Origin of the sequence: Microbacterium sp. MYb66, assembly GCF_002979435.1 — a bacterium.
In the GTDB taxonomy this organism is placed as follows: Bacteria; Actinomycetota; Actinomycetes; order Actinomycetales; family Microbacteriaceae; genus Microbacterium.
Genome location: NZ_PCOV01000008.1, coordinates 111127 through 167545 on the forward strand (window position 1 = coordinate 111127; position 56419 = coordinate 167545).

Here is a 56419-nt window from a genome sequence, read left to right on the forward strand (position 1 = left end):
CTTGACGGTGTCGAAGGTGTGCCACTCCCAGGAGTCCTCTTCGACGTTCGCGAGGGCTGCCGCCATGCCTCCCTGCGCCGCACCGGTGTGGGAACGAGTGGGATACAGCTTGGAGATCACCGCGGTCTTCGCCCCGGGGCCCGCCTCGATGGCGGCGCGCATGCCGGCACCACCGGCTCCCACGATGACGATGTCGAACTGGTGGTAGTGCACGCCGTCACGGATGACGGAATCCTGCGTCTCGGTAGTCACTTCTCGTATGCCTTCTTCTAGTTCCCGACGATCGCGGCGCATTCGGACCAGAGGACGCTGTCCTCGGTCACACCCAGGCACGGGTCGAACGTGAAGACGACGAGCGTGCCGAGGATGATGAGCAGGCCGGCGGCCAGCCCGAGCGCCCAGACCAGCGCCTTGCGCGCCGTGCTGTTCGTCACGTAGTCGTTCACGATCGTGCGCATGCCGTTGGCGCCGTGGATGAGTGCGAGCCACAGCATCAAGACGTCCCACCACTGCCAGAACGGCGTGGCGAACTTGCCGGCGATGAACGCGAAGTCCAGGGCGTGGATGCCTTCGCCGACCATGAGGTTCACGAAGAGGTGACCGAAGATCAGCACGACGAGCACGACGCCCGAGACGCGCATGAAGATCCAGCCCCACTTCTCGAGGTTCACACCCCGACGGCGGCGGACGGGGGCAGCGGAGGTGACGGCCTGTGCAGACATCAGTGTCCCCCTCCGAACCCGGCGAACGCGAGCATCAGGTGGCGGGGCACGAAGCCGGCCATGATGATTCCCCACACCAGCAGGACGCCCCAGAACAGCTGGCGCTGGTACTTGGCGCCCTTCGACCAGAAGTCGACGGCGATGATGCGCAGACCGTTCATCGCGTGGAAGACGATCCCGGCGACGAGGACGACCTCGCCGAGCGCCATGATCGGGTTCTTGTACGTGCCGATGACGGCGTTGTACGCCTCCGGCGACACCCTGATCAGTGCCGTGTCGAGCACGTGCACCAACAGGAAGAAGAAGATGGCGACTCCGGTGATGCGGTGAAGCACCCACGACCACATGCCTTCGCGACCCCGATAGAGGGTGCCGCGGGGGGTCTTGGACGTGGTTTCCGAAATCGACGGTGTCAAGCGGGCGCTTGTGGACACGGTCGTCCTCCCTGGATCGATGTGACTCGGTCGCGTGCTGCGCTTGTCCAAGTGTGAGCCTGTCGAAGTGTCAGGCACGCCCGATCGCTGTCCATCCTATTCCTGTCAGATCACTGGGAGCGACGAAGGGGAGCCTAAGTGTCTCGATGTCGAGACTTTCGCTCCGACTACCCTGGCAGGGTGACCCAACCGATTCAGGACTTCTACGCAGTGATCCCCGCCGGCGGCATCGGCAGCAGGCTGTGGCCGCTCTCCCGCGCGGACGCTCCGAAGTTCCTGCACGACCTCACCGGCTCCGGTCACTCGCTCCTGCGCGACACCTGGGACCGGCTCGAGCCGCTCGCCGGCCCGGATCGCATCGCGGTCGTGACCGGACGCGCCCACCGGGCCGCCGTCGAGGCCGAGCTTCCCGGGATCCCCGATCTGAACGTCTTCCTCGAGTCGGAGCCGCGCGAGTCGGCCGCCGCGATCGGCCTGGCGGCCGCCATCCTGCACCGCCGCGATCCCGATGTGATCATCGGCTCGTTCAGCGCTGATCATGTCATCCGCGGCACGCAGGTCTTCGAGTGGGCGGTGCAGCAGGCCGTGCAGGTCGCACGCGAGGGATACATCTGCACGATCGGCATCCCTCCCACCGAGCCCTCCGTGGGGTTCGGCTACATCCGCAAGGCGGGGGAGCTCGTCGTGGACGGCGCCCCGGAGGCGGCCCTCGTCGAGCGCTTCGTGGAGAAGCCCGACCTCGAGACGGCGAAGTCCTATCTGGCGGATCGCACCTATCTCTGGAACGCAGGCATGTTCATCGCGAAGGCGAGCGTGCTCCTCGAGGAGCTGGCGGCCAACGAGCCGGACCTGCATGCGGGGCTGATCGAGCTCGCGGAGGCGTGGGACGACCGCGAACGTCGCGGTCCCGCGGTCGACCGGATCTGGCCGAGGTTGAAGAAGATCGCGATCGACTACGCGGTGGCGGAGCCTGCGGCGGAGCGCGGGCGCCTCGCCGTCATCCCCGGTCACTTCGACTGGGACGACGTCGGCGACTTCGCCTCGCTCACCAAGCTCATCACCCACGGACGCAAGAACGACCTCGCCGTGCTCGGGCCGAACGCGCGGGTGCTCACGGACGGCGCGAGCGGGATCCTCGTCAGTCAGACCTCCCGGGTGATCAGCCTGGTGGGGGTGCAGGACATCGTCGTGGTCGACACTCCGGATGCTCTTCTGGTGACCACCGTCGAGCACGCGCAGCGGGTGAAGGGCGTCGTGGAGTCCCTGAAGCTGACCGGCCGGGGCGACGTGCTCTGATGAGCACGTCCCGACGCTCATCGGGTGGCTTGATTTCAGCTTGGTAACCATTCGCCAGCGTGTACGGCCCGGGAGTGCGTAAACGCCGAAACAGTAGGTAACTTTGATCGATCCGCGATGGCCGCGGTTTCGTTGAGGGAGGCATGAGTTGACCATCTCCACCACCAAGAAGCTGCTCGGCGCAACCGTCGCCGCGGGCGTCATCTTCGCACTCGCCGGCTGCGGCCAGGCGCCGACCGACAGCGGGTCAGGCTCCGAGAAGCCGGCTGACTCCGACTTCCTCCCCTGCCTCGTCTCCGACGCGGGCGGCTGGAACGACAAGTCGTTCAACCAGTCCGCCAAGGAGGGCATGGACAAGGCCGCCGACGAACTCGGCATCAAGCCGCTCGAGTTCGAGTCGGCGAACGACAACGACTACGCGCCGAACCTCGAGACCGCGGTCTCCGAGGGCTGCTCGCTCATCGTCTCGGTCGGCTTCAAGCTGTCCGCAGCGACGGTCGAGTCCGCACTCGCCAACCCGAAGATCGACTACGCGATCATCGACGACTGGGCGGACAACGACTTCGACGGCACCGTCGACGCACCGAACATCAAGCCGCTCGTCTTCGACACCGCTCAGGCGGCCTACCTCGGCGGCTACGCCTCGGCAGCCTGGTCCGCGCAGGCCGGCGTCAACAAGGTCGGAACCTTCGGCGGGATGAAGATCCCCTCCGTCGCCGTGTTCATGGACGGCTTCCAGCTCGGTGTCGAGAAGTACAACGAGGACAAGTCGGCGGCCGTCGAGGTCTTCGGTTGGGACACCACCACGCAGGAGGGCTCCTTCACCGGCGGCTTCGATGCGAACGACACCGCGAAGCAGACCGCACAGGGTGTGCTCGACCAGGGCGTCGACGTCATCCTCCCGGTCGGCGGCCCCGTCTACCAGAGCGCGGCTGCGGCCATCACCGACAGCGGCAAGGACACTCTGATGCTCGGCGTCGACAGCGACCTGGCTGTGGCCGACCCGAACGTGGCCGGCATCACGCTCGTCTCGATCATGAAGGCGATCGACGTCGCCGTGCAGGACGCCACCCTCGCGGCCGCCAAGGGCGAGTTCGACCCGGCCCCGTACGTGGGCACGCTCGAGAACGAGGGCGTCAAGCTCTCCGGCTTCGGCGACTTCGAGTCGAAGCTGCCGGAAGGTCTGACGGACGAGCTCACTGCTCTCCAGGAGCAGATCATCTCGGGCGACATCACGGTGGAGTCCCCGAACTCCCCGTAAGTCGTCGCAGGTCCAGCACGGGGCGAGTGGTGAGCAGGCTGCCACTCGCCCCGTGCCGTGGACGGACGATGATTCTCCTGGATGACACTTCTGGATAAGGTGCAGATATGAAGCTCGAACTTCGCGGCATCACCAAACGGTTCGGCAGCCTCGTTGCCAACGATCACATCGATCTTGTGGTCCAACCCGGTGAGATCCACGCGCTGCTCGGTGAGAACGGCGCAGGCAAATCCACCCTCATGAACGTCCTCTACGGCCTGTATCAGGCCGATGAGGGAGAGATCCTCCTCGATGACGAGGTGCAGCACTTCCGCGGTCCCGGTGACGCGATGGCTGCGGGGATCGGCATGGTCCACCAGCACTTCATGCTCGTCCCGGTGTTCACCGTGGCCGAGAACGTCATGCTCGGACACGAGCAGACCAAGGCTCTGGGCACGCTCGACATCGCGAAGGCGCGAGAGCACGTGCGTTCGGTCGCGGCCCGCTTCGGCTTCGACATCGACCCGGATGCGCTCGTCGGCGACCTCCCCGTCGGCGTGCAGCAGCGCGTCGAGATCATCAAGGCGCTCTCACGCGACGCGAAGGTGCTCGTCTTCGATGAGCCCACCGCCGTCCTCACTCCTCAGGAGACGGACGAGCTGATGGGCATCATGCGCCAGCTGCGCGACGAGGGCACCGCGATCGTCTTCATCACCCACAAGCTGCGCGAGGTCCGCGAGGTCGCCGACAAGATCACGATCGTCCGCCTGGGCCGCGTCGTCGGCGAAGCCTCCCCGACCGCGACGAACGCCGAGCTGGCCTCTCTCATGGTCGGCCGGGCCGTCGAACTCACCGTGCACAAGGATCCGCCCCGCGTCGGCGAAGGCGGCCTCGAGGTGAGGAACCTGCGCGTGCTGACCGCCACGGGGGCGATCGTCGTCGACGGCATCGACTTCGAGGTGCGGCCCGGCGAGGTGCTCGCGGTCGCCGGAGTCCAGGGCAACGGCCAGACCGAGCTGGTGGAGGCCATCGTCGGACTCGCGGCTCGCGTGGAAGGAACCATCACTCTCGACGGCAACGAGCTCGTCGGCAGGAGCGTGCGTGCCATCCTCGACGCCGGAGTCGGATTCGTGCCGGAGGACCGCACGGAGGACGGCCTGGTCGCCGGCTTCTCGGTGGCGGAGAACCTCATCCTCGATCGTTCCGACGATCCCGCCTTCAGCCGCGCGGGGACGCTGCGCCGTTCGGCACTCGACGACTTCGCGCGCGAGCGCATCCGCGAGTACGACATCCGCACCCAAGGTCCGGAGACGCCGGCGGGAACCCTCTCCGGCGGAAACCAGCAGAAGGTCGTCATCGCACGCGAGATGAGCCGCGACCTGCGGCTGCTCGTGGCCGCGCAGCCGACACGCGGTGTGGATGTCGGCTCGATCGAGTTCATCCACAAGCGGATCATCGAGACGCGCGACGCGGGCATCCCCGTGATCGTCGTCTCCACGGAGCTCGACGAGGTCGCAGCTCTCGCCGATCGGATCGCGGTCATGTATCGCGGAACGATCGTCGGCATCGTCCCCGGTGACACGCCTCGGGAGACGCTCGGACTCATGATGGCCGGAGCGGCCGAAGGGGAGGTGGCCGCGTGAGCGGAGCGACGCCCGGCGCAGGAGATGTGACCAAGGGAATCCCGCCCCAGGAGCTCGCGACGAGCACCGGCACGGTCCCGCGCGACCCGTCCGACGTGCCCCCGCCCCCGCGCGGCAACGTCATCCTCAAGGAGATCCTCCGCGGCAACGCGGTCACGACGATCCTCGCGATCGTGCTGGCCCTGATCGTCGGCGGGATCCTCATCGCCCTGACCAACGAAGACGTGCAGGCGGCATCCGGCTACTTCTTCGCCCAGCCCGGCGACACGTTCGTCGCCGTCTGGAACTCCGTGTACAACGGGTACGAGGCGCTGTTCCGCGGGGCGATCTTCAACGCGCGAGGTGCGGACTTCGCCGCGCAGATCCGTCCGCTGACGAACACCCTCGGCTTCGCCGCTCCGCTGATCGCAGCCGGCCTCGGCGTCGCGCTGGCGTTCCGCGTCGGACTGTTCAACATCGGCGCGCGCGGCCAGATGCTCATCGGCGTCGCGGTCGCGGCCCTGCTGACGTTCTCGCTCGACCTGCCGATCTGGCTGCACATCCCGGTCACGCTGGTGGCCGGCATCGCGGGCGGTGCGCTCTGGGGCGCCATCGCGGGACTCATCAAGGCCCGCACCGGCGCGCACGAGGTGATCCTCACGATCATGCTCAACTACATCGCCTATTACCTGCTGCTGTGGATGATCCGCACGCCGGGCCTGCTGCAGAAGCCGGGCACCAACCAGGCACTCGGCTCGGCGACACCGGAGAGCGCGCAGTTCCCGACGCTGCTCGGACCGCAGTTCCCGCTGCTCGACCTCGGATTCGTGATCGTGATCGTGGCGACGCTGTTCGTCTGGTGGCTGATCGAGCGCTCGTCCCTCGGCATGCGGATGCGCGCGGTGGGCGAGAACCCGCACGCGGCACGCGCCGCCGGCATCAGCGTGCAGCGCATCTACGTGTACGCGATGCTCTTCGCGGGAGGCCTGGCCGGACTCGCCGGCATGAACCAGATCCAGGGCGCGGTCACGACGGGCGTCACCGAGACCATCGACGCCGGCATCGGCTTCGACGCGATCACCGTCGCCCTCCTCGGGCGCAGCCGCGCCTGGGGCACGTTCGCCGCCGGCATCCTGTTCGGCGCGCTGAAGGCGGGATCGTTCTCGATGCAGGCCCAGGACATCCCCGTCGACATCGTGCTCGTCGTGCAGTCGCTGGTCGTGCTGTTCATCGCCGCACCGCCTCTGCTGCGTGCGGTGTTCTTCCTCCCGAAGACCGATGCGGAGAAGGCCGCCAAGGCCAGAGCCAAGGCCGCGAAGAAGGCGGTGATGGCATGACGTCTCTCGTGCAGACCGAGGCCGCCGACGGCACGGTGCAGCTCGCGACCGTGAAGGAGCGGCATCTCAAGGCGCCGATCGTGCTCGCCGGAGCCACCGTGCTCCTGGCGCTGCTGTTCCTGCTCGTGCCGCGCGCGGGCGTCAGCACCTTCCGCCTCTCCGACCAGTCCTCGGCGCTCGCGCTGCCGGACGTCTCCCTGCCGACGGCCTCGACGTTCTGGGTCGTGCTCGGCATCCTGGTGGTCCTGACCGTCGGAGCCTTCCTCCGGGCCTGGACCTATCGCACGCCCTCGCTCTGGCTGATCGTCGCTTACAGCGTGCTCGCGGTGTTCGCGTTCCTCGTCTGGGCGTCCGCCGGCGGTCTCGTCCCGGTCACGAGCCTGCTGTTCGGCGCGGTCTCGCTGTCGGTGCCGCTGGTGTTCGGCGCACTGGGCGGTGTCATCGGCGAACGGGCCGGCGTGGTGAACGTCGCGATCGAGGGTCAGCTGCTGCTCGGCGCCTTCTCCGCGGCGCTGCTCTCCAGCATCACGGGCAACGCCTTCGTCGGACTGTTCGGTGCGATGGTCGGCGGCGTCCTGGTGGCCAGCGTGCTCGCCGCCTTCGCGATCAAGTACCTCGTCGAGCAGGTCATCGTCGGTGTCGTGCTCAACGTCCTCGTCACCGGTCTCACCGGATTCCTCTACGGTGCGCTGCTCGCGCCCAATGAGGCGACGCTGAACACCCCGGTGCGCTTCCCGCGTGTCGAGATCCCGCTGCTGAGCGACATCCCGATCATCGGGCCGGTGCTCTTCAACCAGACGTTCATCGGGTATCTGATGTTCATCACCGTCGCCGTCGTGGCGTGGGGTCTGTACCGCACCCGGTGGGGTCTGCGGCTGCGCGCCGTGGGTGAGCACCCGCAGGCGGCGGACACGGTGGGCATCAAGGTGAACCCGACGCGGTTCTGGAACGTGCTGCTGGCCGGCGCGATCGCCGGTATGGGAGGCGCGTACTTCACGCTCGTCTCGGTGCCGCAGTTCGGCAAGGACATGACCGCCGGCCTCGGCTTCATCGCCCTCGCGGCCGTGATCTTCGGTCGCTGGGACCCGATCCGCGCGACGCTCGCGGCGTTGCTGTTCGGGTTCGCCACCAACCTGCAGAACCTGCTGTCGATCCTGAAGACGCCCATCCCGGGCGAGTTCATGCTGATGCTGCCGTACGTCGTCACGCTGCTCGCGGTGGCCGGGTTCGCCGGGCAGATCAAGGCACCTGCCGCGGACGGCAAGCCGTACATCAAGTCATAGTCCTGACCGGAAGAGGGATACAACGCAATGACGGACATCGACTGGGATGAGCTGCGCCAGGTCGCCACGGACGCCATGACGAAGGCGTATGCGCCGTACTCGCGCTACCGCGTGGGAGCGGCCGCCCTCGTCGGAGACGGCCGCATCGTGGCCGGCTGCAACGTCGAGAACGCGTCGTACGGCGTGACCCTCTGTGCGGAGTGCGCTCTGGTCGGAGACCTGCACATGTCGGGCGGCGGCCAGCTCGTCGCCTTCGTGTGCGTGAACAACGACGGGCAGACGATCATGCCGTGCGGCCGCTGCCGTCAGCTGCTGTTCGAGCATGCGATGCCCGGGATGCTGCTGGAGACCGTTTCCGGCATCCGCACGATCGACGAGGTGCTGCCCGACGCGTTCGGGCCGCGCGACCTGGAGGAAGCACGATGACCGCTGGACAGGCTCTGGGAGCCATCGAACCGTTCGACGCGGTGGATGTGATCCGCGCCAAGCGCGACGGCGGCGTCGTCCCCGAGGCGGCGCTGCGCTGGATGGTCGACGCCTACACCCGGGGCTATGTCTCCGACGCGCAGATGGCGTCGTTCGCGATGGCGATCTTCCAGCGCGGCATGGAGCGCGATGAGATCCGCGTGCTGACCGACGCGATGATCGCGTCGGGGGAGCGGATGAGCTTCGCCTCCCTCGGAAAGCGCACGGTCGACAAGCACTCGACCGGCGGCGTCGGCGACAAGATCACCCTGCCGCTGGCCCCGCTCGTCGCCTCGTTCGGGGTGGCGGTGCCGCAGCTGAGCGGGCGCGGACTCGGCCACACCGGCGGCACCCTCGACAAGCTCGAGTCGATCCCTGGCTGGCGCGCGGCCCTCAGCAACGAGGAGATGTTCGCGCAGATGCAGGGCGATGTGGGCGCGGTCATCTGCGCTGCGGGCTCCGGCCTCGCTCCCGCCGACAAGAAGCTCTACGCGCTCCGCGATGTGACCGGCACCGTGGAGGCGATCCCGCTGATCGCCTCGAGCATCATGTCGAAGAAGATCGCCGAGGGCACGGACGCGCTCGTGCTCGACGTGAAGTTCGGCTCCGGCGCCTTCATGCAGGACATCGATCGCGCTCGCGAGCTGGCCCGCACCATGGTCGCTCTCGGCACGGACTCGGGGGTCGCGACGACCGCGCTCCTGACCGACATGAACGTTCCGCTCGGACTCGCGATCGGCAACGCCAACGAGGTCCGCGAGTCGGTCGAGATCCTCGCCGGCGGTGGACCTTCCGACGTACGTGAGCTGACGATCGCCCTGGCCCGGGAGATGCTCGCCCTCGCCGGTCAGTCCGACGCCGACGTGGAGGCCGCCCTCGACGATGGCCGCGCGATGGACACCTGGAAGGCGATGATCCGCGCCCAGGACGGCGATCCGGATGCCGCCCTGCCGACGGCCCGCGAGACCCACCAGGTCTTGGCGCCTGCCGACGGCGTCGTCACCCGGATGGATGCGCTCCCGTTCGGGGTCGCCGCCTGGCGTCTCGGTGCCGGACGCGCCCGGGCTCAGGACCCGGTGATCTTCGAGGCCGGCATCGATCTGCACGCCAAGCCGGGCGATCGTGTCGTCGCCGGTCAGCCGCTCTTCACGCTGTCCGCCGCGGATGACGCACGGTTCGCCCGGGCGCTCGACGCGCTCGAGGGCTCATGGGAGATCGGCGACGAGGCTCCGGCCACCGGTCCGATCGTGCGCGAGCGCATCACGGCCTGACGCGCGACCACTAGCCTGAACTGAGCACCCCGCGACCGAGAGGACCACCATGTCGATCGATGCGAACGGCGACGTCACCCTTCAGGGCGTCTCCCTCCGGAGCCTGCCGAAGGTGTCGCTGCACGACCACCTCGACGGCGCACTGCGCCCGGCCACGATCATCGAGCTCGCAGACGCCATCGGCCTCGAGGTCCCGGAGACGGACGCCGCAGCCCTCGGCACGTGGTTCGCGAAGCAGAGCGACTCCGGCTCGCTGGTCGAGTACCTCAAGACGTTCGATCTCACGACCGCCGTGATGCAGACCCAGGAAGGGCTGACACGCGTCGCGCGCGAGTTCGTCCAGGACCTCGCGGCAGACGGCGTCATCTACGGCGAGGTGCGCTGGGCTCCCGAGCAGCATCTGGCCCGTGGCCTCACCCTCGAGCAGACCGTCGAGGCGGTGCAGCAGGGGATCGAGGAGGGCGAGGATGCCGCGGACCGCAGCGGACGCAGCATCCGTGTCGGTCAGCTGATCACGGCGATGCGGCACACCGACCGCGCGCTCGAGATCGCGGAGCTCGCCGTCGACTTCCGCGGACGCGGCGCCGTCGGTTTCGACATCGCCGGTCCCGAGGACGGCTTCCCGCCCTCGAACCACCGCGCGGCCTTCGACTACCTCGCCGAGAACTTCTTCCCGGTCACCGTGCACGCGGGCGAGGCGGCAGGTCCCGCCTCGATCCGGTCCGCACTCCTGGACGGACGTGCGCTGCGCCTCGGCCACGGCGTGCGCATCGCCGAAGACCTCCAGGTCGTCACGCAGGAGGGCGACGAGGTGCAGGTGCAGTTCGGCGACCTCGCGCGCTGGGTGCGGGACCGTGAGATCCCGCTCGAGCTGTCGCCGTCGTCGAACCTGCAGACCGGCGCGATCGCCGCGTGGGGCAACACGTTGGCCGACCATCCGTTCGACCTGCTGTACCAGCTCGGGTTCGCGGTGACCGTGAACGTCGACAACCGTACGATGAGCGCGACCTCGCTCACGCGCGAGCTCGCATTGCTCGTCGAGGCCTTCGAGTACGACCTCGACGATCTCGAGACCTTCCAGTTCAACGCCGCTGCCGCCGCCTTCCTCCCCGTCGAGGAGCGCGAGGAGCTCGTGGAGATCATCGCCGAGGGATTCGACGCCTGACCATGGCTTCCGGGGGGAAGCGGCGTCGGCGCACCGCAATCATCATCATCGTGTCCGCGGCCGTCCTGCTCGTCGGCGGCGGAGCCGCGGCATTCGTCCTGCTCAATCGGGATGCGGCCGCCTCGGCGCCCGCCGAGACGGAGACGCCTCGTGCGGAGGAGACGCCCCCGCCGAAACCGCTGACGCCTGCGGAGCAGCTGCTCGCCGACGCGGACAACCCGCTGGCGTGCGCGGTCTCGTTCTCGGGAGAGGGCGTTCCCGCCGATCCGCAGCTCCAGTGGCAGAACGGCCTCTATGTCGCACTGCCGATCCCGGCGGCGGAGGGGAAGGTGTTCGCCGGCTGGTACCCCACGGCCGCCGACGCTGCCGCTCTCACGGTGGAGACGCGCGTGAACGGGGCTGATCCGGTCGTCTGCGCCGATCAGCAGATCGAGCTCTTCGCCGCCTGGAAGACCCCGGAGCAGAACGCCGCCGAGGGTGTTCGGGTTCCGATCCTGATGTACCACCAGTTCACCGCGAACCCGGACGGTGAGAAGGGCTGGCTGCGCGGCAACTACGCGTACATCGGCGACTTCGACGCCCAGATGAACCACATCGCGACGACGGGGTTCTACCTCCCGACCTGGGACGAGCTGAGCGCGTTCATCGACGGCCGGCTCTCGCTTCCTGCGCGGAGCGTGATCATCACCGACGACGATGCCGATCAGACCTGGTTCGACCTCGCGGTGCCGGTCGTGGACAATTACAAGCTGCTCACGACGTCGTTCATGATCACCGCATACCGCACGGACCCCCCGCCCTCGATCTATGTGCTGCGCCGCTCGCACACCCACGACATGCACCAGTCGGGGGAGAACGGCGAAGGGCGGATGGTGAACTGGACCGCGGACGAGATCGCGGCCGACCTCAACACCTCCGGGGACACCCTGGGCGCGCGCGAGGTCATGGCCTATCCGTTCGGGCACTACAACGACACCGCGAAGCAGGGCGTCGCGCAGGCGGGATTCGAGATGGCCCGAACCATCGAGCCCGGGTACGTGGAGATCGGCACGGACAAGCTCGCGCTCCCCGTGGTCCGCATCGATTACGGCATGGGCCTGGACGCCCTGGTGTCGCGCATCGGCTGAGCGCCGCTGAGACGGCAGGATGGTCGCATGTCCGCCTCCGTCTTCATCGCCGGTCCCGCGTCGTGGAACACGATCGTCGTCCTCGACCGCCTGCCGGAGCCCGTGCCGCACATGCAGTTCGCCGAGGAGAGCTGGGAGACGATCGGCGGCACCAGCGCCGGCAAGGCGCTCAATCTGACGGCCCTCGGCCGCTCCGCGCAGCTGTACGCGATCGCCGGGCAGGACGAGCACGGAAGGCGGGTGCGCGAGGCGCTGCACGCCGCCGGGATCCCGGTTCGCTGGGCGGACGGCGTCACCGAGCGGCATCTGAACCTGATGACCCGCGCGGGAGGACGCGTATCGCTGTACCTGTCCACTCCGCAGGCCACTGCCGGTGCGGACGACGAATGGGTGCGCGCGGAGATGGCGGATGCCGATGCGATCGTGCTCGATCTCGCGGCGGAACCCCTGCGGCTGCTGCCGCTCGCGCGGGGGAGCGGCCGACCGATCTGGGTGGACGTGCACGACTACGACGGCGAGGCGGACTATCACCGCCCGTTCCTGGACGCAGCGGACGCGGTGTTCTGCAATGCCGACCGGCTCGATGACCCGCTGGCCTTCCTCCGCTCGCGGGTCGCCGCCGGGGCGGATCTCGCCGTGTGCACGCTGGGCGCCGACGGAGCCGTGGCCCTGGATGCCGCGGGCGATGAGCATCGCGTGGCAGCGGTTCCGGTCGAGGTGCTCGACACGAACGGCGCGGGCGACGCCTTCCTCGCAGGCGTGCTCGACGCGCGACTCGACGGTGCCGACGTGCCGGCTGCTCTCGACGCGGGGGCTCGGGCGGCCGCGTCGGTCCTGCGCACGCGGCATCTGCATCCGCTCCTCGACGCGGTCCTGCCGGCGTATCCTGCGGCTCCCTGAGCCTCAGGGAGCGAGGGGCTCCAGGAAGCCTCCGGCGAGGTCCGTCACCTCGTCGTGCATGTCTTCCGGGGAGATGGTCGGCGTACCGTCGCCCGCCTGGGGGCCGTAGTCGCCGAACGAGGCGTGCGATGCGCCTTCGATCTCGACCATCTCGGCGTCCGCGGGCAGGAGATCCCGCGTGTCGGCGATCTTCTCGGGCGTCGAGAGACCGTCCTCGCTGCCGGACAGGCTGAGGACCGGGAGGCCGCTCGCGGAGAGGTCGTTCGCGCAGTACGAGGCGAACAGCACGAGTGCGTCCGCGTCCTCCGCGAGCTGGCACGCGCGCACCCCGCCCAGTGAGTGCCCGCCCACGCCCCAGACGTCGACGTCCGGGGCCGCCGAGGTGAAGGCGTCGAGCCCGCGCGGGTCGAAGAACGCGAGATTCAGCCAGGGACGGGTGATCACGACCGTGACCCCGTCTTCGGCGAGCCCCTGCAGGATGGCGGCGTATGCCCACGGGTCGACCTTCGCTCCGGGGATGAAGACCAGTCCGAGATCGGATTCACCGTCGGCCGGGGCGAGGACGATGCCCTGTTCGGCATCGGTGACCGTGATCGCCGGGTTCTCCCGCACGGCCGCGAGCGGTTCGGGTTCCGCGGCCATCACGCCGATCTGGCTCCACGCGAGGACGCCGCCGACGGCGAGGACCACGACCACGACGAGACCCCAGAGGATCCCTCTCCACACCCGGCGGCCACGCTTCTTCTGCACGGGTCAACGCTACTCCGCGGCGCGCTCCTCGCGGACGACCTCGGGGTGCGTGCGGAGGTACTCCTCGAAAGCCTCGCGCGTCGTGCGGGCCGGCTCGTAGCCGAAGTCGTCTTTCAGCCGCCCGTTCGCCAGCACCGGCCGGTACCGCAGGAACGGGACCTTCTCCGGTCCGTGCTCGGTCAGACGCAGCATCCGCCCGATCCGCAGCGCCGCCGACAGCGCCCAGGCCGGGACGACCAGCGCAGGCTTGCCGAGACGGGCCGCGGTCTCGGCCACGGTCATGCGGCCGTCTCCCGCGACGTTGAAGATCCCGGGAGGACCATCGGTCGCCGCCCGCACCATCGCGGCCGCGACATCGTCCACCCAGATGAAGACGAAGGGGGACTCGGATCCGGCGATGCGGAGGATCCGCTTCCCATCCCAGAGCGCGGTGATCTGGTTCCGCACGGTCGGACCGAGGATCGTGCCGATACGGAAGACGACCTGCTCCAGCGCCGGATGAGTCACGCGGTACTCGGCGAGCATCTCCTCGACGAGGCGCTTGTGACGTGCGTAGGGGAAGGCATCGTTGCCCCGCAGCGATTGCGCCTCGTCGATCCAGTCCGGGTTGTCGGCGTGGTAGCCGTAGGCCGCTCCGGAACTCGAGACCACGATGCGGTGGACGCCGGTCTCCGCACACGCGGCGAGGACGTTCGCGGAGCCGACCACGTCGACCCGGTACTCCTGCTCGACGTCACGGCCGGGGTTGACGATCGCGGCGAGATGCACGACCGTGTCGATGCGGTGCTGACGGAGGAGGGGCGCGATCGCCGCGGCATCCGTCACGTCCACGGGGGCGACGATCACGCCGGCGGAGGGGTCCCCGGCGCGCAGATCGGCGGCGACGACCGTGTCGACGTCCTCTCTCGCGACGAGGGCGGCGGCCACGTGCGAGCCGAGGAAGCCGCTTCCGCCCGTGATGAGCACGCGCCGCATCAGGCGGCCTCGACGCTCGTGCGTCCGCTGGCGTCCCCGCTGGCCGAGCCGGTGCGCCTTCGGGTGTGGCGCGCCCAGAGCCCGGCCAGGACGAGCCCGGCGATGATGTCCCAGATGCCCCACCAGCCCGCGACGACGGCCATGCCGCCCAGCCCGTCGAAGAACAGGAAGACCAGGCCCAGCCCGAGGCCGGCGTTGCGGATGCCGACCTCGAAGGTCATCGCCTTCCGCTCGCGGGTGCCGAGACCCCCCACGACGGCCGTGCCGTAGCCCAGTGCGAGTGCCACCGCGTCGTGCACCGCGACGACGAGGAGGATGATGCCGAGCACCTGGACGAACACGGCCCAGTTGCCGACGAGCGCGGCGATGATGAATCCGAGGAGCGCGATCAGGCTGAACCACTTCACGAACGGCTGCACGCGTGCGCTGAACGTGGGCGCCTTGGCGCGGAGCAGCAGGCCGAGGACGAAGGGCAGCCCGACGATGAGCAGGATCTCCAGCAGCATCCGCCACGGATCGACGGCGATGTCACGCAGCAGCGTGCGCGCCGTCGGGTGCAGCGACCCCCAGAACGTGATGCTCAGGGGCAGGGCGAAGATGTAGATCAGGTTGCCGACGGCGGTGAGCGAGACCGACAGGGCGACGTTGCCGCCCGCGCGATGCGTGAGCACCTGCGAGATGTTCCCGGGCGGGCAGCAGGCGACGAGCAGCATCCCCAGCGCCATCGACGGCGGCACGGGGAGCACCAGCGTCAGCAGGAACGTCGCGATCGGCAGCAGGAGAAGCTGCGCGAGGATCGCGATCACGAACGGCTTCGGGTGCTTCGCCACGACCCGGAAGTCGCTCGGCGAGGTGTCGAGCGCGATGCCGAACATTATGAGGCCGAGCACGACGTTGAGGATCGTGAGCGTGCCGGGGGTGAACGAGAGGACGACGTCGTCGACGTTCATGCCGACGCCTCCAGCGCGTGCTTCTCCTGCCGGACCGCACCCCGGTAGGCATCCTTGTTGACGTAGTAGGCCATCCGGTCGAGACCGAGGTAGTGGTAGCCGCCGGTCAGATCCGGCCAGGCGGTGCCGGTGACCCGCTCGCGGAAGCGCGCGGCGCGCGCCGGGTCGTTCTCGACCGCGTCGAGGTAGGTCGCGAGGAGGTCGGCCTGCTCGTAGCGGCCCTGCCAGCCGATGCCCGAAGCCTCGATCATCCCCATCACGTACAGCCCGTTGAACGACGCCGGGAACAGATTGAGGAACAGGCGGGGCGAGGCTCCCTGCCAGTGCAGGTGCTCCCGGTCGACGAACGGATAGTCCAGCGTGTAGCCGGTCGCGAGCAGCACCAGGTCGTAGTCGTCCGCGCTGCCGTCGCGGAAGCGCACCGTGGTCCCGTCGAAACGGTCGATGTCCGCCCGAATGCGCAGATCGCCCTGTCCGAGGTGGTTCAGGATCAGCGTGTTCACGATCGGGTGCGATTCGTAGATGCGGTAGTCCGGCTTCGGAAAACCGAACCGCACGGGGTCGCCGGTGAACGCCCGCAGGACGCGGCTGTCGACCGCCTGCTTGATCCGCGGCGGCAGCGGGCGACCCTGATTGAGCGTGTCGCTGGGCTTGCCGAACAGGTAGCGGGGCACGAAGTAGTAGCCGCGGCGGACGCTCATGTCGACGGAGACGGCGTGATGCACGGCATCCACGGCGATGTCGCAGCCGGAGTTGCCCGCGCCGATCAGCAGCACTCGTTTGCCGCGGAGCTGCTCGGGCGACGTGTAGGCGCTGGTGTGCATCAGCTCGCCCGTGAACTCCCCGCGGAACGTCGGCACGTTCGGCTCGGCGAGGGTCCCGTTCGCGAGCACGACCCCCGCGTACCAGCGGGTCTGCTCGCCGTCCGGGCCGAGGCTCGTCAGATCCCAGCCGCCGTCTCTCGGCTCGAGACGCGTGACCTTCGTGTCGAACCGGAACAGCGCCGTCAGCCCGAAGTGGTCGGCGTAGTCCTCGAAGTACTCCCGCAGCACCCGGTGGCCGGGGTAGTCGACGCGCGACCGCATCGGGAACTCGGCGAACTCCGTCGTGGTGCGCGAGGAGATCAGGTGCGCGGACTCGTACATCGTGCTGCGGGGATTGGTGATGTCCCAGAGGCCGCCGACGCCGTGCGAGGCCTCATAGCCGTCCACCGCGATTCCGCGCTTCTGCAGCGCGCGTGCCGCGGCCAACCCCGATGGACCCGCGCCGATCACGGCGTATCTGTTCATGCTGCTCCCCGCACGTCAGTGTGCTCGAAAAAACGCCCCCGCCCACCGATCGTAACGGGTGGGCGGGGGCGTCGAGATCCGCGGGGTCAGGCGGCCCCGAGGTGCTGCTGACGCGCCGCGACGGCCTCTCGGATCTGCGGGAACAGCGGATGCTCGGGGTCGAGGCCCGTGGTCCGGGAGGTGAACGCGGCCGGTTCCTCCGTGCGCAGCAGCTCCTGCAGTTCGACCGACTGCTCGTCTGCGGGATCGTCGAACTCGAGTGCTGCGGACACGGCCGCCACCAGCGCCGCGGTCGGCAGGCCGCGCTCCGCGGCCATCGCGGCGGGACCCACGAAACGCTCGTGCCGCGAGATCTTGCGCAGCGGCTGGCGTCCGACCCGCTGCACCGTGTCGACGAGCGCGGGATTGCGGAACCGCTCGAGGATCGTCGCGCGGTACGCCGCGAGGTCGGCCGGATCGAGCCCGTGCTCCGCGACCAGAACGGCCGAGGTCTCCTCCAGTGCCGCAGACACGTTCGCCGCGATGGCGGGGTCGGCCAGGGCGTCCGAGATCCGTTCGATCCCCGCGCGGGCGCCGAAGTACGCGGTGGCGGCGTGCCCGGTGTTCACCGTGAAGAGCTTGCGCTCGATGTACGGAGCCAGATCGGCGACGAAATGCGCGCCGGGGATCGTCGGCAGCTCCTCGCCGAACGGACCCGACTCGATCGCCCACTCGAAGTACGGCTCGACCGTGACGTCGACGCCGCCGTCTGCGGGCTGCGCCGGCACGATGCGATCCACGGCCGTGTTCGCGAAGACCGCGCGGGCGAGCAGCGTCTCGGCATCCGCCCCTGCCGCGGTCGTGATCTCCTGGCGGAGCAGATCCGTGGCGCCGATCGCGTTCTCGCAGGCCATCACCTGAAGCGGCGCGACATCGGGAGAGCGGAGGGCGAGTCCGGCCACGATCGACGGCGCCACGAACCGCAGCACGGTCGGGCCGACCGCGGTCGTGACCACATCGGCCGTTGCGACCTCGTCGGCCACGGCTGCGGGATCGGTGCGGCTATTGACGGCCCGGAAGCCGGTGACGACGTGATCGGTCCCTCCGGGGCCGGCTTCGTGCACGGTGTACGAGTCGACCGCATTGATCGCATCGACCAGGGCATCGGCGACGTCGGAGAACACGACCTCGTAGCCGCCCTCGCGCAGCAGCAGACCGACGAACCCGCGCCCGATGTTGCCGGCTCCGAAGTGGACCGCCTTCATCCCTCGTTCACCTCCGACAGGAGGGAGTAGAGCTCTTCCGGGGTCTTCGCCGCCGAGAGCCGCGCGACATCGTCCTCCTCCGAGAACAGGATCGCGATGCGGGAGAGGATCTCCAGGTGCTCGTCACCGACGCCCGCGATGCCGATCACGAAGGTCGCAGGGTCCCCGGACCAGTCGACGCCGCCGTCGTAGCGGACGACCGACAGGGCCGAGGCGAGGATGGCGTCCTTCGCATCGTTCGTGCCGTGCGGGATCGCCAGTCCGTTGCCCATGAAGGTCGAGACCGTCTCCTCGCGCTGTCGCATCGCGTCGACGTAGGCCGGGGTCACGGCTCCGGCGGCGACCAGGATGTCGGTCGCCTCCTGGAGGGCTTCGTCCCGCGAAGCCCCTCCGGAGTGGATGCGGACCTGTTCGGGGGTGAGAACGCTCATTCGTTTTCCTTTCGCTGTGCACGCACCATCTCGACGACCTCTTCGTACTTGGGCGAGTTCATGAAGTTGTCGACAGACACGTGGACCGAGTTCGGCGACTTGGCGGTGGCGCGCTCGGTGAGCTGCTGCTGCGTGATCACCACGTCGGCGGTCCCGTCGAGGTTCGCGATGGCCTGGTTGGTGACCGTGATGTCCTCGATGCCGGCCTTCTTGAGCTTGTTGCGCAGCACGCTGGCGCCCATGGCGGACGAGCCCATGCCGGCGTCGCACGCGAACACGATCCGCTCGATAGGCCCTGTGGCCACGGCGGTCGTGTTCGCGACGGCTGCGGACTCCGGAGCGGCGGAGCCCGTCGAGGTGCGCAGCGCGTCCATCGCGGCGGACGACTTGCCCTTGTTCGCCTCGGTCTGGGCGATCGCGGCGCCGAATGTGTCACCCTCGGCCTCGAGATCGCGCTTGCGCGAAGCCCGCAGGATCACTCCGGTGATGAGGAAGGTGACCGTGGCGGCGATGATGACCGAGAGGTACACGACCAGCAGGTTGCCGACGCCGGCGCCGAGGGCGGCGAAGGTCACTGCGATGATGCTGCCGGGAGCCGCCGGGAAGGCCAGACCGCCGTTCAGGAGCATGTTCGTCGTGACGCCGGCCGCACCACCCGCGATGAGGGCGAGGATCGTGGTGGGCTTGCTCAGCGCGTACGGGAAGTAGATCTCGTGGATGCCGCCGAAGAACTGGATGATGGCCGCACCCGGCGCGGAGCCCTTCGCCGCTCCGACGCCGAAGAAGCTGAAGGCGAGGAGCAGACCGAGGCCGGGGCCGGGGTTGGCTTCGATGAGGAACAGGATCGACTTGCCGGTCTCCGCCGCCTGCTCGATGCCGAGCGGGGTGAAGACGCCGTGGTTGATGGCGTTGTTCAGGAACAGCACCTTCGCCGGCTCGACGATGATCGATACGAGCGGCAGCAGCTGCAGGGCGACGAGCCAGTCGACGGCGGCACCGAGTGCGGCGCTGATACCGAGCATGACCGGACCGAAGGCGAAGAATCCGACGATCGCGAGGAGCATGCCCAGGATTCCGGCAGAGAAGTTGTTGACCAGCATCTCGAAGCCGGGGCGGATCTTCCCGTCCCAGATGCCGTCGACCTTCTTCATGATCCACGCGGCGATCGGACCCATGATCATGGCGCCCAGGAACATCGGGATGTTGGTGCCGACGATCACGCCGACGGTGGCGATCGTGGCCACCACGCCGCCGCGCTCGCCGTAGACCATGCGGCCGGCGGTGTTGGCGATCAGCAGTGGCAGCAGATAGGTCACCATCGGACCGACCAGGCCGACGTAGGCGAGGATGTTGCCGCTGTCGCCCTCGGCCACCGCGGTCATGGCGCCCTGCCAGCCGATGACGGCCGAGTCTCCGCCGCCGCCGATGATCTCGGCCACACCGGCCCAGTGCCACTTGAACGGGCTCTCGGCGCCGAAGAACCCCTTGGGGATGAACAGCATCGTGATGAAGCCCCAGGCGATGAAGGCTGCGATGTTCGGCATGATCATGCCGGAGAGGAATGTGCCGAAGCGCTGCACTCCTACGCGGAGGCCGCCGGGTCGGGTGGCGGCAGGTGACGTCGTCGTCATGATGTCGTCTCTTTCTTGTGGAGGGGGAGTTCCGCGGCGAGCGTCGCCACGGCGGTTCGGGCGGAGGAGGCATCGTCAGCGGCCAGGGCGGCTTCGGCGAGGCTCCGCGCCTCGGACAGGGTGCGTTCGGAGAGGGTGCGTCGCACATCGGCCAACGCCGACGGCGCCATCGAGAGGCTGGTGGCGCCGAGCCCCACGAGCACGACGGCGAGCAGCGGATCGGCGGCTGCTTCGCCGCAGATGCCGACCGGTTTGCCCAGGCGTGCGCCCGCGTCGCCGACCTCGCGCACGAGCCGCAGCACCGCCGGATGCCAGGGGTCCTGGAAGCCGGCGACGGAGCCGAGCATGCGGTCAGCGGCCATCGTGTACTGCGTGAGATCGTTGGTGCCGATCGAAGCGAAGTCGGCGTGAGCGAGCACACGGTCGGCGAGCAGTGCGCTGGCAGGGATCTCGACCATGACGCCGGCGGTCTTCAGTCCGTACTCGCGGGCGAGGCCGGTGAAGTACACGGTCTCCTCGACCGTGGCCACCATCGGTGCCATCACCCAGAGGTCGGCCCCGGTCGCGGCATCCGCCTCGGCGAGTGCGGTGAGCTGCTCACGGAGGATGTCCTCGCTGGCGCGCAGTGCGCGAAGGCCCCTGAGCCCGAGCGCGGGGTTCTCCTCGTGCGCATCGTTGAGGAATGCGAGCGGCTTGTCGGCGCCGGCATCCAGCATCCGCACCACCACCTTCTTGCCGGGGAACGCCGCCAGCAGTTCGCGATAGGACTCGCGCTGCTGGGCGATCGTCGGCGCCTGTGCCGAGGAGAGGAACAGGAACTCCGTGCGGAACAGCCCGACGCCCTCGGCCCCCCGAGCGACCGCATCGGCGGCGTCTGCGGGCTTTCCCAGATTCGCGAGCAGCGACACGGGCGTGCCGTCGGCGAGGGCGCCGGGAGTCAGCGGAGCGCTGTCGGCTGACTGGCGGGCGGCCGCGCGCTCGGCGGCTCGGGACTTCTGGTCTTCCGTCGGCTCGCGGGTGACGACACCGCTCGCCGCATCGACGATCACGGTCTCGCCGGTGGTGAGTAAAGCGCCGTCGGCGACGCCGACGATCGCGACGATGCCCTTCTCCCTCGCGAGGATCGCGGTGTGGGAGGTGGGACCGCCATCGGTCGTGATCAGGGCGAGCACCTGGTCGAGGTCGAGGAGTGCGGTGTCCGCGGGGGCGAGGTCCCGGGCGACCAGCACGAAGGGGTGTCCGGGGCTGGGGACCCCGGGGGCGTCGACGCCGCGGAGGCGCGCCAGGACCCGCTGGGCGATGTCGTCGAGGTCCGCCGCCCGTTCTCCGAGGTAGCCTCCGACGGCTTCGAGAGTGGCCCGGAAACCGGCGAACGCGTCGTGCACGGCCCACTCGGCCGTCGCGCCGGCGTCGATCCGGGTGTCGACCTCGTCCTGCAGCGTGGGATCCTCGGCGATCATCGCCTGAGCCTCGAGAACCTCCCGTGCTGATCCGCCCGCCGCCTCGCCCCGCTCGTTCAGCTCTCGGGCCACGGTCGCGATCGCGTCGCGGACCCGCGCGCGCTCGGCGTCCACCCCCGCGGTACTCGGCGAGTTCTCCGGCGCGGGCAGCGCCTCGGCCATGCGGATGATAGGCCCCTGGGCGACCCCGAGACCGATCCCCACCCCGCGCAGCTCGCTCATCCGGCGGCGTCCTGGTCATGGTCGGTGGTGAGCAGCTCGGTGAGCGTGTCGAGCACGCCCTCCGCGCCGTCGCCGTCGGCCGTGAGGGTCACGTAGTCGCCGTACTCGATCGCCAGGGAGATGACACCGAGTATGCTCGCGGCGTTGACGGGCTTGCCGGAATCCTTCGCGATCGTGACGGCGATGCCGGAGTCCTTCGCCGCCTGTGCGAAGAGCTTCGCGGGGCGGGCGTGCAGCCCGTGGGAGGAGCCGATCCGGACGGTGCGGGTGGCGGTCATGGTGTTCCTTTCGGGGTGTCGCCGGCGTCGGCGAGGATCGATCGGGCGAGGACGAGTGTGCGCGAGCCGTCCCGATCGGCGAAGACGTCGTCCGGGAGCACGGCGACCGGCGCGCTCACGCTGCCGCGGATGGCTTCCAGCCGGTCGCTCAGGTGGGGGCCGACGAGGATGAGGTCGTGGGCGCCGCCCGCGACCGAGCTCTCCATGCCGGCCGTCGCGTCCCAGTCGAGACCGGCGGCCGCGGCGGCGGAGCGGAGTCGCTGTGCGACGAACGTGCTCGACGCACCGGCGCCGCACACCACGAGGATCCTCATCGATGCCACCCTTCCTGAGAACAGTCTGGGAACGCGGGCCACCCTCGCGCCAACACGTTCCTTTCCGCCCCCGCGGAACGCCGGTCTTCGCCCGAGGTCATCGGCTACCTGACATCATGGAGACCACGTCGAGACAGTGCGGTCAGCACGCGGGAAGTCGGAGGGATCATGTCGCGCCAGCGCCAGGACCAGCTCCTCGCCGTCCTGCTGCGTCAGGAAGGATGGGCGACGGCCGGGAGCCTCGCCGACCTGCTGGGGGTGACGCCCCGCAGCATCCGCTCGTATGTCGCCGCATTGAACGCCCGCACCCCGGGGGCCGCGGTGATCGAGTCGGGTCCCGCCGGCTATCGAGCAGGCCACGGAGCTCGAGGCGCTCTCCGTATGCGTCAGACGGGCGAGTCGGCACCCCGCGACCGCCTGCACACGCTGGTGCGGCTGCTGCTCGATGAACCGACAGGCATAGACGTGTTCGATACCGCCGACGAACTGCACGTCAGTGAGGCGACGCTCGAAGCGGACCTGGTGCGCGTGCGGAGTCTGCTGGACGGCACTGATCTGGTGCTGGAGCGGGACAGGGAGAACGTGCGTCTGCGCGGCAACGAGGCGGCGCAGCGCCGCCTCCTCAGCAGGCTCGCCCACGACGAGATGGATGACGCGTCATTCCACCCCGAGACCTTCCGGCGCGCGCTGTCGGGCTCCGCCGTCGCCGCCAGTGCGGTGGGGCCGTTCAAGTCCTCTCTGGTACGCGAACTGGGCGAACTCGGCTACTACGTGAACGAACTCGCGATCGCCGATGTGCTGCTGCACATCGCGATCGCCGCCGAGCGGGTCGCCGCCGGCCACGCGCTGGAGTCCTCTCCCGTCGGGACGCGCGAGGAGATCCCGCGGGTCGGGGCCGTCATCGCCCGCCTGGCCGCGGAGCACTTCTCCGTGGTTCTCGGCGAGGGCGACAGCGGGCACCTCGCATCCCTGGTCCTCACCCGCATCGTCGCCCCGGGGGAGGACGCCACGCGCGAGGTCGCCCGCAGCGGTGTCGATCCCGAGGTGGAGGCGGCCGTGCGCGCGGAGATCGCGCGAGCCGCCGACGACTACCAGGTCGACCTGATCGACGAGACCTTCGTGCTCCGGCTGGCGCTGCACGTGCAGAATCTGCTGCGGCGGGCCGAGGAGAGCGCGCTGACGCGCAATCCGCTCACGCGCTCGCTCAAGACGACCTACCCGATGATCTTCGAAGTCGCGGTGTCCATCGCCAGCGGCCTGCACGATCGGGTGGGCACGCCGATCCACGACGACGAGATCGCCTACATCGCGATGCACGTCGGCGGCCGCCTCGAGCGCAGCAGGAAGGCCGAGTCGATCCTCACGGCGACGATCGTCTGCCCCGGCTACTACGAGCTGCACGAACTGCTCCGCTCCAGCGTCGACCGCTCACTCGGCGCGGCGATCGAGGTCACGAGCGTCGTCACGAACGTCGACCCCGACTGGGCGTCCTTCGACACCGATCTGGTCCTCAGCACGATCGAGCCCGGGTCGTCGGGCGACCGCTTCGTGCGCATCCAGCCGTTCCTGACCGACGCCGACGTCGACCGCATCCAGCAGGCGGCCGCGCGTCTGCGGAGGGGACGTCGACTCACCCGGCTCCGCGGCGAGCTCGCGCGCTACTTCCACCCCGACGCGTACGTGTTCCCGCTCCCCGACGAAGGGGAGGAGGCGATCATCCGCCGTCTGGGCGGGCTCCTGGTGGAGGCAGGCCTGATCGGAGAGGACTACATCGACAACACCATCGTGCGCGAGCGGATGTCGTCGACCGCGTTCACGGATGCGCTGGCCGTCCCGCACGCACTGCAGATGACCGCCACCCGCACCGCGATCGCGATCGGGGTCACCGACGGCTCGGCCGCCTGGGGCGGCGGCCGAGTGCAGGTCGTCGCGCTCGCCGCCTTCAGCGAAGGCGACCGAGCCGCATTCCAGACCGTCTTCGAGCAGCTCGTCGAGGTCTTCAGCGAGCGGGAGAGCGTGCAGCGGATCGTTCGCCGGGGGACGAGCTTCGAGGCGTTCCTGGATGAGCTCGTGGCCGTGATCGACGGTTGAACGCCGTCACTCCCGTGGCGCGAGCACCTCGGCGAGTTGGTCGAGCACGGCTTCGGAGGTCTCGGATTCCGCGGTCTCGAGCACGACGGCATCGCCGGGCGCGATGGCCAGATCCATCACGGCGAGCACGCTGCTGAGGTCGACGGTGGTGTCATCCGACGTGCGCAGCGTCACAGGGGAGCCGTGGGACTGCGCGAGTCGGACGAGCTCGGCCACCGGACGGGCGTGCACGCCGTTGTGCGCGCTGACGACCACGCGTCTGACCGACATGCTCAGGAGCGCTCGTCGAGTAGGGATCGGACGCCGGCCTCGAGCTCTGCCACGGCCTCTCGTGCGCTCTCTGCCGAATCCGCGCGGGCGTCGATGTAGACCTTGAGCTTCGGCTCGGTGCCGCTCGGTCGCACGATCACGCGCGAGCCGTCGCCGAGCCGATACCGCAGCACGTCGCCGGCGGGCTGCCCTGGAGCCGCCTGCAGCAGGTCTTCGGCGGAGGTGACCGAGCGTCCGGCGAGGTGCGTCGGAGGAAGGGAGCGCAGTGCGAGCATGACGTTGCCGATGACCGCGAGGTCTTCAACGCGGACCGATACCTGGCCGCTGGCGAAGTGTCCGTAGGTGTCGCCGAGCTCTTGAAGCAGGTCGGTGAGCGTGGCTCCGCGGTCTCGGGCCTCGGCCGCGAGGCCGAGGACGGCGACGGCAGCGGACACCCCGTCCTTGTCGCGGACGGTCTCGGGATTCACCAGGTAGCCGAGGGCCTCCTCGAAGCCGAACACGATTCCGGGGGCGCGGGAGATCCACTTGAATCCGGTGAGGGTCTCGTGGAAGTCCAGCCCGTGATGGGCGGCGACCGCGCCCAGACCGGGGGACGAGACGAGTGAGCACGCGAGCGAGGCGCCGGGGGTGCCGGCCGCGGCACGCGCGGCACGCGCACCGAGCAGGAGGCCGACCTCGTTGCCGGTCAGGCGACGCCAGCCGTCCGGTGCCGTCTCGTCCGGCACGGCGACGGCCAGGCGGTCTGCGTCCGGGTCGTTGGCGAGGATGAAGTCCGCCTTCACGCGGCGTGCCTTGGCGAAGGAGAGGTCCATCGCCCCCGGCTCCTCCGGGTTCGGGAACGAGACCGTCCGGAACGTGGCATCGGGGGCGAGCTGCTCGTCGACGACGAACGGCTGCGGATAGCCTGCCTCGCGCACGATACGCGACAGGGTCTCCCAGCCGACCCCGTGCATCGCGGTGTACACCCACCGCATTCCGGAGGTGCCGGCGGGAGCGGGGGCCACCGCGACGGTCGCCGCGATGTAGGCGTCGACGACCTCCTCGCCGGCGGTCTCGTACGCCGTGGAGCGGGGGAGGGCGGTGACCGCCTCTGCCTCCGCGATGCGCTGGATGTGGGCGGCGATCTCCGCGTCCGCGGGAGCGACGATCTGGGACCCCTGGTCCGCGCCGCCGAGATAGACCTTGTAGCCGTTGTCGTTCGGCGGGTTGTGGCTCGCGGTCACCATCACCCCGGCGTCGGCGCCGAAGTGGCGAACCGCGAACGCGAGGACGGGCGTCGGCAGCAGCCGGGGGAGCAGGATCGCGCGGAGACCCGCCCCGGCGAACAGCTCGGCGGAGTCCGTCGCGAACACGCGGGAGTTGCGCCGACCGTCGTAGCCGATGATGACCGTGGGGGTGCCGCCGTCGGCCTTCTCACGCAGATACGCGGCGAAACCTGCCGCGGCCTGAGCGACCAGCACGCGGTTCATCCGGTTGCTCCCGGCGCCGAGCTCGCCGCGAAGACCGGCGGTGCCGAACGCCAAGCGCGTGCGGAACCGGTCATCCAGCTCGGCGACCGCCGCGTCCTCACCGGCGGCGGCGCGCGTGATCAGCCCGGACAGCTCATCGCGGGTCTCGTGGTCGGGGTCCTGTCGCAACCAGGCGCGTGCCTGCGCGAGCCGCTCCTCGCTCACAGCGCCTCGACAACCCTGGCCAGGAGCGCGGAGATCACCGGCTCGGCCTCGCGACCGGCTTCGATCACCTCGGCGTGGCTCAGCGGAGTCTGCTGGATGCCGGCAGCCAGGTTGGTGATGAGCGAGAAGCCGAGGACCTCCATGCCGGCCTCGCGGGCGGCGATGGCCTCGAGAGCGGTCGACATGCCGACGATGTGGCCGCCGATGTGCTTCGCCATCTGCACTTCGGCTGGAGTCTCGTAGTGCGGCCCTCGGAACTGCGTGTACACGCCCTCGTCGAGCGTCGGGTCGATGCCGCGCGCGATGTCGCGGAGGCGCTTCGCGTACAGGTCCGTCAGGTCGATGAAGGTCGCGCCTTCGAGAGGCGAGTCGGCAGTCAGGTTGATGTGGTCGCTGATCAGCACCGGCTGGCCGGGCGTCCAGGTCTCGCGGATGCCCCCGGCGCCGTTCGTGAGCACCATGATCTTGGCTCCCGTGGCCGCGGCGGTGCGGACGCTGTGCACGACACGACGTACGCCGTGGTCCTCGTAGTAATGGGTGCGCGCCCCGATGACGAGGACGTTCTTGCCGCCCGGGGTGCGGATGCTGCGCAGCGTGCCGACGTGGCCCTCGAGCGCGGGCTTGGAGAAGCCGGTGACCTCGGTCGCGGGGATGGTCGCGACGGTCTCGCCGATGATGTCTGCGGCCTTGCCCCAGCCGCTGCCGAGGGTGAGGGCGATGTCATGGTTCTCGACCCCGGTCAGACGTGCGATGTCGGCGGCGGCCTGCGAAGCGACCTCGAACGGGTTCGCAGTCGGGTCGTCGAGAGGGTTGCTGTGCGTTTCGGGCATGGATCCACTCTAGGAAGGTGCAGGCTCGGGTGCCAGGATTGCGCGAGAATGGATTCCATGTCTTCCACCACTTTCGAGCGCACTCAGCGCGTCGCCGTCCTCGGCGGCGGTCCCGGCGGTTACGAGGCGGCTCTCGCGGCCGCCCAGCTCGGGGCCGAGGTCACTCTCGTCGAGCGCGTGGGGGTGGGCGGATCCGCTGTCCTCACGGATGTCGTGCCCTCGAAGAGCCTGATCGCCACCGCCGACGCGGCCGTCGCGATCTCCGAGGCGAGCGACCTCGGCGTGAACTTCTACGCCAAGGGGGAGAACGGCAAGCCGCTGAAACCCGAGATCGCGATCAACCTCGCTGCCGTCAACAAGCGTCTCATCGCGCTCGCGGGTCAGCAGTCGGAGGACATGCGAGCGACACTGCTCGAAGCCGGCGTCCGGATCCTCTCCGGTCACGGACGGCTCGAGGGACCGACCGCGATCGTGGTGTCGACAGGTCAGGGCGGCACCGACTTCGACCGTGTCGAGGCCGACACGATCGTCGTGGCCGTGGGGGCCTCACCGCGGGAACTCGATTCCGCGAAACCCGACGGCAAGCGCATCCTCACCTGGACCCAGCTGTACGACATGAAGGCGCTCCCGGAGCACCTCATCGTGGTGGGCTCGGGCGTGACCGGCGCGGAGTTCGCCTCCGCGTACATGAATCTCGGTGCCAAGGTCACGCTCATCTCCAGCCGCGAGCAGGTCCTCCCCGGTGAGGACAAGGATGCGGCGGGCGTCCTGGAGAAGGTGTTCAAGCGCGGCGGGATGCAGGTGCTCTCGAAGTCCCGTGCCGACAAGGTCGAAGCCACGAAGGAGGGCGTGACCGTCACACTGTCGGACGGCCGCACGGTCGAGGGGAGCCACTGCCTGATGGCGGTGGGCTCGATCCCGAACACCGCCGGGATCGGCTTGGAGGAAGCGGGCGTCGAGCTCGACGACTCGGGACATGTCCGGGTGAACAAGGTCGCCCGCACATCGGTGCCCAACGTGTACGCGGTCGGGGACTGCACCAACTTCTTCCCGCTCGCCTCGGTCGCCTCCATGCAGGGGCGCACAGCCGTCTTCCATGCGCTCGGCGACATCGTGATCCCGCTCGAGCTCATCAAGATCACCTCGAACATCTTCACCGCGCCGGAGATCGCGACGGTCGGATACGGGGTCAAGGACGTCGAGGACGGCGTCGCGGACGGCATGGTCTACAAGCTCCCGCTCGCGGCCAACCCCCGAGCGAAGATGATGGGCATCAAGGACGGCTTCGTCAAGCTCATCGCGCGCAAGGGATCGGGCACCGTGATCGGCGGCGTGATCGTGGCTCCGAAGGCCTCCGAGCTGATCTATCCGATCGCGGTCGCCGTCGAGCGCCGGCTCACGGTCGATCAGGTCTCCCGGGTCTTCGCGGCATACCCTTCGCTGTCGAGCAGCATCACGGATGCCAGCCGGGCGATGCACCTCGTGAACATCTCCTGACAGCCGCTAGAACGCGAATAGGCGCCCCACCTCGGTGGGGCGCCTATTCGCGTTCTCGGGATCCGGTCCCGGAGCTGGTCGACGGGTCAGCTGATCGTGAGCAGTTGATGACCGGCGGAGACCGTGGCTCCCGCATCCGCGTTGATGTTTCCGATGACGCCGTCCTTGTGCGCCTGCAGCGGCTGCTCCATCTTCATCGCTTCGAGCACGACGACGAGGTCGCCCTTGACGACCTGCTGTCCGTCCGCGACGGCGATCTTGACGACGGTCGACTGCATGGGCGACTTGACCGCGTCGCCGGATGCTCCGGCATTCGCGGTGGTGGCGTGACTGCGTCGAGACGGCGGCACGACGGCGGGGCGACCAGCGGTGCCGGGGGCCGCCGCGACGCGATCGGGAAGGCTCACCTCGAGACGTTTGCCGGAGACCTCGACGACGACCGTGTGGCGCGACTCGGCGGATGTCGGCGACTCGAGCTCGCCGTCCCAGGCCGGGATGTCGTTGACGAACTCCGTCTCGATCCAGCGCGTGAAGATGCCGAACTCGCCGTTCTCGGCCGTGAATGCGGGGTCGCGGACGACCTTGCGGTGGAAGGGGATGACCGTGGGCAGGCCGGCGACCTCGAACTCGTCGAGGGCGCGGCGCGAGCGCTCGAGCGCCTCCGCGCGGTCCTTGCCGGTCACGATGATCTTCGCGAGCAGCGAGTCGAAGGCTCCGGACACCGAGTCCCCGGCGGTGACGCCGGAGTCGAGGCGGATGCCGGGGCCCCCGAAGGTCTTGAAGACGTGGATCGGGCCGGGCTGGGGGAGGAATCCGCGACCCGGGTCTTCGCCGTTGATGCGGAACTCGATCGAGTGCCCCTGGGGCGTCGGGTCGTCGTAGTCGATGGTGCCGCCGGCCGCGATGCGGAACTGCTCGCGTACCAGGTCGATGCCGGTGACCTCTTCCGAGACCGGGTGCTCGACCTGCAGGCGGGTGTTCACCTCGAGGAAGGAGACCGTGCCGTCGGCGCCGATCAGGAACTCGCAGGTTCCTGCACCGACGTAGCCGACCTCCCTGAGGATGGCCTTCGATGCCGAGTAGAGGAGATCGTTCTGCTCGTCCGTGAGGAACGGGGCGGGCGCCTCCTCGACGAGCTTCTGGTGGCGGCGCTGCAGCGAGCAGTCGCGCGTCGAGATGACGACGACGTTGCCCTCGGCGTCCGCCAGGCACTGGGTCTCGACGTGGCGCGGCTTGTCGAGGTACTTCTCGACGAAGCACTCACCGCGACCGAAGGCCGTGACGGCCTCGCGCGTGGCGGACTCGAAGAGCTCGGCGACCTCGTCGAGCTCGCGGGCCACCTTGAGCCCGCGCCCGCCGCCGCCGTATGCGGCCTTGATCGCGATCGGGAGACCGAACTCCTTCGCGAAGGCGATGACCTCGTCGGCGCCTTCCACCGGACCGGGGGTGCCGGGAGCGAGGGGAGCGCCGACCTTCTCGGCGACGTGACGCGCGGTGACCTTGTCGCCGAGTGCCTCGATGGCCTCGGGAGACGGTCCGATCCAGATCATCCCGGCATCGATGACCGCGCGGGCGAACTCGGCGTTCTCGGCGAGGAAGCCGTAGCCGGGGTGCACGGCGTCAGCACCGGCGCGGCGGGCGACCGAGAGGATCTTCTCGATCTGCAGGTACGTTTCGGCGCTGGTCGAGCCGCCGAGGGCGTAGGCCTCGTCGGCGAGACGGCTGTGCAGGGCGTCGCGATCCTGGTCCGCGTAGACGGCGACCGATGCGATCCCGGAGTCCCGGGCGGCGCGGATGATGCGGACGGCGATCTCGCCGCGGTTGGCGATGAGCACCTTGGCGATAGCAGGCATGGTTGCCAGCCTAGCGAGAACGATCCCGATCCTTTTGACGACTCTCCACAAGAAAGACGCGAAAACGTGGAGGGGAGTCTACGACCACAGGTCCGTCCACCGGACGCCGAGTTCGGCAGCCAGGCGTCGCACCGTCGAGAGGGACATGCCCACGACCGTGGACGGGTCTCCGTCCACGCGGGTGATGAAGGCGCCGCCCAGGCTGTCGACCGTGAACGCTCCCGCCACGTGCAGTGGTTCGCCGGAAGCGACGTAGGCGGCGATCTCCGTGTCGCTCACATCGTCGGCGAACGTCACCGCCGCCTCGGCGACGGCGGTCGCTTCGGCAGGCTCTGCGCCGGGGGATACCCGGAACACGGAGTGTCCGGAGTGCAGGATCCCGGTCGCGCCGCGCATCTCCTGCCAACGCCTGGTCGCTTCCTCCGGCGTGTACGGCTTGCCGTACACCTGCCCGCCGAGCGCGAACATCGAGTCCCCGCCGATGACGAGACCGTCGAACTCGCCCTCTTCGGAGAGTCGGCGGGCGACGGCAGCGGCCTTCGCCCTGGCGAGCAGCAGCACCAGCTCCTCCGGCGCGAGCGGCGCGCCACGGTCGGCCTGGGCAGCGGCGGCCATGGCGTCTTCATCGACGTCGGGCGACAGGGTGAGGGGCTCGATGCCCGCCTGCCGCAGCAGCATGAGTCGGGCCGGGGAGGTGGAGGCGAGGCAGACGCGCATGTCCACCACCGTATCCTCGAAGGATGACTTCCTCCCCAGCCGACGTGCTCGAGCTCGACATCACCGGCATCGCACACGGGGGCACCTTCATCGCCCGCCACGAGGGGCGCGTGGTGTTCGTCTCCGATGCCATCCCCGGCGAACGCGTGCGTGCCAGGGTGATCCCCCCGCAGGAGGGGGCGGATGCGTCGACCCGCAGCTTCTGGCGGGCGGAGACGATCGAGGTGCTCGAGGCTTCGGAGCATCGGCGTCCCCACGTGTGGGCCGAGGCCGATGTGTCCCGCGATCCCGCCGATCGTCCGGGAGGCGCCGACCTCGGTCACATCGATCTCGATCATCAGCGGGAGCTGAAGCGCCGCGTGCTGTCGGAAGCCCTCGACCGCTTCGCCGGCGAGGGGCTCACCGCTCCGGAGATCGAGTCCGTGGAGTCGGGAGACGGCCTCGGATGGCGCACCCGCGTGACCCTGCACGTCGATGAGACCGGAGAGGCCGGGCCGTTCGCCGCTCGCAGCCACCGGGTCATCCCCGTCACCTCGCACCCGCTGGCTCGCCCCGCCATCGCCGAAGCCGCGCTCGCGCTGCACGGAGAGGCTCCCGGTCGCATCGAGCTCGTCGAGCCCGCCGACGGTGACGTGCGCATCATCCGGCGCGAGGAGACCGAGCGCGCACCCCGGGTCCAGAGGGGCTTCCGAAAGCGTCCCACGCCCGAGGTGATCGAGGAGATCGTCAACGACCGTCGCTTCCAGGTCGACGCGACGGGCTTCTGGCAGGTGCACCCGCGTGCGGCATCCGTGCTCGACGCCGCCGTGTACGGCATCCTCGACGGATACGTCGACGAGGAGAAGACCCACTACGACCTTTACGGAGGCGTCGGCCTCTTCGCCGCGACCCTCGCCGACCTCGGCGGCACCGACATCGTGACCGTGGAGTCGAGCGCCCGCGCCACCCAGCACGCGGTCGCGAACCTCGCCCCGCTCGATGTGACCGCGGTGACGGCGCGCGTCGACAGGTTCCTGGCGACGCGGACGGGCGGCACCCGCACCGGCGCCGTCATCCTCGACCCGCCGCGTGCGGGAGCGGGCCGTCAGGTCGTCGAGGCGGTGCATGCCCTCGGTCCCGAGGCCATCGCGTACGTGGCGTGCGACCCCGTCGCCCTCGCTCGCGATCTCGGCACCTTCCGAGGGCTCGGATGGAACGTCGATCGCCTGCGCGGCTTCGAGCTGTTCCCGCACTCGCACCACTTCGAGGTCGTCGCACTCCTCACGCGGTGAGCGATCTCCCCTTCCGGGGGACTCAGTAGGCTGTGTGGATGAGCACGGTTGCACTCATCGACGATCACGAGTCCGTCCGCCTCGGCCTCGAGGCCGCATGCGCGCGTGACGCGCAGACGGTGGTCTTCTCCGGCAGCACGGTGAGCTCGTATCTGGAATGGCGTGCGTCGTCCGCGGTCTCGCCGGCGGATGTCGTCGTCCTCGACCTCACGCTCGGCGACGGGACGACCGTCACCGAGAACGTGGCGTCGCTCGTCAACGACGGTGCGAGCGTCGTGATCCACAGCGTCGCCGATCGGCCGGCGGCCGTCCGGGAGGCGCTCGCCGCCGGAGCCGCCGGAGTCGTCAGCAAGTCCTCCGCGCTCGACGATGTCCTCGACGCGATCCGCACCGTCGCCCAGGGCGAAGCCCTCAACAACGTCGAGTGGGCGAGCGCCGTCGACGGCGATCGCGCCTTCGCGGACGCGCAGCTCTCCACCCGCGAGCGCGAGGTCCTCCGCCTGTACGCCACGGGCCTGCCCCTGAAGGCGGTCGCCGAACGTCTCGGCGTCGCGTACTCCACGGCCAAGGAGAACATCACCCGCGTCCGTGTGAAGTACGTCGAGGTCGGGCGTCCTGCGCCCACCAAGGTCGACCTGCTGCGCAGGGCGATGGAGGACGGGATCGTCGCGGCAGACGGGGCGCCGAGTGCCGGCTGAGCCGCTCAGCATCCGTGACGCCTGGAGCAAGATCCCCTCTCCCGGCAGCACGGAGACCGCGTTCGAGCGCTTCACCGGCAAGCGCATGGAGCGGATCCTCGCGATCGTCGTCGCGATCGGCTCCGCCGTGCTCGGCGCGCAGGCCCTGTTCGCGGCGGTGAACACCCTGTCTCAGGGGGATGTGGCGCATATCGTGATGCTCGTCGTGGTGTTCGTGCCGCTCACGGCGATGCTGGTGGCGTGTCTGATCGGCCGAGGCGTGCGTATGCTCTCGGGCATCTTCGCCGTGGTCTACGTCCTCGCGCTCGCCGCGTGGCCGACCGTCGTCGACCCGTCCGACAAAGGCGCAGACGATCAGCCATGGATCTTCTTTCTCGTCAACGTCGGCGTCGTCGCGGCGATGCTCGCGTTCCCGATGCGGATCCAGTTCGCGTGGGCGGTGGTGATGCCTTTCGTCTACGGGTACGTGCGCCTCGTGCAGGGGGAGTTCTCGCGCGAGTTCTGGGTGACGACCGCGTTCGACGTGTCCTTCACCCTCATCCTCGGCGTCGTCATCATCTCCCTCGGCTGGATGTTCCGCTCCGTCGCCGCCGGTGTGGACGAGGCGCGAGGGCAGGCGGTGGCGTCGTACTCCACGGCCGCGGCGGCCGCGGCGGCGGAGGAGGAGCGTGCCGCGATGTCGGCCCTGATGCACGACAGCGTGCTGGCCGCTCTGATCGCCGCCGAGCGTGCAGAGAGCGAGCGCGCCAAGGAGCTCGCCGTCGCGATGGCCAGGGAGGCTCTCACCCGTCTCGCGAACACCGAGGCCGCCGTCGCGCAGGAGGGGAGCGACGAGCCGGTCGGCACCGCGCAGATCGTCGTGGAGCTGCGCCGGGCGCTGTCGGAACTGGGCGCCGACGCCATCGTGGAGGAGCGCGGAGGCATCGGACTCATCCCCGGGCGCGCCGCACGGGCGTTGGTACTCGCCGCACGGCAGGCGATCGGCAACTCCGTCTCGCACGCGAACGGACGCGGGCTGCACATCGTCGCGGAGGGCCACGGTGACGAGGGGATCGCCGTGACCGTGTCGGATGCCGGACCGGGATTCGATGTGCGGGCCATCGGGGCGGACCGCCTCGGGATCCGCGCATCGATCTTCGCGCGGATGGCGGGTGTCGCCGGCACCGCCGACATCCGGTCGGATGAGCATGGGACGACGGTCACGCTGGGCTGGGAGCGCTCGTGAACCGCACCGTCCGCAGTGTCGCCACGTCCCTCGCCGTAGGATTCGCGCTGTACTTCGTCGCGCGGGCCGTCTGGTGGATCGAGCAGCCGACGGCGCCGCTGCTCATGGTCGTCGCGATCGGCCTCTACCTGGTCGTGGTGAACATCGCCATCCTGGGCGACGGCGCATCGGTGCGGATGCCTCTGTGGTCGGCCCTCCTCGCGCTGCTCACGAGTGCTGTCATCCCCGTTCTCGTCACGCTGTCCCTCGAACCGGTCGACCGCACGGCCCCGTTCGCCACCTGGTATATCGGTGCGCTGGGCCTGCTCGGCGTCGTCTGCGTCGTCCGTCGGCGCGCTCTGATCGGCTGGCTGACGCTCGCGGTGCTCGTGGTGGCCGCATCCGTGTATCTGGGTTTCGGTGTCGCGCTCAGCCTGGGTGTGGTCGGATCCATCATGTGGGTGGCGGTGGCGAGACTTCTCGTGATGTTCTGGGACCGGGCGGTCCGCGACACCGAGCGTCTCGCCGAGATCCAGCAGGCGGTCTCCGCCTGGCATGCCACGCAGCGCGTGCGCCAACGCGAGCGGCGTCTGCGCACGCAGTTCGCCCTCGCCGTCGCCGGACCGGTGCTGAGCCGCGTCGTCGCTGCTCGCGGATCTCTGACCGAGCAGGAGCGGCTGGATGCGCGGCTCGCGGAGGGGCGTCTGCGTGATGAGCTGCGCGGTGCCGATCTGCTCAACGATGCCGTGCGCAACGCGATCGAAGCCGCACGGCGACGAGGCGCGAGCGTCACCGTGTTCGACGAGGGCGGTTTCGACGGAATCGACGAGGCCCGTCGCCGGGAGATCCGGGATGAACTCGCGGCCGTCCTCACCCGCGCGCAGACTGCTCGCCTCATCATCCGCTCCGCGCGGGATCCGCGTGTCGCGGTGACGGTGGTCGGCCGCGCCGGTTCGCGTTCGTCCGGCGATGATGATTCCGTCGACCTCTGGCACGAGATCCTGCGGGACGGGGCGGCGCTCTGACGACGGCCTCGGCACGACAGCGTCCTCGGCCCCGGCCTGGGGAGGTGACCGGAGTCGAGGATGGAGAGAGTGGGCGAGGGGCGGCGAATCCGCCAGCCCCTCGCCGTGCGGACAGTTACCCGAAAACCATCCGCTGGTGGCCGATCAGCGTCTGTCTACCCTGGGACAGAGAGACCAGCCGAACGCGAAGCGTCTCCCTCAGTCTGATGGCTCACGCAAAGGTTGTCTGTAGGTATTTTGGGGGACACGGATTCCCCGGTCATGGGGGATCATTGGACGATGGGAACGCGTCGGGGAACCAACCTTCCGCGGATGGGTGATTTCAATCAGTCGGTGATCCTCGAGGCCATCCGGCAGTCCGGCGAGGGGCTGAGCAGGATCGAGCTCGCGGCGGCGACCGGGCTCTCGGCGCAGACCGTCACCAACATCACCCGCAGACTTCTCGAAGACGGATTCATCCGTGAGGCGGGACGAACCATCAACGGTCCGGGCAAGCCGCGAGTCACGTTGCGGCTCAACGCCGACAGTCGCTTCGCCGTGGGGGTCCACCTCGACCCCGCGCTGATGACGTTCGTGCTGCTCGATCTCTCGGGCGAGGTCGTGCGGCGACTCAGCGTACGGACCCCGGCGAAGGATCCGCGGCGGATCGTCGAGGCCATGGCCGCCACGATCGACGCGCTGATCGAGGAATCCGGGGTCGACCGGACGCGGATCGCCGGGGTGGGGGTGGCGGCCCCCGGTCCGCTCGATGCGGAGAAGGGCACGGTGATCGATCCGCCGAAGCTGCTCGGCTGGCACCGAGTGCCGCTGCGTGCGGTGCTCGCGGAGGCCACGGGACTCCCCGTCGTGCTGGAGAAGGACACGACCTCGGCTGCGGTCGGTGAGCTCTGGACGCGACGGGGATCGGCCGGCGACTCGTTCGTGTTCGTCTATCTCGGTACCGGGATCGGGGCGGCTGTGGCGAGGGACGGGGAGGCGATTCCCGGCAGCACCCGCAACATGGGCGAGGTCGGGCACATCATGGTGGACCCGGACGGCCCGCCGTGCTCATGCGGTTCGCGGGGGTGCGTGGAGGTCGTCTGCACGCCGCAGGCGATCGTCGAGCACGCCGAACGTGTCGGGGTGTTCCAGGACGACCGGGAGGTGAGCGACGTCGCGGCCGTCGATGAGCGTTTCTCGCAGCTGTGCGAACGCGCGTCTCACGGTGAAGCCCCCGCCCTCGCGGTGCTTCGACAGGCGGCTGTGCACACCTCGGTGCTCACCGCCGTGTTGACGAACATGCTCGATGTGGATCGCGTGGTGTTCGGAGGACCGTTCTGGTCGCGGCTCTCCGATGTGTACCTCCGCGAGATCCCCGCTCTGCTCGAGCGGGCGAGTGCGACGCGCGCCGTGCGTCCGCTGCCCGTGGACGGCACCGTGGTCGGCGACGACGTCGGCGCGGTGGGAGCAGCGTGCGTCGTGCTCGATTCGGTCCTCAGCCCTCGCGCCTCGGATCTGCTGCTCGATCGCTGACCGGCTGCTCGCCGACCGCATCACCCCCGTCGCCCCGAAGGCTTGACAAGAATAAGTCTAATCGATGTATTATCTGTCATCCCCTCAGCGATCGGAACCCCGATGCATGACGACTCCGCCTTGGTCGAAGCGCGTCTCGAGCGCTTCGTGGTGGAACGTCTCCGCCCGTCGCTGCACGTGAGCACGACTGGACTCGAGCTCTCGTCGTGGACCGCCCAGGGGGAGCCGGTCTCCTTCGACGAGGCGGTGTCCCGGAGATTCGACCCGTTCCTCATCGGCACACCGTGGGGCCGCGCCTGGAGCACGATGTGGCTGCGGATCACCGGGGTGATCCCTGCGGTCGGCGACGGTCGGCGCGCGGAGCTGCTGTTCGACCTCGGGTTCGACAGCGCTGAGCCGGGTTTTCAGGCCGAAGGCACCGTGTACCGTCCCGACGGGTCGATCGTGAAGGCCGTCGAACCCCGCAACGCTCACGTTCCGCTCGACGGCGCCGCGGGCGACGCGTTCGAGTTCTACCTGGAGGCGGCGGCGAACCCCGACATCGCCGAGGGGTTCCGGTACTTCCGGCCGACTTCTCTCGGCGAGTGGGAGACGGCGGGAGACACGCCGCTCTACACCTTCCGTCGGGCCGACGTGGTCGTGCTCGACGAGACGGTATGGGAGCTGCTGCAGGATGTCGCGGTGCTGCGCTCGCTGCTGCACGAACTCCCGGCGCATTCGGTCCGTCGCGCGGAGATCGTCCGCGCGCTGGAGCGGATGATCGACGCCACGGATCCCGAGGACGTCTCCGGCACGGCATCCGCCGCCCGTGCCGAGCTCGCCCTCGTGCTGTCTCGGCCCGCGTCGGCTTCCGCGCACCGGGTGCACGCCGTCGGACACGCCCACATCGACTCGGCGTGGCTGTGGCCGGTGCGAGAGACGCAGCGCAAGGTCGCGCGGACGTTCTCGAACGTGCTCGCGCTGCAGCAGGAGGACCCGGATTTCGCCTTCGCCGCGTCTTCGGCACAGCAATACGCCTGGATGAAGCAGTTCCAGCCCGAGCTGTTCGAGCGGATGCGCCTCGCTGTCGCGGAGGGCCGCTTCGTGCCCGCGGGGGGCATGTGGGTGGAATCGGACACCAACATGCCCGGTGGCGAGGCGCTCGCCCGGCAGTTCATCCACGGTAAGCGCTTCTTCCTCGAGGAGTTCGGCGTGGAACCGCTCGACGTGTGGCTGCCGGATTCGTTCGGGTACTCCGCCGCGCTGCCGCAGATAGCCAGGGCGGCGGGATCGAGGTGGATGCTGACGCAGAAGATGTCGTGGAACGAGACGAACGCGATGCCCCATCACACGTTCCAGTGGGAGGGCATCGACGGGAGCCGGATTTTCACGCACTTCCCTCCGGTCGACACGTACAACGCACAGCTCACCGGGGAGGAGCTGGCGCGGGCGGAGCGGCAGTACGCGGAGAAGGGGCGGGCGAACACCTCGCTCGTCCCGTTCGGCTACGGTGACGGCGGCGGCGGGCCGAACCGCGAGATGCTGGCCGCAGCCGCGCGACTGCGCTCCCTGGAGGGCTCGCCCTCGGTGACGCTGTCGACTCCGCGCCGTTTCTTCGAGGCAGCGGAGGCCGAGTATCCGAACCCTCCCGTGTGGTCGGGCGAGATGTACCTCGAGTTCCACCGCGGCACCTACACGTCTCAGGCCAGGACCAAACGCGGTAACCGCCGCAGCGAGCACGCCCTGCGTGAGGCGGAGTTCTGGGCGACGGCCGCCGCTCTTCGCGGTGCGGACTATCCGTACGAGGAGTTGAGCGGCCTCTGGGAGACCGTTCTCCTGCAGCAGTTCCATGACATCCTGCCCGGCAGCTCCATCGGCTGGGTGCATCGGGAAGCAGAACGACGCTACGCCGAGGTGCTCGCCTCGACGGAGCGCATCATCGCGGGGGCGCTGGCGGTCGTCGCCGGTTCGGGTGAAGCCGAGCTGGTGGCGAACGCCGGACCCTACGCAGGGGAGGGAACGGCGGCGATGGGGATCGCAGCCGTGCACGGCACTGGGGTTCCTGCGGCGGTCACGCGGACGACGAGCGGCTTCGTGTTGGAGAACGCGCACCTGACGGTGGCGATCGACGGCACGGGCCTGGTGACGTCACTCGTCGCCCGCGCGACCGGGAGAGATGCGATCGCGGCGGGGGAGCGGGGGAACCTCCTCCAGCTGCATCGCGATACGCCGACCCGATGGGATGCCTGGGACATCGACGAGCACTATCGCCGTCACGTCGTCGACGTGACCGACGCGGTGTCCGTCGACATCGTCCCGCATCCGACGGCGGCGATCGTCTGCGTGATCCGTGAGTCGGGGGGCTCGCGGATCACGCAGACCCTCACGCTCGGTGCAGACGCGGAGGCGCTCGACATCGCGACCGCCGTGGACTGGCACGAGCGTCAGAAGCTGCTCAAGCTCGCGTTCCCGCTCGACGTGCACACGGACCGGGCGACCTCGGAGATCCAGTTCGGGCACGTGCACCGCCCCACGCACGCCAACACGTCGTGGGACGCCGCGCGATTCGAGACGGTGGCGCACCGGTGGGTGCACGTCGGGGAGCCCGGCTTCGGTGTCGCGATCGCGAACGATGCCACCTACGGTCACGACATCACACGCTCCCCTCGCAGCGGGGGAGGCACGTCGACGACTGTGCGGCTCTCGCTCCTGAGGGCGCCTCTCTACCCGGATCCGGAAGCGGACCAGGGTGAGCACACCTTCCTGGTCAGCGTGCGCCCGGCTTCCTCCATCGCGGATGCCGTGCGCGAGGGGTACCGGCTGAATCTGCCGCTGCGCCCGCTCCGCGGGGCGGGCCCGGTCGAGCCCCTGCTCTCCGTGTCATCCGACGCGGTGGTCGTCGAGGCGGTGAAACTCGCCGAGGATCGCAGCGGCGACGTGATCGTCCGGCTCTACGAGGCTCACGGCGGCAAGGTCGTGGCGGACCTCCGCACGGCCTTCGGCTTCGACGCGGTCGTCGAGACCGATCTCCTCGAGCGCGAGATCACCGAGAAGGCGATCCGCGCCGTCGCCGCGCAGACCGTGCAGCTCGAGCTGCGAGCTTTCCAGCTGGTGACGCTCCGATTGCGACAGCCGTCTTTCGGCAGCGTCTGAACGCCTGGTCAGCCGGAGAAGCGCCCCCACGGGATGTCGCGGCGCAGCGGTGTGCGAATCGGACGCTGCGTCCGGCTCCAGGCCGATGCGGAGGGCTCGTCCGCGACAGCATCGGCGGCCTCCGTCGCGTAGGCCTCGCTGATCACCGCGATCAGAGCAGCGAGCTCCTCCTCGGTGGCCGTCCCGCGCGTGATCTCGAGCATCGGAGCCTCCGGGACCGACGCCTCGACCTGTGCGTTCTGCTCGGTCACAGCGGGATGTTCCCGTGCTTCTTCGGCGGCAGGTCCGCGCGCTTGCCGCGCAGCGAGCGCAGCGCCTTCGCGATCGAGACGCGGGTGTTCGCCGGCTCGATGATTCCGTCGAGCTCACCGCGCTCCGCGGCGAGGAAAGGAGATGCCACATCGTACGTGTACTCGTTGGCGAGCCGGGTGCGCACGGCGGCGACGTCTTCTCCCGCTTCCTCGGCCTTCTTGATCTCACCGCGGTACAGGATGTTGACGGCACCTTGGCCGCCCATGACCGCGATCTCGGCGGTCGGCCACGCAAGGTTCACGTCGGCACCGAGCTGCTTGGATCCCATCACGATGTACGCGCCGCCGTAGGCCTTGCGCAGGATCACGGTGACGAGGGGAACGGTGGCCTCGGCGTAGGCGTACAGCAGCTTGGCGCCGCGACGGATCACGCCCTCCCACTCCTGATCGGTCCCGGGCAGGTAGCCGGGGACGTCGACGAGCGTGACGATCGGGATGGAGAAGGCATCACAGAAGCGCACGAACCGGCTCGCCTTCTCGCCGGCCTCGATGTTCAGGGTGCCGGCCATCTGCGAGGGCTGGTTGGCGATGATGCCGACCGAACGTCCCTCGATGCGTCCGAAGCCGATCACGATGTTCGGAGCGAACAGCGGCTGGACCTCCAGGAAATCGCCCTGGTCGACGACATGCTCGATCACGGTGTGGATGTCGTAGGGCTGGTTCGTGGAGTCCGGGACGATGGTGTTCAGGACGCGATCGGCGTCGGTCGTCTCGAACTCGAAAGCGCTCTCGTACGTGGGCAGCTCGGCCATGTTGTTGTCCGGAAGGAAGCTGAGGAGCGTGCGCGCGTAATCGAGCGCGTCGTCCTCGTCCTCGGCCAGATAGTGCGAGACGCCCGAACGCGTGTTGTGCGTGTACGCGCCTCCGAGCTCCTCCATGCCCACGTCTTCGCCCGTGACGGTCTTGATCACGTCGGGGCCGGTGACGAACATCTGGCTGGTCTTGTCGACCATGATCACGAAGTCGGTGAGGGCGGGGGAGTACACCGCTCCACCGGCGGCCGGGCCCATGATGATCGAGATCTGCGGGATGACACCCGATGCGCGTGTGTTCAGACGGAAGATCTCGCCGTACTTGCCGAGGGCGACGACGCCCTCCTGGATCCGCGCGCCACCCGAGTCGAGAATGCCGATGCACGGCATCCCACCGGCGAGGGCGAACTCCATGATCTTCACGATCTTCTCGCCGGCGACCTCGCCCAGCGAGCCGCCGAAGGTCGAGAAGTCCTGCGAGTACACGGCGACGGTTCGTCCGTTGATGGTGCCGACGCCGGTGACGACCGAGTCGCCGTAGGGGCGGGAGCGGTCCATGCCGAACGCTGTGGTGCGGTGGCGCACGTACTCGTCGAACTCGACGAAGCTCCCCGGGTCGACGAGCAACTGGATGCGCTCGCGGGCAGTCATCTTGCCCTTCGCGTGCTGCTTCTCCTTCGCCTTCGCCTCGGCGTCGACGACGGCCTCGGTGTAGCGAGCGCGCAGGTCCGCGATCTTGCCGGCGGTGGTAAAGAGGTCGGGCTTGTCCGTCACGGATTCCACCCTATCGTCGGGTCGGCTCCGTCTGTTGGATGCTCGGCACAACGGGTCGCGTGATCCTTTGGCGATCCGGGCGCAGTGCGCTCACTCTTCGGTGTCGCCCGCTTCCAATTCCTGGTCCGTCTTCGGCGCCCGCCCGAGGGAGCGCACCTTGCGCCCGGCCCACTCCACGCCGCGGACGGTCGTGCCCGCGGCACCGGCCACCGCATTGCCGGCGTAGCGTGCGCCCCGCAGCATCCGCAGCTCCAGCTTCTCTGCACCGGGCACGGGTTCGAGCTCGAGCGGCAGATCGATGGGTGCGGCGCCGAAGGCCCGGTGAGACGTGGTGAGCACCCGCCGTCCGAGGATGTGGTTGCCCGCGCCTCCGATCGCTGCCCCGATCCCGAACGGCAGGGCCTTGCCGACGACGGAGGCACCGCCCTTCGCGGCGAACTGCTTCACGAACATGCTCTTGAGCTGGTCGACCAGCGGGCCGACGGCGGCACGGGGGAGCGACTTCGTGACGAGCTCGCCCCAGTACGACGATCTGCTCCCGCCCCGACCCGTCACCTGGCCGGCGAGCTGTCCGACCAGGTCGACGCCCTCCTTGCCGAGCATCAGCGTCATCACGAGCGCCCGTGCACGATCCGGATTGGCCACGGCGATGCCGTGGACCTCGGCGACGGACTGGGCGAAGAGCGCCGTCGACTCCACGAAGCCGACGGTCTCCACACCGGACAGCGCGAGAGTGATACCGGTGCCGATGCCCGGAACGACCGCCGTCGCACCGACTGCCGCGCCACCGGTGGTCACCGCGGCGAGGTAGCGCCGCTCCAGGATGCGGATGATCTCGGATGGCGATGCCTGCGGGTTGCGCAGACGGATGCTGCGGATGTGCGCGAGGACGAGCGGGCGCTGGATCGAGAGCACGCGGTCGAGACCGCGCACCATCATCGGATGCTCCGGCGATCCCGACGGAGGCACTCCCTTGTCCCACGGAGCGTCGTCCGGAAGGGAGTGGATCTTGTGCACCTTGGGGGACATGGACTGATCCTAAGGACTCAGCCCGCGAAAACGCCGAAAGCCCGGCTCCGTCAGGGGAGCCGGGCTTTCGGGACGGGTGATCAGACGAACAGGTTCGCCCGCTCGAGGTCTTCTGCGAAGTCGATCTCGACCGCGTACAGGTCGGAGACGTCCATCGGCTCGAGCAGCAGGCCGTCTTCGGCGATCGCGAGCTCGAGGCCGCGCTCGAAGTAGTCCTGGTCCTCGACCCGCTGCAGCTGACGCATGAACGCCTTCTTGTGCGCAGACGAGATGTAGTTGATGCCGACCGCCTCGCCGAGACCGCCCTTGACGGTCTTGGACAGCTCGTTGATGAAGCCCTCGGCGGTGACCGTGTACTTGACCTCTTCGTCACTGACCTTCGAGGTGTTCACAGTCACGAAGGACTGGTCGCGCTCGATGTACTCGAGTGCGCGGCCGAGGATCATCGGGTCGAAGACCACGTCGCCGTTCATCCAGAGCACGCCGCCCTTGCCGGTTGCGCCCAGGGCGCGCAGCAGGCTCTTCGAGGTGTTCGTCTCGTCGTAGCGCTCGTTGTGGACGTAGTTGACATTCGGGAAGGCGTCGATGATGGTCTCGGCGCGGTAGCCCACCACGGTGGTGATGCGCGCGGTCGATCCGAAGGCGGCGCGGATGTTGTCGTGCTGCTGGCCCATGATCGTGCGGCCGTCGCTGAGTTCGGTGAGCGGCTTCGGCAGGGCGCGGCCGAGGCGCGAGCCCATGCCGGCTGCGAGGATGACGGTCTGAAGAGTCACGAGTGCTCCTAAAGGAAGTTGTGTTCACGGTCGATTAACCGACCAGACACTTCGTCGTGCCGCGTTCATGGTAGCGATTCAGGCTGGGAAGCTCGGGGTCAGGGGGCCCCTGTTGTCATTTCGTGATCGAGTACACACCGGACACACAGGGTTCCCGGCGCTGCCGGATCGTATCGGATCTGCGGGATCCGAGGACAGTTTATTGCGCGGCGGCCTTGGCTTGCAGCCACCCATTGATACCGTAGGACGGTGACTGCCTCCCCTGACGACCGCACCGCCCAGGTGGACCAAACCGAAACCTCCCCGGAGAGCTCGTCCGCGAAGAGCGACTCTCCTTCGAAACAGCCTCCGGCATCCGCATCGGCCGCGAAGAAGACGACTGCCGTGCGCACTCCGGCGAAGTCCGCGCAGGCCAAGCGCACGCCCGCCAAGACCTCGGCGGCGAAGACTGCTGCGTCGAAGTCCGCAGCGTCCAAGGCCGGGGCGTCGAAGAGCACAGCGTCGAAGACGGCGGCCCCGAAGACGGCGGCCGCGAAGACGACAGCCGCGAAGACGGCTGCATCGAAGGCCGCGGCGGAGAAGGCGGCCCCGACCGGTGAGGTCGTGGTGGAGCCCGCTCCGAAGGCGTCGATCGACGTGACTGTCGAGAAGAGCGGGTCGGCCGGCGCGCCCGCGCGCACAGCCGCCGCCGCCCGGGCAGCTGCCGCGAAGAACACGGCGGCGCGCACCACAGCCTCGAAGGCGTCTGCTTCGTCGTCTCGGACGACGGCTGTGCGGGTCGCAGCTCCACGGGCTGCCGTCGCCGGTCAGACGAAGGCTTCGGAGTCGAGCGTGACACCGAAGCCGGCGGCGAAGTCGGCGGGGGCGAAGACCACGGCCGCGAAGACCACCGCCGCGAAGACTGCTGCCGCGAAGACCGCTGCCGCGAAGGCTGCGGCGTCCAAGACCACCGCTCGGTCGGCGGCTGCGAAGTCGACGTCCGCGAAGGCTGCCGCTGCGAAGGCGGCTGCCACGAAGGCGGCGACGGCGAAGGCGGCTGCGGCGAAGGCTGCAGAGGAACAGGCCGCGCTGGCGAAGGCCGCTGACGAAGAGGCCGCACGCGACGCGGCACCGCGTCCGACCGTCGAGCCGGAGGCCGGTGTCGTCGAGGTGGAGCCCTTCGCTCTGACGGCGGACGAGCCGAGTGCCCCGGGCATCGTCGAGGTGCCACTGGTCGAGACTCCCGAGATCGCGGACCGTCCGGAGCCGGCGGAGACCGTCGCCGCAGCGGCGATCGAATCCCCCCCCGCCGAGGCGGACACCCCCGCCCAGGCAGACACGGTCGCCGAGGCCGTCGGAGACGTCGACGACGCCTCGGGAGCCGTGGCGATCAGCATCCGCGGTCTGGTCAAGCAGTTCGGCGACAACCGGGCGGTCGACGGCATCGATCTGACCGTCCCCGCCGGGTCGTTCTACGGGATAGTCGGCCCCAACGGAGCGGGAAAGACGACCACTCTCTCCATCGTCGCGGGCCTCCTTCGCGCGGACGAGGGCAGCGTCGTGATCTGCGGCATCGATCAGGCGGCACATCCGCTGGGCGCCAAGCGGGTGATGGGCGTGCTGCCTGATCGGCTGCGGACCTTCGACCGCCTCACCGGGCGCCAACTCCTCTACTACTACGGGCTGCTGCGCGGTCTCGCCGCGGATGTCATCGAGAAGCGCGCCGCCGATCTCGCTCGCGCCTTCGATCTCGGCGACGCCCTCAGCCGCGTCGTGTCGGACTACTCGGCCGGTATGACGAAGAAGATCATGCTTGCGGGAGCGATGATCCACTCACCCCGCGTACTCGTCCTCGACGAGCCCTTCGAATCGGTCGACCCCGTCTCCTCGGCGGTCATCCTCGACATCCTGCGCGCCTATGTCTCGCACGGTGGCACTGTCATCCTCTCGAGCCACGGCATGGACCTCGTGGAGCGCGTCTGCTCTCGTGTCGCGATCATCGTCGGCGGCGAGGTGCTCGCCGAGGGCACGATCGACGAGGTACGCGCGGGGCAGACGCTCGAGGCGCGTTTCGTCGAGCTCGCCGGTTCCAGCGGAGAGGTGGAGGGGCTCGAGTGGCTGCACACGTTCTCCGACTGAGGTTCGCGCTCCTCCTCGGCTCGTTGCGCGGCGACCGTCGGGTTCGAACCTTCGTCACGTTCGGGGCGATCATCGCCGTCACCATCGTGGTGTGCCTCGCGGTCTTCAGCCTCGCGGCGGCCCCGGTCCCCGTCGCCCGGGCCGTCACCGTGCTCGGCGGCGCGGCGCTGCTCCTCGGGTTCCTCATCGGCCCGATCCTCGTCGGCGCGGTCGACCAGCTCGATCCCCGACGATTCGCCGTGTTCGGCGTGGACGAGCGACAGATGCCGTGGGTTCTCACACTGGCCGCCTTCGTCAGCGTGCCGAGCCTCGCGCTCGTCGCCGTCTATGCGAGCGTGTGCATCGTCGCGATCGGAGCGGGCGCACCCTGGCCTCTCGCGGTTCTGATGACGCTGATCGGTGTGATCACGACAGTGCTCACGTCCCGGATCGGAATGGCGATCAATGCGCTGATCCTGCCCGAGCGCCGCTCGCGGGAACTCACCGCGCTGTTCGCCCTCGCGCTGATCGTGATCGCCTTCCCCGTCGCGGTGTTCTTCGGATCGCTGCGTTGGGACGGTCACGTGCCTGAATCGCTCGCCGCCCTGACGGCCGCGATCGGATTCAGCCCGCTCGCAGCATCTCCGGCATTCCTCTTCGCAGCCGCAGCGGGGTCGACCGCAGTGGCGTGGACGAGTGGAATCGTCGCCGTCCTCACGCTCGGACTGCTCTGGGTGGCATGGAGCTGGCTCGTCCGACGTCTGCTGACGACCACGGAACGTCCCGTCACCTCAAGGGAGCGCACCGGCCTGGGCTGGTTCGGTCTGCTGCCCTCGAACGCGTTCGGTGCGATCGCCTCCCGCAGCCTCGTGTACTGGCTTCGGGATCGCCGGTACATCATGAACATCATCGTGGTGCCGGTGGCCGGCGTGCTCACCGTGCTGCCGCTCATCGTCGCCGGCGTCCCTCTCGAGGTCGCCGCTCTCGTGCCGGTGCCGGTGATGGCGCTGTTCTTCGGCTGGCTGCCGCACAACGACGTGGCCTATGATTCCACGGCTCTGTGGACGCACGTGGCGAGCGGCGTCCGTGGTCTCCCCGACCGGTTGGGGCGTCTCGTCCCGGTCCTGCTCGTGGCGATCCCCGTCCTCGCGATCGCGGTGCCCCTCTCGCTCCTCATGGTCGGGGATTGGAGTCTGCTGCTGCCGCTCGGCGGCGTCGCCGCAAGCCTGCTCTTCTCCGCGCTCGGAATATCCAGCATCGTCTCGGTGGTGGCTCCGTACGCGGTGTCGCGGCCCGGTGACAGCCCGTTCCAACAGCCGCAGCGGCCGGCATCACGCGGCATCTACGGACCGGCGGCTGCGTTCCTCGGGGCGATCGTGTTCAGTGTGCCGACGATCTGGTTGTTCGCCGCGACGATCATCAGCGGGTCCGCCTACGCGCCCGCCACGTTCTGGGTCGGACTCTTCATCGGGCTGGCGGTACTCGCCGCGGGTGCGGTCATCGGCGGTCGCATCTTCGAGCGCAGCGGGGAACGTCTCATGGAGTTCGTCGAGACCGCATGACGGCCGCCCGCGAGCGGCTCCGCGCCGCTAGACTCTCGGGATGAGTACTCCGCTGGACAGCCCCGATCAGGGCGGCGTGGCAACGCTTGATCGCGAACTGGAAGAGCTTCTCCGCGAGGAGAATCTCGAGCCGGGCGACCATGAGCGCTTCTCGCATTATGTGAAGAAGGACAAGATCCTCGAGTCCGCGATCACCGGGAAGCCGGTGCGGGCACTGTGCGGCAAGAAGTGGACGCCGGGCCGCGACCCGGAGAAGTTCCCGATCTGCCCCACGTGCAAGGAGATCTACGAGTCGATGGTCGGCTGACGTCAGTCGGCCTCGACGTACACGGTGGGAATCGCCGGGTCGGACTTGCTGAGCGCGAGCGCGCGCACCGGAAGCTCCTCCCGAACGCGCAGGTGATGAGCCCGCGCGGATGCCGTCCCCTCGGCGCCTTCGTGGGCCGTATCGATTTCGCCTGCTTCGACGAAGGTCACTTGCAGAGCGCGTCCGTCGGGGTGCTCGCCCGGGGTGTCCAGTTCCTCGAAGCCGTCCGAGACGACGACGGTCTCCGCAGAGGCCACGCCGTCGACGAGCGTGCGGAACGCGGCCTTGCGCCCCCCGTATGAGGCCTTGTCGGCGGACGCCTTGGCGACACCGATCCATGCCCCCGATGCATCCTGCCGAGCGACCAGCTTGTAGACCATGCTCGCCGTGGGGTAGCCGGACCCGGTGACCACCGATGTTCCGACGCCGTAGGCGTCGACAGGGGAGGCAGCGAGAGCCGCGATCGCGTACTCGTCGAGATCGCTGGTCACGGTGATGCGCGTGCCGGTCGCACCGAGCTCGTCGAGCTGTGCACGCACATCGCCGGCGACGATCGGGAGATCGCCGGAGTCGATGCGGACCCCGCCGAGCTCTGTGCCGGCGACCCGGATCGCGAGTTCGACACCGTTCCTGATGTCGTAGGTGTCGACGAGCAGAGTCGTGCCGACGCCCATGCTCTCGACCTGCGAGCGGAACGCCTCCTCCTCGGTATCGTGCAGCAGGGTCCAGGAGTGGGCGGCCGTTCCCATCGTGGGGATGCCCCAGCTCCGGCCTGCTTCGAGATTGCTGGTCGCCCCGAACCCCGCGATGTACGCGGCGCGTGCCGCGGCGACGGCTGAGCGCTCGGCGGCGCGGCGGGAGCCCATCTCCGCCAGGGGACGCTCGCCGGCGGCGATGCTCATGCGCGACGCGGCGGTGGCGACGGCGGAATCGTGGTTCAGGACGCTCAGGGCGAGGGTCTCGAGCACCACGGCGTCTGCGAACGTCCCTTCCACGGTGAGGATGGGGGAGCCCGGGAAGTAGAGCTCGCCCTCGCGATAGCCGCGGATCGATCCGGTGAAGCGGTAGTCCTCGAGGTGCTTGATCGACGCCGCATCGACGACTTCCTCGTCCCGGAGGAACCGCAGCTCGTCTTCGCCGAACCGGAAGTCGCGAAGCAGTCCGAGGAGGCGCCCGGTGCCGGCGACGACGCCGAAACGACGTCCTCCGGACAATCGGCGGGAGAAGAGCTCGAAGACGCTCGGACGGAACGCCGTTCCGTCCCGGAGAGAGGCGGCGAGCATGGTCAGCTCGTAGCGGTCGGTGAGCAGCGCCGTCGACGTGGTCATGCGCTCAGCTTAGTGAGCGTGCTGATGCGCACGGCGGCTCGCGCGCGGGTAGGCTGGGGAGTCATGAATGACGCGCCGATCGGGATCTTCGACTCCGGTGTCGGCGGGCTCACGGTGGCGCGGGCCATCCGGGCCCAGCTGCCCCGTGAGTCGTTCGTCTACATCGGCGACACCGCGCATTCGCCCTACGGGCCCAAGCCCATCGCCGACGTGCGCCGCTACTCGCTCGAGGTGCTCGACACGCTCGTCGAGCAGGGCGTGAAGATGCTGGTGATCGCCTGCAACACGGCATCCGCCGCCATGCTCCGCGACGCGCGCGAGCGGTACGACATCCCGGTCGTCGAGGTGATCGGTCCCGCCGTCCGCCGCGCGGTCTCCACGACACGCAACGGACGCGTCGGAGTGATCGGCACGGTCGGTACGATCGGGTCCCGCGCGTACCAGGACATGCTCGAGGTGAACGAGCGACTGCGGGTCTTCACTGCGGCTTGCCCACGGTTCGTCGAGTTCGTCGAGGCAGGCATCACCGGCACCCCCGAGGTGCTCGCCATCGCGGAGGAGTACCTCGCGCCGCTGCGGGATGCCGACGTCGACACTCTCGTGCTCGGGTGCACGCACTACCCGTTCCTGCGCGGCGCCATCAGCTACGTCATGGGCGAGGGCGTCACCCTCGTCTCCAGCGATGACGAGACCGCGGGCGACGTCTACCGCCAGTTGGTGCGGGGCGACCTGCTCGCCTCGCCCGATGCGACGGCGACCTACGTCTACGAGGCCACCGGTGCTTCGACCGACGACTTCACCGCGCTGGCGAACCGTCTGATGGGACGGGAAGTCCGCGATGTGCAGCTCGTGCAGACGGGCGTCATCACGCTTCCCGACGCCGTTCTCGAGTGAACCGTCCGCGAATCCTTCCGACCTGATTTCCCCACCCCTACCCGAGAGAAGCACATGACCGACATCGTCCGCGTCGACGGCCGTTCCACTGATCAGCTGCGCGAGATCACCATCGAGCGCGGCTGGAGCGCACAGGCCGAGGGATCGGCACTGATCAGCTTCGGCGGCACCAAGGTGCTGTGCACGGCGTCCTTCACCAACGGCGTGCCGCGCTGGCTGACCGGGAAGGGCAAGGGCTGGGTCACGGCCGAGTACGCCATGCTTCCCCGAGCCACGAACAGCCGCAACGACCGCGAGAGCGTGAAGGGCCGCATCGGCGGACGAACCCACGAGATCTCCCGCCTCATCGGGCGTGCGCTTCGCGCCGTCGTCGACACCAAGGCGCTCGGCGAGAACACGATCGTCATCGACTGCGACGTGTTGCAGGCGGACGGCGGCACCCGGACCGCAGCCATCACCGGCGCCTACGTCGCTCTGGCCGACGCGATCGAGTGGGGTCGCGAGAAGAAGTTCATCGGCAAGAACTCCACACCGCTGCTCGACTCCGTCGCCGCAGTGTCAGTCGGGATCATCGACGGCGAGCCCATGCTCGATCTGGCATACACCGAGGACGTCCGCGCTGAGACCGACATGAACGTCGTCGTCACCGGGCGCGGACTGTTCGTCGAGGTGCAGGGAACGGCGGAGGGTGCCCCCTTCGACAAGCGCGAACTGGACGCGCTGCTCGAGCTCGGCCTGGCCGGATGCGACGACCTGAAGGGCATGCAGCTCGCCGCGTTGGCGGGGGAGTGACGATGCAGGTCGTCCTTGCGACACACAACCCGCACAAGGTCGCGGAGTTCCAGCAGATCGTGGCGCAGGCGCGTCCGGACCTCGAGGTCATCGGATACGACGGCCCCGAGCCCGTGGAAGACGGCGTGACCTTCGCGTCGAACGCGCTCATCAAGGCGCGGGCGGCTGCGGCGCACACGGGTCTCGCGGCCCTCGCTGACGACTCGGGCATCTGCGTCGACGTGCTCGGCGGCTCGCCCGGAGTGTTCTCCGCGTACTGGGCGGGGCAGAAGAAGGACGCGGCGGCGAATCTCGAGCTGCTGCTCGATCAGCTCCGTGACATCGCCGACCCGCATCGGGCCGCTCACTTCACCTCGACGATCGCGCTCGTCCTGCCGGATGGACGCGAGCACGTCGTGGAGGGACGGTGGCCGGGGCGCCTGGCGCATGCGGCCGCGGGAGCAGGCGGGTTCGGCTACGATCCCATCTTCATTCCGGAGGGCCAGCCCGAAGGGGAGGCACGCTCGGTGGGCGAGTTCACGTCCGAGGAGAAGCAGTCGCAGTCGCATCGTGCCCGTGCTTTCGCCGAGCTGGTGCCGCTGCTCGCCGCGCTCTGACCAGAGGTGACCGCGAGGAACCGCTGCTGAAGCTGAGAATCGTTACCCTTCCCGACTAGGTGGGACCCGCCTCCTGAGCCGGTTTCCCGGTCTAGCCTGGGGGCATGCACGATCACGCACCTGCCCCCGGCGGCATCCGTTCGGCCGGCAGTCGACGCCTGCTGGCGATCTCGCTGTCCCTGACTGCGACGGTGATGATCGTGCAGGTCGTCGGCGCGATGCTCACCGGCTCGCTCGCGCTGCTGGCGGACGCCGCACACATGTTCACGGACGCCTCGGCGCTCGTGATCGCCCTCATCGCCGCGACCGTCGCCGCACGACCTGCCGATGATCGGCGCACCTTCGGGTACCAGCGCGCCGAGGTGTTCGGAGCCCTGATCAACGCCGTCATCCTGATCGGCCTGGCGACCTGGGTCGCGATCGAAGGCATCGGGCGGCTCATGGATCCCGGAGAGGTCGAGGTCGCGGGTGGGCTCATGCTCGTCGTCGCCATCGTCGGCCTGCTTGCGAATGCCATCTCGATGTGGCTGCTGAGCCGCGCGCAGCGCACCAGCATCAACGTGCGCGGCGCCTACCTCGAGGTGATGGGCGACCTGATCGGTTCGGCGGCCGTCATCGTGGCGGCGATCGTCATCCTGGTGACCGGGTGGATGCCGGCGGATGCCGTCGCCTCGCTGTTCATCGCGGCGATGATCATCCCGCGCGCGATCTCCCTCCTGCGAGAGGTGTTCTCGGTCCTCGCCGAGTCCGCGCCGAAGGGTACGGCCGTGAGCGAGATCCGCACGCACCTGCTCGGCTACGAGGGCGTCGTCGGTGTGCACGACGTGCACGTCTGGCAGCTGACCCGAGGGGCGCCCGTCTTCACGGCACACGTCAGCATCGAACCGGCGCTGTTCGCGGACGGACGGTCGACGCAGCTGCTCACCGAGATGCAGGCGTGCCTCGCCGATCATTTCGACGTGGAGCACTCCACCTTCCAGATCGAGCCCGCCGAGCAGTCGGACTGCGAACCGCACCACGCCTGATCGCTTCCGTCGCGGCGCGGTCAGCTCTCGACGACGATCTCTTCCGGGCTCTTGTCGGGCCGCAGTCCCCGCCACCTGGCGTGTCGGAGGACGCCGTCCGGTGTCCAGTTGGCGAACTCGACCTCTCCGACGAGGTCGGGGCGAACCCAGAGTGCGTCGGATGCGTCCGGAGCAGGAACCCCGTCGAGGGGTGCGGCGCTCACCCGGAGCGGCTCGAGCCGCTCCAACAGGTCTCGCAGAATCCGGTCGGTGAATCCGGTGCCCACCCGGCCCACGTACCTCAGCCCGCCCCGACCCCGCGCGGGATCGGGCACTGCGAGCAGCAGCGAGCCGAGCGTGCTCTCGCGGTCGCCCTTGCCCGGACGGATCCCGACGAGCACGACCTCCTGCATCCGGGTGTGCTTGAGCTTCAGCCAGGAGGGGGAACGCTGCCCGGGCCGGTACCTCGACGCCGGATCCTTGACCACGACACCCTCCAGGCCGAACTCTCGACTCGCCGCCAGCGCCGCGTCGACGTCGTCGAACACCGGCGGGATCTGCAGGGGAGCGTCGACGCCGGAGATCACGTCTTCCAGCAGCGTCCGGCGCTCTCGCAGAGACATGGATGTGAGGTCGTGGCCGTCGAGGCGGAGCAGATCGAACAGCATGTACACGATCGGCGTGCGGACGACCTCGCGTTCGATCTCCCGAGGGCGGGTGAGGTGCATCCGGTTCTGGAGCAGCGAGAAGCTGGGTCGGCCTTGGGCGTCGAAGGCCACGATCTCTCCATCGACGACGGCGTCCGCGACCGGCAGGAAGGGAGCGCCGTCTGCGGTGAGTTCGGGATACCGTGCCGTGATGTCGGTGCCGCCGCGGGCGTGCAGCAGCATCCGTCCGTCCGTCCAGGTGCCCATCGCCCGGATGCCGTCCCATTTCACCTCGACCCAGGAGGGGTCGCTCAGCGCGCGCGCGACCCCGGGGGTGCTGTTCTCGGCGAGCATCGGCGCCATCGTGGCCGCGATCGGGGTGGAGATCGGCGCAGGAGACGTCGGGGGATATCGGTGGGAGCGATGGGTCTTCGCGGGTTGCGGAAGCGGAGCCATGGCCGGCGGGCGGAGCGTCGAGAGCGGATCGAAGCCCCGGGCGGCGCGTGCGAGCACCTCGTCCAGATCGAGCTGGGAGAGGTCCGGATCGTCGAGCTCGTCCCAGGTGCGGGGAGCCGCGACCCACGGCTGCGCACGGCCGCGGAGCGAGTACGGCGAGATCGTCGTCTTCTTCCCGTTGTTCTGGCTCCAATCCAGGAACACCTTGCCGCCGCGGACCGCCTTGGCCATCACGCTGGTGGCGAGGTCGGGATGATCGCTCTCGATCAGTCGCGCCAGTTCCTTGACCACTGCGGAGACCTCATCGCTCGTCTGCTCGCCCGGAAGTGCAGCGTAGAGATGGATGCCTTTGCTTCCGCTCGTCACGGGCAGCGGATCCAGAGCCATGCCGGTCAGGACTTTCCGCGCGATGCGGGCGACCTCCGCGCACTGGGCGAGCCCGACTCCGGGTCCCGGGTCGAGGTCGAGCACGAGTCGATCGGGGCGACCGGGCAGGCCGTCGGGGGAGAACCGCCATTGCGGCACGTGCAGCTCGATCGCGGCGACCTGCGCGAGCCACACCAGGGTGGGCACGTCCTCGACGAGGGGGTACTCCTTGGGCCCGTCCGAGTGCTCGATCGCCTGGCGGGGGATCCACGACGGTGCCCCGGGCTCGAGCTGCTTCGTGAAGAACGCATCGGCCGGAGCGTCCGCCGTGCCCACGCCCTCGACCCAGCGCTTGCGGGTGACGGGACGTCCGTCGAGGAGCGGGAGGAGGAGGGGAGCGATGGCGGTGTAATACGCGATGACCTCGCCTTTGGTCGTAGCGGTTTCGGGGTAGACGACCTTGTCGAGGTTCGTCACCCGCAGGCGGCGACCGTCGACCTGCACGATCTGCCCTTGTCCGACCATGCAGCCAGCGTAGTCAAGGGACTGGCCCGGGCGGTTCCGCCTGGTGTTCACTGGTGACATGAGGACGATCTGGAAAGGCGCCCTGACGTTCGGGCTCGTGAACGTTCCGGTCAAGGTGTACTCCGCGACCGAGGACCACGACGTGCCGCTGCATCAGGTGCATGAGAAGGACGGCGGCCGCATCCGTTACCAGCGCACCTGCGAGGTCTGCGGCGAGACGGTGGCCTACGCGGACATCGACCGTGCCTACGTCGACGAGGGCCAGACCGTGGTGCTCACGAAGGACGATCTCGCGGCGCTGCCCGCCGAGAAGAGCCGGGAGATCGACGTGGTGGAGTTCGTGCCGTCCGACCAGGTCGATCTGCTCACGCTCGACAAACCGTATTACCTCGAGCCGGACTCGAAGTCTCCCAAGGCATACGTTCTGTTGCGGAAGACGCTGGAGCAGACCGACCGAACCGCGATCGTGCGGTTCACGCTGCGCCAGAAGACGCGGCTCGCCGCACTCCGCGTGCGCGGGAAGGTGCTCGTGCTGCAGACGTTGCTGTGGGCCGACGAGGTGCGCGAAGCAGCGTTCCCGGCCCTGGACGAGGACGTGCGGATCTCGAAGAAGGAGCTCGAGCTTTCGGCATCCCTCGTCGACAGCTACTCGGCCGACTTCGATCCCGAGGCCTTCGTCGACGAGTACCAGAAGGAGCTCCGCACCCTCATCGACGCCAAGATCGAGGCGGGCGACACGTTCGATGTGGCGGAGACGTTCGGAGAAGCCGAGAAGGCTGCCGAGGGCGGCGAGGTCATCGACCTGATGGAGGCGCTCCGCGCGAGTGTCGCCCGTTCCAAGGAGGAGCGGGCCAAGAGCGCGGGCTGAGCCGACGAGGACAGGAGGTCGGCTCGCGCCGGATGATCAGTGCTTGCCGTCGCCGTCCAGGTCGGGGGCGCGATCGAACACGTCGGCGTCGAGGACGAGGTCCTGGGCCTCTTCGGCATCCGTGACGACGTCTTCGCCGGCGGCTGCGGCCTTCTTCGCCTTGTGGCGCTCGGAGAAGTAGTGCCAGAGGGTGATCAGTGCGGTTCCGCCGACTGCGGCGAGGAGGATCAGGTCGATGTAGTCCTCGACGAAGCGGGCCACCGGGGGGATGAATCCGATCGCGTAGCCGAACATCGTCAGGCCGAAGCCCCAGAGGATGGCGCCGATGAGGTTGTACAGCGTGTACCGGCGCCAGGGCATGTGGCCCACCCCGGCGGCGACCGGCGCGAAGGTGCGCACGATCGGGACGAAGCGGGCGAGGATCACGGTGATGCCGCCGAAGCGCTCGAAGAAGGCGTTCGTGCGCTCCACGTTCTTCTTGCTGAAGAGACCGGACTCCTTGCGTTCGAAGATGGCGGGCCCGCCCTTGTGGCCGATGAAGTAGCCGACCTCTCCGCCCACGAACGCCGCCAGACCGATCAGGAGGGCGACGATCCAGACGTTGATCCCGAAGACACCGTGTTCGGAGGCGCCGATCGGGTGGGAGAGCAGCCCCGAGATCACGAGCAGAGTGTCGCCCGGAAGGAGGAAGCCGACGAGCAGTCCCGTTTCAGCGAACACGATGAAGCACACCACCAGGAGTGCCCAGGGGCCCGCCGCGCCGATGATCGTCTGGGGGTCGAGCCAGGGGATGAGAGCGGTCGGCGCGTGCAGCATGGATTCGAGCACTGAGGGAGTCCCGTCGGTCTTGATTGGTCGGCGGTGTAGCTGAGCGACGGTGCGGCGGCCGGAGATGGGCGCCATCGTCTCTCGTGCGGAAGGTGGGACTTGAACCCACACGCCCTGGGGCACAGGAACCTAAATCCTGCGTGTCTGCCAATTCCACCACTCCCGCGCGGTGGAATCAGTCTACTGACCGCCGAAACCGCGTGTCTGGGGATCAGCCCGCAGTTCGCGGGCCACGACCGATGGCTCCTGGGTCACGCCTGAGGCGTCGAGGGCGGGATGCCGGGTTCGGCCGGGTTGGGGGCGAGCGGTTCCGCCGGGTGGGGTGCGAGGG

Annotated in this window: 52 protein-coding genes and 1 tRNA gene (1 of these 53 cut by a window edge); 26 read left to right on the forward strand and 27 right to left on the reverse strand. The window is 69.0% G+C overall.

The annotated features are described in order from the left end of the window. The 3 genes in view from sdhA to sdhC are tightly spaced (at most 17 nt apart) and all read right to left on the reverse strand, a layout consistent with a single transcriptional unit that may run on beyond the window. On the reverse strand, positions 1 to 252 hold the start of the coding sequence (gene sdhA / locus CQ045_RS15270; protein ID WP_105725232.1) for a succinate dehydrogenase flavoprotein subunit. The gene continues 1575 nt to the left of window position 1, outside the view; the window shows 252 of its 1827 coding nt (coding positions 1-252); its start codon is at positions 250 to 252; its stop codon lies off the left edge, out of view. 17 nt (positions 253 to 269) lie between these two features. After that, on the reverse strand, positions 270 to 722 hold the full coding sequence (locus CQ045_RS15275) for a succinate dehydrogenase hydrophobic membrane anchor subunit (protein ID WP_105725234.1): 453 nt from the start codon (positions 720 to 722) through the stop codon (positions 270 to 272). Then, complete coding sequence (sdhC, locus tag CQ045_RS15280; RefSeq protein WP_072591539.1) at positions 722 to 1156, reverse strand: succinate dehydrogenase, cytochrome b556 subunit; 435 nt, start codon at positions 1154 to 1156, stop codon at positions 722 to 724. Before sdhC ends, CQ045_RS15275 begins: the two co-directional genes overlap by 1 nt. A gap of 180 nt (positions 1157 to 1336) precedes the next feature. Between sdhC and CQ045_RS15285 the strand changes: the two genes are divergently transcribed. The 10 genes from CQ045_RS15285 to CQ045_RS15330 all read left to right on the forward strand — a co-directional run bounded on the left by CQ045_RS15285 (position 1337) and on the right by CQ045_RS15330 (position 12862). Further along, positions 1337 to 2452 (forward strand): mannose-1-phosphate guanylyltransferase, encoded by a 1116-nt coding sequence (locus CQ045_RS15285; protein WP_105725236.1) that lies wholly within the window; start codon positions 1337 to 1339, stop codon positions 2450 to 2452. 148 nt (positions 2453 to 2600) lie between these two features. Beyond that, a complete protein-coding gene (locus CQ045_RS15290; protein ID WP_105725238.1) occupies positions 2601 to 3713 on the forward strand; it encodes a BMP family protein in 1113 nt (370 codons plus the stop codon). A 107-nt stretch (positions 3714 to 3820) separates the two neighbouring features. Further along, positions 3821 to 5335: an ABC transporter ATP-binding protein gene (locus tag CQ045_RS15295; RefSeq protein WP_105725240.1), complete on the forward strand. Its 1515-nt coding sequence runs from the start codon at positions 3821 to 3823 to the stop codon at positions 5333 to 5335. Then, the gene (locus CQ045_RS15300) at positions 5332 to 6651 is read left to right on the forward strand and encodes an ABC transporter permease (protein ID WP_105725242.1); all 1320 of its coding nucleotides are present in this window, start codon (positions 5332 to 5334) and stop codon (positions 6649 to 6651) included. The genes CQ045_RS15295 and CQ045_RS15300 overlap by 4 nt, the downstream gene beginning before the upstream one ends. Next, on the forward strand, positions 6648 to 7934 hold the full coding sequence (locus CQ045_RS15305; protein WP_105725244.1) for an ABC transporter permease: 1287 nt from the start codon (positions 6648 to 6650) through the stop codon (positions 7932 to 7934). Before CQ045_RS15300 ends, CQ045_RS15305 begins: the two co-directional genes overlap by 4 nt. Before the next feature lie 27 nt (positions 7935 to 7961). Then, positions 7962 to 8360: a cytidine deaminase gene (locus CQ045_RS15310; protein ID WP_029262551.1), complete on the forward strand. Its 399-nt coding sequence runs from the start codon at positions 7962 to 7964 to the stop codon at positions 8358 to 8360. Continuing rightward, a complete protein-coding gene (locus CQ045_RS15315; protein WP_181156595.1) occupies positions 8357 to 9670 on the forward strand; it encodes a thymidine phosphorylase in 1314 nt (437 codons plus the stop codon). Before CQ045_RS15310 ends, CQ045_RS15315 begins: the two co-directional genes overlap by 4 nt. A gap of 49 nt (positions 9671 to 9719) precedes the next feature. Further along, positions 9720 to 10835, forward strand: a complete 1116-nt coding sequence (locus CQ045_RS15320; RefSeq protein ID WP_105725246.1) for an adenosine deaminase — start codon at positions 9720 to 9722, stop codon at positions 10833 to 10835. A gap of 50 nt (positions 10836 to 10885) precedes the next feature. Next, the gene (locus CQ045_RS15325) at positions 10886 to 11962 is read left to right on the forward strand and encodes a polysaccharide deacetylase family protein (RefSeq protein WP_258131092.1); all 1077 of its coding nucleotides are present in this window, start codon (positions 10886 to 10888) and stop codon (positions 11960 to 11962) included. Between the two features lie 27 nt (positions 11963 to 11989). Next, positions 11990 to 12862 (forward strand): carbohydrate kinase family protein, encoded by an 873-nt coding sequence (locus tag CQ045_RS15330; protein WP_105725250.1) that lies wholly within the window; start codon positions 11990 to 11992, stop codon positions 12860 to 12862. A gap of 3 nt (positions 12863 to 12865) precedes the next feature. On the opposite strand, the gene CQ045_RS15335 is transcribed toward CQ045_RS15330, so the two are convergent. From CQ045_RS15335 to CQ045_RS15380, 10 genes are all read right to left on the reverse strand, one after another. Then, a complete protein-coding gene (locus CQ045_RS15335) occupies positions 12866 to 13612 on the reverse strand; it encodes an alpha/beta hydrolase (protein ID WP_105725252.1) in 747 nt (248 codons plus the stop codon). 9 nt (positions 13613 to 13621) lie between these two features. Beyond that, positions 13622 to 14587 (reverse strand): SDR family oxidoreductase, encoded by a 966-nt coding sequence (locus CQ045_RS15340; protein WP_105725254.1) that lies wholly within the window; start codon positions 14585 to 14587, stop codon positions 13622 to 13624. Further along, on the reverse strand, positions 14587 to 15537 hold the full coding sequence (locus CQ045_RS15345) for a bile acid:sodium symporter family protein (protein WP_105725256.1): 951 nt from the start codon (positions 15535 to 15537) through the stop codon (positions 14587 to 14589). The genes CQ045_RS15340 and CQ045_RS15345 overlap by 1 nt, the downstream gene beginning before the upstream one ends. Beyond that, the gene (locus CQ045_RS15350; protein WP_105725258.1) at positions 15534 to 16826 is read right to left on the reverse strand and encodes an NAD(P)/FAD-dependent oxidoreductase; all 1293 of its coding nucleotides are present in this window, start codon (positions 16824 to 16826) and stop codon (positions 15534 to 15536) included. The genes CQ045_RS15345 and CQ045_RS15350 overlap by 4 nt, the downstream gene beginning before the upstream one ends. Positions 16827 to 16912: 86 nt before the next feature. Next, complete coding sequence (locus CQ045_RS15355; RefSeq protein ID WP_105725260.1) at positions 16913 to 18070, reverse strand: mannitol-1-phosphate 5-dehydrogenase; 1158 nt, start codon at positions 18068 to 18070, stop codon at positions 16913 to 16915. Next, entirely contained in the window at positions 18067 to 18501 is a 435-nt protein-coding gene (locus CQ045_RS15360) for a PTS sugar transporter subunit IIA (protein ID WP_105725262.1), read from the reverse strand. The genes CQ045_RS15355 and CQ045_RS15360 overlap by 4 nt, the downstream gene beginning before the upstream one ends. Continuing rightward, positions 18498 to 20132, reverse strand: a complete 1635-nt coding sequence (locus tag CQ045_RS15365; protein WP_105725264.1) for a PTS mannitol transporter subunit IICB — start codon at positions 20130 to 20132, stop codon at positions 18498 to 18500. Before CQ045_RS15365 ends, CQ045_RS15360 begins: the two co-directional genes overlap by 4 nt. Beyond that, the gene (gene ptsP / locus CQ045_RS15370) at positions 20129 to 21814 is read right to left on the reverse strand and encodes a phosphoenolpyruvate--protein phosphotransferase (protein ID WP_105725266.1); all 1686 of its coding nucleotides are present in this window, start codon (positions 21812 to 21814) and stop codon (positions 20129 to 20131) included. Before ptsP ends, CQ045_RS15365 begins: the two co-directional genes overlap by 4 nt. Then, positions 21811 to 22092 (reverse strand): HPr family phosphocarrier protein, encoded by a 282-nt coding sequence (locus tag CQ045_RS15375; protein WP_105725268.1) that lies wholly within the window; start codon positions 22090 to 22092, stop codon positions 21811 to 21813. The genes ptsP and CQ045_RS15375 overlap by 4 nt, the downstream gene beginning before the upstream one ends. Next, positions 22089 to 22406: a PTS sugar transporter subunit IIB gene (locus CQ045_RS15380; RefSeq protein ID WP_105725270.1), complete on the reverse strand. Its 318-nt coding sequence runs from the start codon at positions 22404 to 22406 to the stop codon at positions 22089 to 22091. The genes CQ045_RS15375 and CQ045_RS15380 overlap by 4 nt, the downstream gene beginning before the upstream one ends. A gap of 168 nt (positions 22407 to 22574) precedes the next feature. Between CQ045_RS15380 and CQ045_RS15385 the strand changes: the two genes are divergently transcribed. Further along, entirely contained in the window at positions 22575 to 24497 is a 1923-nt protein-coding gene (locus tag CQ045_RS15385) for a PRD domain-containing protein (RefSeq protein WP_105725272.1), read from the forward strand. A 6-nt stretch (positions 24498 to 24503) separates the two neighbouring features. Here CQ045_RS15385 and CQ045_RS15390 read toward each other — a convergent pair whose 3' ends face one another. The 3 genes from CQ045_RS15390 to CQ045_RS15400 are packed head-to-tail and all read right to left on the reverse strand — an operon-like array spanning position 24504 to position 27270. Continuing rightward, positions 24504 to 24767: an HPr family phosphocarrier protein gene (locus tag CQ045_RS15390; protein ID WP_105725274.1), complete on the reverse strand. Its 264-nt coding sequence runs from the start codon at positions 24765 to 24767 to the stop codon at positions 24504 to 24506. 2 nt (positions 24768 to 24769) lie between these two features. Next, positions 24770 to 26440: a phospho-sugar mutase gene (locus tag CQ045_RS15395; protein ID WP_105725276.1), complete on the reverse strand. Its 1671-nt coding sequence runs from the start codon at positions 26438 to 26440 to the stop codon at positions 24770 to 24772. After that, positions 26437 to 27270 carry a purine-nucleoside phosphorylase gene (locus tag CQ045_RS15400; RefSeq protein WP_105725278.1) on the reverse strand — a complete coding sequence of 278 codons (834 nt, stop codon included), beginning with the start codon at positions 27268 to 27270 and terminating at the stop codon, positions 26437 to 26439. Before CQ045_RS15400 ends, CQ045_RS15395 begins: the two co-directional genes overlap by 4 nt. Before the next feature lie 48 nt (positions 27271 to 27318). Between CQ045_RS15400 and CQ045_RS15405 the strand changes: the two genes are divergently transcribed. Beyond that, positions 27319 to 28767 carry an NAD(P)H-quinone dehydrogenase gene (locus tag CQ045_RS15405; RefSeq protein ID WP_181156596.1) on the forward strand — a complete coding sequence of 483 codons (1449 nt, stop codon included), beginning with the start codon at positions 27319 to 27321 and terminating at the stop codon, positions 28765 to 28767. 86 nt (positions 28768 to 28853) lie between these two features. Here the strand turns inward: CQ045_RS15405 and CQ045_RS15410 are convergent, their stop codons facing one another. Both CQ045_RS15410 and CQ045_RS15415 read right to left on the reverse strand, forming a co-directional pair. After that, positions 28854 to 30620 (reverse strand): biotin carboxylase N-terminal domain-containing protein, encoded by a 1767-nt coding sequence (locus CQ045_RS15410; RefSeq protein WP_105725280.1) that lies wholly within the window; start codon positions 30618 to 30620, stop codon positions 28854 to 28856. 78 nt (positions 30621 to 30698) lie between these two features. Then, complete coding sequence (locus CQ045_RS15415) at positions 30699 to 31337, reverse strand: nucleoside triphosphate pyrophosphatase (RefSeq protein ID WP_105725337.1); 639 nt, start codon at positions 31335 to 31337, stop codon at positions 30699 to 30701. Between the two features lie 23 nt (positions 31338 to 31360). Between CQ045_RS15415 and CQ045_RS15420 the strand changes: the two genes are divergently transcribed. The 6 genes from CQ045_RS15420 (at position 31361) to CQ045_RS15445 (ending at position 40179) form a co-directional block, all read left to right on the forward strand. Next, the gene (locus CQ045_RS15420) at positions 31361 to 32608 is read left to right on the forward strand and encodes a class I SAM-dependent RNA methyltransferase (protein WP_105725282.1); all 1248 of its coding nucleotides are present in this window, start codon (positions 31361 to 31363) and stop codon (positions 32606 to 32608) included. Between the two features lie 38 nt (positions 32609 to 32646). Continuing rightward, positions 32647 to 33306 (forward strand): response regulator transcription factor, encoded by a 660-nt coding sequence (locus CQ045_RS15425; protein WP_105725284.1) that lies wholly within the window; start codon positions 32647 to 32649, stop codon positions 33304 to 33306. Further along, complete coding sequence (locus CQ045_RS15430) at positions 33296 to 34531, forward strand: ATP-binding protein (RefSeq protein WP_105725287.1); 1236 nt, start codon at positions 33296 to 33298, stop codon at positions 34529 to 34531. The genes CQ045_RS15425 and CQ045_RS15430 overlap by 11 nt, the downstream gene beginning before the upstream one ends. Beyond that, positions 34528 to 35535 carry a hypothetical protein gene (locus CQ045_RS15435; protein WP_258131093.1) on the forward strand — a complete coding sequence of 336 codons (1008 nt, stop codon included), beginning with the start codon at positions 34528 to 34530 and terminating at the stop codon, positions 35533 to 35535. Before CQ045_RS15430 ends, CQ045_RS15435 begins: the two co-directional genes overlap by 4 nt. A 312-nt stretch (positions 35536 to 35847) precedes the next feature. After that, on the forward strand, positions 35848 to 37047 hold the full coding sequence (locus CQ045_RS15440) for an ROK family transcriptional regulator (protein WP_105725291.1): 1200 nt from the start codon (positions 35848 to 35850) through the stop codon (positions 37045 to 37047). Between the two features lie 102 nt (positions 37048 to 37149). Continuing rightward, positions 37150 to 40179, forward strand: coding sequence for a glycoside hydrolase family 38 C-terminal domain-containing protein (locus CQ045_RS15445; protein WP_105725293.1), 3030 nt, complete (start codon positions 37150 to 37152; stop codon positions 40177 to 40179). 8 nt (positions 40180 to 40187) lie between these two features. Here the strand turns inward: CQ045_RS15445 and CQ045_RS15450 are convergent, their stop codons facing one another. The 5 genes from CQ045_RS15450 to CQ045_RS18950 form a co-directional block, all read right to left on the reverse strand. Beyond that, entirely contained in the window at positions 40188 to 40430 is a 243-nt protein-coding gene (locus CQ045_RS15450; protein ID WP_308737023.1) for an acyl-CoA carboxylase subunit epsilon, read from the reverse strand. Next, positions 40427 to 42016 carry an acyl-CoA carboxylase subunit beta gene (locus tag CQ045_RS15455; protein ID WP_374955029.1) on the reverse strand — a complete coding sequence of 530 codons (1590 nt, stop codon included), beginning with the start codon at positions 42014 to 42016 and terminating at the stop codon, positions 40427 to 40429. Before CQ045_RS15455 ends, CQ045_RS15450 begins: the two co-directional genes overlap by 4 nt. A gap of 90 nt (positions 42017 to 42106) precedes the next feature. Then, a complete protein-coding gene (locus tag CQ045_RS15460; protein ID WP_105725297.1) occupies positions 42107 to 43045 on the reverse strand; it encodes a hypothetical protein in 939 nt (312 codons plus the stop codon). Positions 43046 to 43125: 80 nt separating this feature from the next. Beyond that, positions 43126 to 43818, reverse strand: coding sequence for an NTP transferase domain-containing protein (locus tag CQ045_RS15465; RefSeq protein WP_105725300.1), 693 nt, complete (start codon positions 43816 to 43818; stop codon positions 43126 to 43128). A 98-nt stretch (positions 43819 to 43916) separates the two neighbouring features. After that, positions 43917 to 44546 carry a hypothetical protein gene (locus tag CQ045_RS18950; protein WP_219844439.1) on the reverse strand — a complete coding sequence of 210 codons (630 nt, stop codon included), beginning with the start codon at positions 44544 to 44546 and terminating at the stop codon, positions 43917 to 43919. A gap of 103 nt (positions 44547 to 44649) precedes the next feature. Between CQ045_RS18950 and CQ045_RS15480 the strand changes: the two genes are divergently transcribed. Genes CQ045_RS15480 through CQ045_RS15490 form a run of 3 tightly spaced genes read left to right on the forward strand, consistent with a single transcriptional unit; the run spans position 44650 to position 47784 of the window. Further along, on the forward strand, positions 44650 to 45936 hold the full coding sequence (locus CQ045_RS15480; protein WP_258131094.1) for an ABC transporter ATP-binding protein: 1287 nt from the start codon (positions 44650 to 44652) through the stop codon (positions 45934 to 45936). Beyond that, a complete protein-coding gene (locus CQ045_RS15485) occupies positions 45912 to 47477 on the forward strand; it encodes a hypothetical protein (protein WP_105725303.1) in 1566 nt (521 codons plus the stop codon). The genes CQ045_RS15480 and CQ045_RS15485 overlap by 25 nt, the downstream gene beginning before the upstream one ends. Positions 47478 to 47517: 40 nt before the next feature. Next, positions 47518 to 47784 carry a DUF3039 domain-containing protein gene (locus CQ045_RS15490; protein ID WP_028503536.1) on the forward strand — a complete coding sequence of 89 codons (267 nt, stop codon included), beginning with the start codon at positions 47518 to 47520 and terminating at the stop codon, positions 47782 to 47784. Positions 47785 to 47786: 2 nt separating this feature from the next. Here the strand turns inward: CQ045_RS15490 and CQ045_RS15495 are convergent, their stop codons facing one another. Then, the gene (locus tag CQ045_RS15495; RefSeq protein ID WP_105725305.1) at positions 47787 to 49112 is read right to left on the reverse strand and encodes a nicotinate phosphoribosyltransferase; all 1326 of its coding nucleotides are present in this window, start codon (positions 49110 to 49112) and stop codon (positions 47787 to 47789) included. 63 nt (positions 49113 to 49175) lie between these two features. On the opposite strand from CQ045_RS15495, the gene murI reads away from it, so the two are divergent. From murI to CQ045_RS15515, 4 genes are all read left to right on the forward strand, one after another. Next, entirely contained in the window at positions 49176 to 50006 is an 831-nt protein-coding gene (murI, locus tag CQ045_RS15500; RefSeq protein ID WP_105725307.1) for a glutamate racemase, read from the forward strand. A gap of 54 nt (positions 50007 to 50060) precedes the next feature. Then, positions 50061 to 50798, forward strand: coding sequence for a ribonuclease PH (gene rph, locus CQ045_RS15505; protein WP_105725309.1), 738 nt, complete (start codon positions 50061 to 50063; stop codon positions 50796 to 50798). A gap of 2 nt (positions 50799 to 50800) precedes the next feature. After that, positions 50801 to 51394: an RdgB/HAM1 family non-canonical purine NTP pyrophosphatase gene (gene rdgB / locus CQ045_RS15510; protein ID WP_105725311.1), complete on the forward strand. Its 594-nt coding sequence runs from the start codon at positions 50801 to 50803 to the stop codon at positions 51392 to 51394. Between the two features lie 104 nt (positions 51395 to 51498). After that, entirely contained in the window at positions 51499 to 52419 is a 921-nt protein-coding gene (locus CQ045_RS15515) for a cation diffusion facilitator family transporter (protein WP_105725313.1), read from the forward strand. A 20-nt stretch (positions 52420 to 52439) separates the two neighbouring features. Here CQ045_RS15515 and ligD read toward each other — a convergent pair whose 3' ends face one another. Continuing rightward, the gene (ligD, locus tag CQ045_RS15520) at positions 52440 to 54392 is read right to left on the reverse strand and encodes a non-homologous end-joining DNA ligase (RefSeq protein ID WP_105725315.1); all 1953 of its coding nucleotides are present in this window, start codon (positions 54390 to 54392) and stop codon (positions 52440 to 52442) included. 58 nt (positions 54393 to 54450) lie between these two features. Here ligD and CQ045_RS15525 point away from each other — a divergent pair, with 58 nt between their 5' ends. Further along, positions 54451 to 55260 carry a Ku protein gene (locus CQ045_RS15525; protein WP_105725317.1) on the forward strand — a complete coding sequence of 270 codons (810 nt, stop codon included), beginning with the start codon at positions 54451 to 54453 and terminating at the stop codon, positions 55258 to 55260. A 36-nt stretch (positions 55261 to 55296) separates the two neighbouring features. On the opposite strand, the gene CQ045_RS15530 is transcribed toward CQ045_RS15525, so the two are convergent. Both CQ045_RS15530 and CQ045_RS15535 read right to left on the reverse strand, forming a co-directional pair. Beyond that, complete coding sequence (locus CQ045_RS15530; RefSeq protein ID WP_181156598.1) at positions 55297 to 56076, reverse strand: DedA family protein; 780 nt, start codon at positions 56074 to 56076, stop codon at positions 55297 to 55299. A gap of 96 nt (positions 56077 to 56172) precedes the next feature. Continuing rightward, positions 56173 to 56254 (reverse strand) — tRNA-Leu (locus tag CQ045_RS15535). Positions 56255 to 56419 lie beyond the last annotated feature (165 nt).

Bases quoted from the DNA above. Each gene is read 5' to 3' on its own strand.
- CQ045_RS15275 (WP_105725234.1), bottom strand. From the start codon at position 722: ATGTCTGCACAGGCCGTCACCTCCGCTGCCCCCGTCCGCCGCCGTCGG.
- CQ045_RS15295 (WP_105725240.1), top strand. From the start codon at position 3,821: ATGAAGCTCGAACTTCGCGGCATCACCAAACGGTTCGGCAGCCTCGTT.
- CQ045_RS15305 (WP_105725244.1), top strand. From the start codon at position 6,648: ATGACGTCTCTCGTGCAGACCGAGGCCGCCGACGGCACGGTGCAGCTC.
- CQ045_RS15310 (WP_029262551.1), top strand. From the start codon at position 7,962: ATGACGGACATCGACTGGGATGAGCTGCGCCAGGTCGCCACGGACGCC.
- CQ045_RS15315 (WP_181156595.1), top strand. From the start codon at position 8,357: ATGACCGCTGGACAGGCTCTGGGAGCCATCGAACCGTTCGACGCGGTG.
- CQ045_RS15320 (WP_105725246.1), top strand. From the start codon at position 9,720: ATGTCGATCGATGCGAACGGCGACGTCACCCTTCAGGGCGTCTCCCTC.
- CQ045_RS15330 (WP_105725250.1), top strand. From the start codon at position 11,990: ATGTCCGCCTCCGTCTTCATCGCCGGTCCCGCGTCGTGGAACACGATC.
- CQ045_RS15340 (WP_105725254.1), bottom strand. From the start codon at position 14,587: ATGCGGCGCGTGCTCATCACGGGCGGAAGCGGCTTCCTCGGCTCGCAC.
- CQ045_RS15345 (WP_105725256.1), bottom strand. From the start codon at position 15,537: ATGAACGTCGACGACGTCGTCCTCTCGTTCACCCCCGGCACGCTCACG.
- CQ045_RS15350 (WP_105725258.1), bottom strand. From the start codon at position 16,826: ATGAACAGATACGCCGTGATCGGCGCGGGTCCATCGGGGTTGGCCGCG.
- CQ045_RS15355 (WP_105725260.1), bottom strand. From the start codon at position 18,070: ATGAAGGCGGTCCACTTCGGAGCCGGCAACATCGGGCGCGGGTTCGTC.
- CQ045_RS15360 (WP_105725262.1), bottom strand. From the start codon at position 18,501: ATGAGCGTTCTCACCCCCGAACAGGTCCGCATCCACTCCGGAGGGGCT.
- CQ045_RS15365 (WP_105725264.1), bottom strand. From the start codon at position 20,132: ATGACGACGACGTCACCTGCCGCCACCCGACCCGGCGGCCTCCGCGTA.
- ptsP (WP_105725266.1), bottom strand. From the start codon at position 21,814: ATGAGCGAGCTGCGCGGGGTGGGGATCGGTCTCGGGGTCGCCCAGGGG.
- CQ045_RS15375 (WP_105725268.1), bottom strand. From the start codon at position 22,092: ATGACCGCCACCCGCACCGTCCGGATCGGCTCCTCCCACGGGCTGCAC.
- CQ045_RS15380 (WP_105725270.1), bottom strand. From the start codon at position 22,406: ATGAGGATCCTCGTGGTGTGCGGCGCCGGTGCGTCGAGCACGTTCGTC.
- CQ045_RS15385 (WP_105725272.1), top strand. From the start codon at position 22,575: ATGTCGCGCCAGCGCCAGGACCAGCTCCTCGCCGTCCTGCTGCGTCAG.
- CQ045_RS15390 (WP_105725274.1), bottom strand. From the start codon at position 24,767: ATGTCGGTCAGACGCGTGGTCGTCAGCGCGCACAACGGCGTGCACGCC.
- CQ045_RS15400 (WP_105725278.1), bottom strand. From the start codon at position 27,270: ATGCCCGAAACGCACAGCAACCCTCTCGACGACCCGACTGCGAACCCG.
- CQ045_RS15405 (WP_181156596.1), top strand. From the start codon at position 27,319: ATGGATTCCATGTCTTCCACCACTTTCGAGCGCACTCAGCGCGTCGCC.
- CQ045_RS15410 (WP_105725280.1), bottom strand. From the start codon at position 30,620: ATGCCTGCTATCGCCAAGGTGCTCATCGCCAACCGCGGCGAGATCGCC.
- CQ045_RS15415 (WP_105725337.1), bottom strand. From the start codon at position 31,337: ATGCGCGTCTGCCTCGCCTCCACCTCCCCGGCCCGACTCATGCTGCTG.
- CQ045_RS15420 (WP_105725282.1), top strand. From the start codon at position 31,361: ATGACTTCCTCCCCAGCCGACGTGCTCGAGCTCGACATCACCGGCATC.
- CQ045_RS15425 (WP_105725284.1), top strand. From the start codon at position 32,647: ATGAGCACGGTTGCACTCATCGACGATCACGAGTCCGTCCGCCTCGGC.
- CQ045_RS15440 (WP_105725291.1), top strand. From the start codon at position 35,848: ATGGGTGATTTCAATCAGTCGGTGATCCTCGAGGCCATCCGGCAGTCC.
- CQ045_RS15445 (WP_105725293.1), top strand. From the start codon at position 37,150: ATGCATGACGACTCCGCCTTGGTCGAAGCGCGTCTCGAGCGCTTCGTG.
- CQ045_RS15460 (WP_105725297.1), bottom strand. From the start codon at position 43,045: ATGTCCCCCAAGGTGCACAAGATCCACTCCCTTCCGGACGACGCTCCG.
- CQ045_RS15490 (WP_028503536.1), top strand. From the start codon at position 47,518: ATGAGTACTCCGCTGGACAGCCCCGATCAGGGCGGCGTGGCAACGCTT.
- CQ045_RS15495 (WP_105725305.1), bottom strand. From the start codon at position 49,112: ATGACCACGTCGACGGCGCTGCTCACCGACCGCTACGAGCTGACCATG.
- murI (WP_105725307.1), top strand. From the start codon at position 49,176: ATGAATGACGCGCCGATCGGGATCTTCGACTCCGGTGTCGGCGGGCTC.
- rph (WP_105725309.1), top strand. From the start codon at position 50,061: ATGACCGACATCGTCCGCGTCGACGGCCGTTCCACTGATCAGCTGCGC.
- rdgB (WP_105725311.1), top strand. From the start codon at position 50,801: ATGCAGGTCGTCCTTGCGACACACAACCCGCACAAGGTCGCGGAGTTC.
- CQ045_RS15515 (WP_105725313.1), top strand. From the start codon at position 51,499: ATGCACGATCACGCACCTGCCCCCGGCGGCATCCGTTCGGCCGGCAGT.
- ligD (WP_105725315.1), bottom strand. From the start codon at position 54,392: ATGGTCGGACAAGGGCAGATCGTGCAGGTCGACGGTCGCCGCCTGCGG.
- CQ045_RS15525 (WP_105725317.1), top strand. From the start codon at position 54,451: ATGAGGACGATCTGGAAAGGCGCCCTGACGTTCGGGCTCGTGAACGTT.
- CQ045_RS15530 (WP_181156598.1), bottom strand. From the start codon at position 56,076: ATGCTGCACGCGCCGACCGCTCTCATCCCCTGGCTCGACCCCCAGACG.